The following is a 57,382-nucleotide window of genomic DNA, read 5'->3' on the forward strand; positions in this document are numbered from 1 at the left end:
GCCGACCGAGTAGGTCGCAGAGCGGTTCGGAACGCCCCCGGCGGACTGTCGCCGGGGGCGTTCGCGGTTCATTCGACCGAAAACACTCCGACTCGACCACCCCACACTTTGTGTAACTTCTTGCATACTCCTCGTAGACGGGTGGGGGGTGCGGGTGAAGCGGGGCGGGCAGCTGGCCGAGGGCGCGCGCGGGTGGGGCCGACGCGACCTGCTGCGCCGTGGCCTGCTGGTGGTGGGCGGTGTGGCCATCGGCGCGGGGACGTCCGAGGCGTGGTGGATCACCCATCGCCGGATGCCGATCGCCGGCGGCCCCGCCAGCGCCACCCTCGGCAACGGCCAACAGGATGTCGGCTCCGGCGCGGTGGACGTCGTCTGGTCCGGGCGGACCAACCAGCGCCTGGTGGCCCTCACCTTCGACGACGGGCCGGCACCACAGTGGACTCCCATGGTGCTCGACACACTGGCCCAGCACCGGGTGCCGGCCACCTTCTTCATGGTCGGGGCGCAGGTCCGTCGACACGCCGACGTCGTCCGCGACCGGCTCGCCGGGCACGAGGTGGGCAACCACAGCTGGGAACACCGGGACCTGGCCGAACTGGACGCCGCCGAGGCGTACGACGACCTGCGCCGCAGCCACGACGCGATCGCCGACCTGACCGGGGTGCCGCCGGCGCTCCTCCGCCCGCCGTACGGCCACCTGGGCGGGGCGGTGCTGCACGCGGCGGCCCGGCTGGACTATCGGCTGGTGCTCTGGTCGTTGCAGATGGTGGAGCGCCAGTTCCCCGACGATCCGGCCGGTCACGCCCAACGGATCGTGGCCGAGGTTCGACCGGGAACGATCGTGCTCGGCCACGATGTGGGGGCGCACCGGCGGCTGGTCGCACTGCGGGGTCTGACCGACATGATCAACGGGCTACGGTCGCGTGGTTACACCTTCGTCACGGTTTCGGCGCTGCTGGGAGCGGGTGTGGGTATGACACCGACCAGGTAGGGTCGCGCTCCGTGGCGTCCACCCTCTCGGTTCTGACCGGCAATCGGAGCTTCCGCAACCTCTTCCTCGCCGAGCTTGTGGTCTTCGGCGCCGACTGGTTCGTCATGGTGCCGCTGCTGGTGCTGCTGCCGCACCTGACCGGCAGCGGCGTCTGGGGCGCGCTGGTGTTGGCCGTGGACACCGGCATCGTGGCGTTGCTGCTGCCGTACACCGGCACCATCGCCGACCGCTTCGACCGCCGAAAGATCATGATCGCGGCGAACGTGGCCGCGCTGGCGGGCGTGTTGCTGCTGCTCGGCGTGCGGAACGCCGGAACCGCGTGGCTGGCGCTGGTCGCCATCGGAGTGGTGGCGGTCGCCAAGGCGTTCTACTCGCCGGCCGCCCAGGCCGCGCTGCCCAACGTGCTGGAGCCCCACGAACTCGCCGCTGGCAACGCCGTCGCCGGCTCGGCCTGGGGCACCATGACCGTGGTCGGTGCGTCGCTCGGTGGCGTGCTCAGCACCGCTGCCGGCCCGTACGTCTGCTTCTGGGTTGCGGCGGTGGGCCTGGCGGCGGCCGCGGCCCTCGCCACCCGGATCCGTCGGCCGTTGCAGGCGCCCCGGGACGCCGACCAACCGGCCCAGCGAACCTGGTCGGCGGTCCGCGAGGCGCTCGGCTACATCGGTCACCGCCCCCGGGTGCTCGCGCTGGTCACCGTCAAGTCCGCGGTGGGCCTGGGCAACGGCGTGCTGACAGTGTTTCCGCTGCTGGCCGGCGTGTACGGTGTCGGCCCGCTCGGCGCCGGCCTGCTCTTCGCCGTACGTGGCGCGGGAGCGTTGGTGGGGCCGATCCTGATGCGCCGGGTGTTGACCAACCGGGCCTGGCTGCTGCCCGGGCTCGCGCTGTCCATGTCGCTCTACGGCCTGTCCTACCTGGGCACCTCGGTGGTGCGATGGTTTCCGCTGGTGCTGCTGCTGGTCTTCGTGGCGCACTTCGCGGGTGGCAGCAACTGGGTGATGTCGAACTTCGCCCTTCAGGGTGAAGTCCCGGACCGGTTGCGGGGCCGCGTCTTCGCCACCGACATGATGCTGGCGACGCTGGCGATCTCGGTGAGTCAACTGGCGGTGGCCCTGGTGGTGGACTCGGTCGACGAACGGGTGGTGCTCGCTGGCTGCGGTCTGATCACCCTCGTGTACGCGGTCGGCTGGCGGATCGCCACCCGCCGGCTGTCGCTCACCGATCCGGCCGTCGAGCCGGTCCCGGACCCGGCCGGCTGAACTCGACGGTCCCAGGCAGCGGGTGCGGGACCGGTTCGTCGGTCCCGAGCCCTAGCATGGGCGCGTGCCGACGAACTTCACCGCCGAGCCGGTCCGGGTCCGCGTCCCGGCGACCAGCGCCAACCTGGGCCCGGGCTTCGACGCGCTGGGTCTCGCCCTCGGGCTCTACGACGACGTGGCCGCCGAGGTCGCCTCGGGCGGTGTCCGGGTGACAGTGAGCGGGCAGGGCGCCGGTGAGCTACCCGACGACGACCGGCACCTGGTGGTGCGGGCCATGCGCGCCGCGTTCGACGTGCTCGGGGCCCACCCCGCGGGGCTCAGCGTGGAGTGCGTCAACCGGATCCCGCAGGCACGTGGGCTGGGCTCCTCGTCCGCCGCGATCGTCGCCGGGGTGTTGCTGGCCCGTGCCCTGGTCGTCGATGGGGAGCAGCGCCTCGACGACGCCGGCGCGCTGCGACTGGCAGCCGAGATCGAGGGCCACCCCGACAATGTGGCACCGTGCCTGCTCGGCGGTTTCACTGTGGCCTGGTCCGAGCCGAGCGGCGCACGGGCGGTTTCGCTGCCGGTCGCCGCAGCGGTGCGGCCCACTGTTTTCGTTCCGACGGAACGCGGTTTGACCGCGACCGCGCGGGCGGCCCTGCCGGCAACCGTGCCGCACGGTGACGCCGCGTTGACCGCCGGGCGGGCAGCGCTGCTGGTGCACGCGCTCACCACGGACCCGACCCTGCTGCTGCCGGCGACCGTCGACCGACTCCATCAGGATTACCGCGCAGCCGGGATGCCAGACACGTCTGCCCTGGTCAGCGCGTTGCGTGCGGCCGATGTGGCAGCTGTGGTCAGTGGGGCGGGGCCGACTGTGCTGGCGCTCAGTCAGCCTCCGGCGGGCTTCCCAGTGGGAACAGACTGGGAGATCTGGCAGTTACCGATAGACGTCAGCGGCGCGCGGGTCGCACGGGGTAGACTTGGACACGCCGAGCGGGACCCTGTTGCCGCAGGTCGGAAGAGTTGATTACGCTCTAGACCTAGCACAGCCGCGAAGCACGCGATCTCCTGCGGGGCGGCGCACCCCCGAAGCTCTCGGCGGTCAGCCCGTCTACCCCTGCCAAAGGCCCACGCCGCACCGCAGTTTCCACAGGTCGCCGCAGACGGCGAGACCTGCTCACCGACGTTGGTGAGTCGGGATACCGACCGGCTGCTGTGTCACAGACTCCCGCGACGCGTCCTTGCGAGGCGGGTGCACCGAGGCCGCCCGGCCACCTGAGCTCCGACTCCGGGCAGTCCCGGCCTATCGAGGGAAGGAATCCATTGAGCGACACCACCGACGTGACGTCGGATGTTTCCAACGTCGCTGGCGATGCCACCGCAGCCGCTCCCGCCCGTCGTCGGCGTAGCGGCACCGGTCTGTCGGCGATGCTGCTGCCAGAGCTGCAGAGCCTGGCTGCGTCGCTCGGCATCTCCGGCACGGCTCGCATGCGCAAGGGCGAGCTGATCGCCGCGATTTCCGAGCGGCAGGGCGGCAACGCCGCCGGGACCCCTCGACCACGGGCCGAGGTCGCGGCCGCGGCCGCCCCGACCCGTGAGGGAGTGCGCGCCGAGGTGCGGGAGACCGCCGACCGGCCGGCAGCCGAAGGACGCGGTGCCGAGCAGGCGCCGGCCGAGCCGGCCGCCGAGACCGAGGGCCGTAGCCGCACCCGGCGGAGCCGGACCGCAACGGCGGAGGCCCGTACCACCGAGGCTCGCCCCGCTGAGGCGCGGACGACCGAGGCGCGGGCGACCGAGGCACGGACGACCGAGCCGCGTAGCGACGAGGCGGAAGCCGGCGAGCGGGCCGAGCGTGGCGAGAACCGCCGCGACCGGGCCGAGCGTCCGGAGCGCGCCGAGCGTGCCGACCGGGGCGAGCGGACCGAGCGGGCCGAGCGGACCGAGCGTGCCGACCGGGGTGAGCGTGCCGACCGGGGTGAGCGTGCCGACCGGGGTGAGCGTGCCGAGCGTGGCGAGCGCAACGACCGGGGCGACCGTGCCGATCGGGGCGACCGTGGCGAGCGCAACGACCGGGGCGAGCGCAACGACCGGGGCGAGCGTTCCGACCGGGGCGAGCGGGCCGAGCGTAACGACCGACCCGACCGCGGTGACCGCAACGACCGCAACGACCGTGGTCAGCGTGCCGAGCGGGACAGCGACGACGACGACGAGGGTGGCGGCCGGCGCGGCCGGCGCAGCCGTTTCCGGGACCGTCGCCGTGGGCGCGGCGAGCGTACCGAGACCGGTACCGACACCGGCGGGCGTGAGCCGCAGGTCAACGAGGATGACGTACTCGTCCCGGTGGCCGGCATCATCGACGTGCTCGACAACTACGCCTTCGTGCGGACGACCGGTTACCTGGCCGGCCCGAACGACGTGTACGTCTCGATGTCCCAGATCAAGAAGTACGGCCTGCGCCGCGGTGACGCGATCACCGGTGCGGTGCGGGCGGCCCGAGAGGGCGGCAACAGCGGCGACCAGCGGCGCGACAAGTACAACCCGCTGATGCGGCTGGACACGATCAACGGGATGGAGCCCGAGGAGGCCCGGCGTCGTCCGGAGTTCTACAAGCTCACCCCGCTCTACCCGCAGGAGCGCCTGCGGCTGGAGACCGAGCCGCACATCCTCACCACCCGGGTCATCGACCTGGTCATGCCGATCGGCAAGGGCCAGCGGGCACTCATCCAGTCTCCGCCCAAGGCGGGTAAGACGATGGTGCTGCAGGCGATCGCGAACGCGATCACCCGCAACAACCCGGAGTGCCACCTGATGGTGGTGCTGGTGGACGAGCGGCCCGAAGAGGTCACCGACATGCAGCGGTCGATCAAGGGCGAGGTCATCGCGGCCACGTTCGACCGTCCGCCGCAGGACCACACCACAGTGGCGGAGCTGGCCATCGAGCGGGCCAAGCGCCTCGTCGAGCTTGGGCACGACGTCGTCGTGCTGCTCGACTCGGTGACCCGGCTCGGTCGGTCGTACAACCTGGCGGCGCCGGCCAGCGGCCGGATCATGTCGGGTGGTATCGACTCCACGGCGCTGTACCCGCCGAAGCGCTTCCTCGGCGCGGCCCGCAACATCGAGAACGGCGGGTCGCTGACCATCATCGCCACGGCGCTGGTGGAGACCGGGTCCATGGCGGACACGGTCATCTTCGAGGAGTTCAAGGGCACCGGCAACGCCGAGTTGAAGCTGGACCGGAAGATCGCCGACAAGCGGACCTTCCCGGCCATCGACATCAACCCGTCCGGTACGCGTAAGGAAGAGGTCCTGCTCGCACCGGAAGAGCTGGCCATCATCCACAAGCTCCGGAAGGTGCTGCACTCGCTGGACTCGCAGGCCGCGATGGATCTCCTGCTGGACCGGCTCAAGCAGTCCCGCACGAACATCGAGTTCCTGATGCAGATCGCGAAGTCGACGCCGGGGGAGTAACCGTCCCCGGGTGACGACGAAGGGGCACGGCCATCGCGGCCGTGCCCCTTCGTCATGTTCCCGGGCCCGACATCCGCAGCCGGCGGGAGATGACGCCCGCGCCGTCAGGTGATGGAATTTTCCTTCGGTTCAGTCGACAGGTATTGAAACTTCTATTCATTGCCGGGTTGACTGTCGTCCATGCGTACCCGCAGACGATCCGCCCGCCGCACCGGCGTCCTGCTGCTGACGCCGCTGCTCGCCCTGGCCCTGTCGCCGCCGGCCACCGCCGCGCCCACCATCGACCCGCCCACACCGGCTTCACCGTCCGTGGCATCACCCACCATCGCCGAGGACGCGCCGCCCGCGTCCTCCCGCCCGGCCGGCTCGGTCAGCCTGTCCGCCGCGCCGACGGTCGCGACCGCCCCGACCACCGACGCTGGTGGTCTGGAGCCGGCCGGCGGGCTGGAGACCACGAAGGCCACCCGGCCGGTCGCGCCGGGCGTGCAACTGACGTCCTTCGACCGGTACGACGCCGAGGGCTGGCTGCGCGCCGACGCGCTCACCACCGACCTGGCCGGCGGCTCCACGGTCGACTACGTCAACTCCGGTGCGGTCAGCCGGGCCGAGCCGCTGCGAAAGGCGGTGGACCAGTCGCGCGCTGTCGCCGCGGTCAACGGCGACTTCTTCGACATCAACAACTCCGGTGCCGCCCAGGGCGTCGGCGTCCGTGACGGCGAGCTGATCCAGTCGGGGGTCAGCGGTCATCGCAACGCGGTGGCGGTCACCACCAACGGGGTCGGGCGGGTGATCGAGGTGAACTTCGACGGCAGCGCCGCCCTGCCCACCGGGCCCGTCCCGCTGACCCAGTTCAACAACATGGTGCAGGCCGACGGCATCGGCGCCTTCACCGAGCTGTGGGGGACGTACTCCCGGCAGCGTGCCGTGGAGGGCGCGGCCCGGGTGGTCGAGGTCACCGTCACCGGCGGTCGGGTGGCCGCGGTGGAAAGCGTGGCCGGTAGCGGCCCGATCGTCGCGGGCAGCACCGTGCTGCTCGGCCGCGACCTCGGCGCGGACGCGCTTGCCGGTCTGCGCCCCGGTGACCCGGTGGCGGTCGCCTGGCGGCCGAAGCCGTCCGACGGCAGCACCCTGCACGCGGCGGTCGGGGGCGGCAACGTCCTCGTTCGCGACGGCGTCGTGCAGGCCATCGCCGACCCGACCCTCGCACCCCGCACCGCCGTCGGGTTCAGCGCCGACGGTCGAAAAATGATCATGCTGACGGTGGACGGCCGTCAGGTCGACAGCCGAGGCGTGACGCAGACCGAGATGGGCCGGATGATGGCCGAGTTGGGCGCCCACCACGCGCTCAACCTGGACGGTGGCGGATCGTCCACGCTGCTGGCCCGGGAGCCGGGCGCGCCCGCCGTGCAGCTGGAGAACGGCCCCTCCGACGGCAGCGAGCGGGCCGTGCCCAACGGCCTGGCCATCTACGCGCCGAAGGGCAGCGGGCGACTCACCGGCTACTGGGTCGAGACGGCCAGCGACCCCACCGCCGCCCCGGGCGTCTCACCGGTGCGAGGTGGACGGCCCGACCGGGTCTTCCCGGGGCTGACCCGCACTCTCACGGCATCCGGCTACGACGAGACGTACGGCCCGGCGTCCGGCGCCCCCACCTGGCGGGCGACCCCGGCGGTACGCGGCCGGGTCGACAGTGACGGCGTGTTCCACGCCGCCGCGCCGGGGGCCAGCACGGTCACCGCCGGACGGGGGCGGGTCACCGGCTCGCTGAACCTCACGGTGCTCGGCCCGCTGGCCCGGATCGGCACCACCGCGCCGCGGGTCGGGCTGACCGGCCGGGACGGTGACGCCCTGGTCGGCGTCGTCGGGTACGACGCCGAAGGCAACACCGCGCCGATCGAGCCAGACGACCTCACCCTCGACTACGACCGGGACCTGCTGCGGATCACCCCCACCGGGGACGGCAACCTGTCCATCGCCGCGTTACGGGACGCCGGCTCCGGCCTGGTGACCGTTCACGTCGGACGCACGAGCGCTGTCCTGCCGGTCACCGTCGGGCTGACCGACGTGCCGGTCGCCGGTTTCGACGACGCCGCGTCCTGGCGGTTCAGTCAGGCCCGTGCCAGCGGTTCGGTGGCGCCGGCGCCCGGGCACACCGGCACCGGCCTGCGAATGTCGTACGACTTCAGCCAGTCCACCGGCACGCGGGCCGCGTACGCCGACCCGCCCGCCTGGATCGAGGTGCCCGGTCAACCGCAGGCCTTCGGGATGTGGATCCACGGCAACGGCACCGGGGAATGGCCCAGCCTGCACCTGCACGACGCCCAGGACACGCAACACGTGCTGCGTGGCCCACTGATCACCTGGACCGGTTGGCGGTACGTGGAGTTCGCGGTGCCGGCCGGGGTGCAGTACCCGGTGCGGGTACGCCGCTTCTACGTGGCCGAGACGAACGCCGCGGCGCAGTACAGCAGCGAGGTGATCATCGACGACCTGGTGGCGAAGGTGCCACCGACTGTCGACGTGCCGGAGGTGGCCCCGCGTACCGATCGGGTGGTGGTCCGCGACGGCACTGTCGACGGCGCGTCGTGGCGGTTCGCTGTGCTCTCCGACGCCCAGTTCGTCGCCGCCGACCCGGACAGCGACCTGGTCGCCCAGGCCCGGCGGACGCTGCGCGAGGTGCTGGCGGCCCGGCCGGACTTCCTCCTGATCAACGGCGACTTCGTGGACACCGCCTACCCGGCCGACTTCGCGCTGGCCCGGCGGATCCTCGACGAGGAGTTGGGCGACGCGCTGCCCTGGTACTACGTGCCCGGCAACCACGAGATCATGGGCGCTCCGATCAGCAACTTCGCGGCCGCGTTCGGTGCCACCTCCCGGGTGTTCGACCACAACGGCACCCGGTTCGTCACGCTGAACTCGTCCACCGGGACGCTGCGCGGCGGAGGCTTCGACCAGGTACGGATGCTCCGCGAGACGCTGGACGCCGCGGCCACCGACCGGCGCGTGGGTTCGGTCGTCGTCCTGCACCACCACCCGACGCGTGACCCCAGCCCGGCGCAGGCCAGCCAGCTCGGCGACCGCAAGGAGGCGGCGCTGCTGGAACAGTGGCTGGCCGACTTCCAGCACCGCACCGGCAAGGGCGCGCTGTTCGTGGGCGGGCACGTCGGCACCTTCCACGCCGACCGGGTGGACGGGGTGCCGTACGTGATCAACGGCAACGCCGGCAAGACGCCGTCCACCCCTGCCGACCAGGGCGGCTTCACCGGTTGGACGGAGTTCGGCGTGGACCCGGTGACCCCGGCCGAGGCTGACCGGGCCCGTCGTGACCCCCTCGCCGAGGGCCCGCGTTGGGTGGACGCGGAGTTCCACGCGCACGCCGACCGCCTAACCGTGGCCGCCCCGGCCAGCGTCGCGGTCGGCACCCCCGTGGCGGTCACCGCCACGCTGACCCAGCCCGGCGGGCGTACGGTCCCGGTGGCCGCACCGGTCAGCGCCGACTGGTCGGCGTCGCCGGGAGTGCACGTCGGCTCGGCGGCCGGGGTGCGCCCCTGGCACATCGCCCGATTCGACCCGGCCACCGGCACCCTGACGGCACTGCGGCCCAGCGCGCCGATACGCCTGACGGTCGAGGTGAACGGCGCGCGTGCCGAGGCCACCGTCACCGTCACCGGGTGAACCGTCCGGACGGGCCCCACGCGCGGGGCCCGTCCGGACACCTCAGAAGTCGCCGTCGGCCACCTGGAAGACGGTGAGGCCCAGGGACCGCCACATCTGGACCACCTGGACGCGGTCGTCGAAGACGCCGGCCACCCGGTAGCGGTCCCGGATCTCCCGGTCGTAGATCTCCCGCTTGACGATCGAGTCCTTCCGGGCGTCGCCGACGGCGCGCAGGTGCAGGCCCAGGTACGGCACTCGTACGTGCCGGGCCAGCCACGCCTCGGTGGCCGCGCGGGCGGAGGCGTCCCGCCCGGAGCAGAAGACCACCCCGTACCCGGCGGCGTGCATCGCCCGGACCGCCGCGATCACCGCCGCGTTCGGCTGGTCCTCGCCCACCCGGGTCATGTCGTACGGGCTGCGGGAGACGGCCAGCGCGACTGTGCCGTCGATGTCCACCAGGACGATCTCCGGTGGCTCGGTCGACGGCGGGTGCACCACGGCGGGTCGTCCGGTGCGAGCCTGCGGCACCGGCAACGGCAACTCCCGCCCCTGAAGGTAGCGCTCGTGCAGCCGGCGGATCGCGTCCGCGCCGACCTGGTCGGTGGCCGGGCGGGCGGCGTCGCGGCGCAGGCACTCGTCCAGCGGCACGTCGGTGAAGTCGTGCACCTCGAAGTCCGCACCGTGGCGGGCGGCCAGCTCGGCCCAGCCGCGCAGGGTCGGCGCGCGCAGGTTGGTGTCGTCCACGCAGACGTCCGCTCGGGCCCGCAGCAGCGCCTCGACCTGAGCCTGCTGTACGGCCGTCACCTGCGCCTCGGCCCACTGGGTGAACAGCCGTTCGCCGTGCAGCATCCGACGCAGATCGTCCCGGTTCACCCGCGACACGGACGGCTGGAGCGTGCGGGCGAACGTCGTCTTGCCTGAGGCGGGCAGTCCCCGGGTGGCGATCAGACGGGTCATCGGCCCACCTCCGGCTCGACGGGCGTACCCCGGCCGGGGTACCTGGCGGCGGTCCGCCGGGTGCGCGAATGCCCCGCCGGGCGGCGGGAATGCGGACGGGTAGGCACGTGTTGACGATGCCGGACGAGGTGTGCGGCCCGATTACCGGGTCGGCTCAGGCCCATGGCACACTGGTCAATCGGCCACCGGTTCCGGTTCACGCCCGAGCCCGTCGCGTACGGCGCGACGAGCGATGACGGCGACCCGGCGACCACCAACGAGAGGACCGAGGCGAGATGAAGGCAAACATCCACCCGGAGTACGTGACCACCGAGGTCAGCTGCTCCTGTGGCAACACGTTCACGACCCGCAGCACCGCCAAGGGCGGCACGATCCACGCCGAGACCTGCAGCGCCTGCCACCCGTTCTACACCGGTAAGCAGCGCGTTCTCGACACCGCCGGCCGGGTCGCGAAGTTCCAGCAGAAGTACGCCAAGGTTCAGGCCAAGAAGGCCAAGTAACTCCCCGTTCGGCGCCCGCGTCCGGTTTTTCACCGGACGCGGGCGCCGTCCGCGTTTTCCTCCACTTCCGCCCGGCCGCTGGCCTCCCGGCCCCGGCCCGGTCGTCGCGCACCGTCGAAGGAGCATCCGCAGCATGAGCAGCGAGCGTCTGGCCGGCCTTCTCGACGAGTACGCGGAGCTGGAGAAGCGGTTGGCCGATCCGGCCATCCACGCCGACCAGGCCACCGCGCGCAGGGTCGGCCGCCGGTACGCCGAGCTGGTGCCGCTGCACAAGGCCGCCGACGAGTTGGAGCAGGCCCGCGCCGATCTGGCCGCGGCTCGCGAGCTGGCCGCCGAGGACCCGTCCTTCGCGGCTGAGGCGGACGCCATCGCCGGGTCCCTGCCGGTGTTGGAGGAACGGCTCGCCGAGCTGCTCATTCCGCGCGACCCGCACGACGCCAAGGACGTGATCGTCGAGATCAAGGCCGGTGAGGGTGGCGAGGAGTCAGCGCTGTTCGCCGGTGACCTGCTGCGGATGTACACCCGGTACGCCGAGCGGCACGGCTGGGTCACCGAGGTGATCGACGCACAGGATTCCGACCTCGGCGGGGTCAAGGACGTCTCCCTGGCGATCAAGACCAAGGGTGTGCCGGACGGTGGCAACGGCGTCTGGTCGCGGCTCAAGTGGGAGGGCGGGGTGCACCGGGTGCAGCGTGTCCCGGTGACGGAGTCGCAGGGCCGGATCCACACCAGCGCCGCCGGGGTGCTGGTGCTTCCGGAGGCCGAGGACGTCGACGTCACGATCGACCAGAACGAGTTGCGCATCGACGTGTTCCGCTCGTCCGGCCCGGGTGGCCAGTCGGTGAACACCACCGACTCGGCGGTGCGGATCACCCACCTGCCGACCGGCATCGTCGTCTCCTGCCAGAACGAGAAGTCCCAGTTGCAGAACCGGGAGCAGGCGATGCGGATCCTGCGGGCCCGGCTGCTCGCCGCCGCCCAGGAGCAGGCCGACGCCGCCGCCTCGGACGCGCGCAAGGCCCAGGTGCGCACCGTGGACCGCTCGGAGCGGATCCGCACCTACAACTTCCCGCAGAACCGGATCACCGATCACCGGATCGGCTACACCGCGTACAACCTGGATCTGGCGCTCGGCGGCGAGTTGGACGGGGTGCTGGACGCTCTCACCGAGGCCGACCGGGCCGCCCGGCTGGCCGGCGACACCGAGCTGACCCGCCGCTGACCCCGGCCCGCCCGGGTCGATCATGGACTTGTGGTGGGTTGATTGTGGCGTCGCGGGCCTTTTGTGGGGCACCACAACTCCATGATCGACCCCGCGAGGGGTGATCAGCTTGCGCGCGGGCGGGTCTTGGCGCGGAGCATCTCGCGGTCGGCCTGCTCGAACGCGACGCTGAGCGCGTCGCGCAGCCCGCTGCCACCGGAGACCTCGGCGAAGCCGATGCTGACCCCGACCGGGGTGCCCGGGACCAACGACTCCCAGTCCTCCAGGCGGACCGCCGCCTCGATCCGGCGGGCCACCTCGGCGGCCTCGATCATGCCGGTGTCCGGCAGCACCACCACGAATTCGTCACCGCCGTAGCGGGCCACGAAGTCGCCCCGGCGCATCACCCGGTTGATCACGCCGGCGATGCGTTGCAGCACCAGGTCGCCCGAGTGGTGCCCGTGCCGGGTGTTGACCGCCTTGAAACCGTCCAGGTCGCAGACGCCGATCACCACTCGATCGCCGCGGGTGACCACGGCCGTGATGTAGCGCTCCAACCGGCGGCGGTTGGGCAGCCCGGTGAGCGGGTCGGTCAACGCCTCGCCCTCGAAGCGTGCCGCCTCACGGCGCATCTCCTCGTGGTCGATGCGGGCGGCGATGCCGTCGATGTAGACGTCACGCAGCCGGTCGTTGCGCTGCGCGGCGAGCCGGAACGCCAGCCGGTCGGCCCGGTGCGCCGCCAGGTGGTCCCCGGCACGGGTCAACGCGATGCTGCGCAGCCGGGCCGGCTCGGCCGCCCCGAGCGTCTCGTTGGAGACCTGGACGGTGTCCAGTCGGGCGACCGCCTCGATCGGCCGACCGTCGGCGACGGCGAGGCACACCTGCCCGAGCTGACGCAGGTCGCGGGCGCGGGCGCTGTCCCCGCCGTGGGTCATCAACCGGGCCGGCTCGGGGCCTTCGGTCGCCACCTGATCGCCGAGCGCGGCCTGTCGAGCCGCCGCATAGCCGTACGCGGCGAGGCTGCTCGGGCGTAGCTGGGCCGCCCGCCCGGCGCGGACGAAGCGGGTCAGGTCGGCGGCCACGTCCCGGAGCACCCGCAGGCAACCGTCGCTGTCGCCGTTGTGGTCGAGGGCCACCGCGTTGCGCAGCCGGATGCCCGGCGCGGCGAACGTCTCCTCCGGGATCCCGGCGGTCAGCCCGAGCTGCCGGGCCCGCTCGATGGCCCCCAGGGCGTACCCGTGGAAGCTGAGGTAGCTGTAGGCCATGGCCAGGTCGTGCCAGCCCCAGGCGGTGTCCCGGTCCGGGTCGGCGACGGCGCCCAGCGCCCGGGCCGCCCGGACGAGGTGCATGACGCAGCGGTCCAGTGCGCCCTGGTGGTGCGCGGCGAGCGCGGCAAGGGCGTTGAGGTGACCGTGCAGATAGGGCTCGGCGAGGTCGCGGACCGCCGCCGACGCCTCTTCGATGGCCCGGGTGAACTCCGCCGTCCGACCGAGATTGATCAGCGCGGAGAGGCGCTGCACCATGGCGTCCGCTCGCGCCGCCGGGTCGTCGGTGGTGCGGATCACACGCTCCAGCAGGACGTACGCCTCCGCGGAGCGGCTGGCCTCCTGCAACGCCCGGGCGTGCGTCAGGGCGTCAACCTGGTCATCGACCCGGTCGAGCCAGCCCACCCGTCAACCTCCTGTCGTGCGCGCTGGGCGCACCTGTTCGTCACGTCGCCCGCGACGCTTCATGATTATGTCGTGAGTACTTTGCCGCAACACCCCCCCGAAGGGACAGGCCCCATCCGGCCGTCCGCCGCGGTGGCCCGAGCGACCCGCGCCCTCGCCGCCGCCGGGGTCGGCTCCGCCCGGGTGGAGGCCGAGTTGCTGGCGGCGTACGTGCTCGGGGTTTCCCGGGGTCGGTTGGCCATCGCCGACGACCTGAGCGACGACCAGGTGGTGCGGCTCGACGAGTTGACGCGCCGCCGCGCCGCGCGTGAGCCGTTGCAGCACCTGACCGGGCGGGCCGGGTTCCGGCACCTGGAGCTGTCGGTCGGCCCGGGTGTCTTCGTGCCCCGCCCGGAGACCGAGCTGTTGGCCGGCTGGGGCGTCGAGCAGGCCCAGGGGCGGCCCGACCCGGTGGTGGTGGACCTGTGCAGCGGCTCGGGCGCGATCGCCCTCGCGGTGGCTCAGGAGCTGCCGGGAGCGCGGGTGATCGCTGTGGAGCGGTCTGCGGGGGCGCTGGTGTGGCTACGGCGCAACGCGGCGGAGCGCGCCGCGGCGGGGGACCGGCCGATCGAGGTGGTCGAGGCCGATGTGACAGCGCCGGACCTGCTGGCCGAACTGGTGGGCCGGGTGGACGTCCTGCTCTGCAACCCGCCGTACGTGCCGGACGACGTGGTGGTCCCGCCGGAGGTGGCCGGGCACGACCCCGCGGAGGCGGTCTTCGGCGGCGCGGACGGCCTGGTGGTGATCCGGCCGGTCGTCGCCAGGGCGGCGGTGCTGTTGCGCCCGGGGGGTGTGTTCGGCGTCGAGCACGACGACACCCACGGCGCGGCGGTGCCCGAGCTGCTCGCCCAGGACGGCGGCTTCACCGCTGTCGCGGAGCATCTGGACCTCACCGGGCGTCCCCGCTACGCGACCGCGTCCCGACGGGCGGACGGCCAGCACGCCCCGATCGGGGCGGCGTGGCAGACTGACTCCTCGTGATGCTCTACGACTGCCGATCGCCCGCCGATCGGGACCGCGGCATCGCCGCGGCGATCGAGGCGGTCAAGAACGGCGAGCTGGTCGTTCTCCCGACGGACACCGTGTACGGGATCGGCGCGGACGCGTTCACCCCGTACGCGGTGAAGGCGCTGCTCGATGCCAAGGGCCGGGGTCGGCAGATGCCGCCGCCGGTGCTGATCGGCTCGCGGCACACCCTGGACGGGTTGGTCTTCTCGCTGCCCACGGCCGCCCGGGACCTCGTGGAGGCGTTCTGGCCGGGTGCCCTGACGATCGTGGTCGAGCACTCGCCGAGCCTGCAGTGGGACCTGGGCGACAAGACCGGCACGGTGGCGGTGCGGATGCCGCTGCACCCGGTGGCGTTGGAGGTGCTGCGCGAGACCGGCCCGATGGCGGTCTCGTCGGCCAACAAGACCGGCCAGCCGGCCGCGGTCACCGCTGACGAGGCACGTGACCAGCTCAGCTACTCGGTGCGGGCCTACCTGGAGGCCGGCCCCTGCCCGGATCCGGTGCCCAGCACGATCGTCGATCTGACCGGTGAGGTGCCGCAGCTGTTGCGGGCCGGGGCGATCCCGTTGGAGAAGCTGCGCGACGTGGTTCCGGATCTCGTCGACGGTCGGGCGGTCTGAGTGCCACCGTTCACTGTTCTGCACGTCTGCATGGGCAACATCTGCCGCTCGCCGATGGCGGAGCGGCTGCTGGCCCTGGCGGTGCGGGAGCGGCTGACCCGCCGTTCGCAGGACCCGGCCCAGGCCGAGGAGCTGGTGCACAGCCACAGCGCCGGCACGGGTGGCTGGCACGCGGGCGAGGAGATGAACCCGCCGGCGGCACGGCAGGTCACCGGCCGTGGTGGGGACGTGGCGGGGTTCGCCGCGCGCAAGCTGCGCTCGGACCACATCGACGCCGCCGACCTGGTCCTGACCGCCACCGCCGACCAGCAGGAGTACGTGGTGGCGCTTCGTCCGGACGCGGCGGCCCGCACGTTCGTGCTGGGCGAGTTCGGCCGGCTGCTGGCCGCCGTGGACACCGCCGCGCTGCCGCCTGGTGACGCCACCCCGGAGGCCGTGTACGCCCGGGGGATGGCCCTGGTGGCGGCAGCGCACGACGCGCGGCTCGGCGCCTCGGCGCTGACCACCGATGATCTGGATGACCCGTGGGGTCGTGGCGACCAGTGCTTCAGCCGGGTCGCCGACGAGATCGAGGAGACGGTCCACCCGCTGGCCGGCGCGCTGCTGCCCTGAGCGTGGTGCGAGTTTCCTCCGGGTTTGGGGAAAACCCAGGGCCAAAGGGGCGTTCCGGGTCATTCTGAACGGGTCCTAGCGTGACCGGCTCCTGCGGGGAGAGCTGATGATCCGGGCCCAACTCGACAAACTGCTGACCGTGGTGATCGCCGGAGTGCTGGCCGGGTTGGTGCTGGCCGCCGCCGCACTGCCCGCGGCCCTGGTCTTCGGGATCGGCTTCAGCGCCCTGTCGACGCCGTACTCGGAGCTGCCGAACACACTCCGGACGCCGCCCACCGCGCAGCGCTCCAACCTGTACGCCAACGACGGCACCACCCTGATCACCTCCTTCTACCAGGAGGACCGGGTGGACGTGCCGCTGCACGAGGTGGCTCCGGTCATGCGCCGGGCGATCGTGGCCGCCGAGGACGTCCGGTTCTACCAGCACAGCGGGGTCGACCTGCGGGGCGTCGTGCGCGCGTTCACAGTCAACAAGCGCGACGGCCAGACCCGGCAGGGCGCCTCCACGCTGACCATGCAGTACGTCCGCAACGTGCTCAGCAACGACCCTCGGCTGACCGAGGCGCAACGGGACGCCGCCACCGAACTCACCACCGTCCGCAAGCTCCAGGAGATGCGGTACGCGCTCGCGTTGGAGCGGGAACTCGACAAGGACGAGATCCTGACCCGTTACCTCAACATCGCCTACTTCGGTGCCGGGGCGTACGGCATCGCGGCGGCCAGCAAGCGGTACTTCTCCCGCTCCCCGGCCGAGCTGACCCTGGCCCAGGCGGCACTGCTCGCCGGTCTGGTGCGCTCGCCGGACAGCGACGACCCGATCAACGGCGACGCCGACAGCGCGGTGGCCCGACGGTCGTACGTGTTGGAGCGGCTGGTGGAGACGGGGCAGGTGCCGGCGGACGCCGCAGCGGCGGCCCGCGCCGAACCGCTGCAACTGCGGCCCAGCGAGACCCCGAACGACTGCACGGGTGTGCCCGACGCGCACCGCGACTGGGGCTTCTTCTGCGACTGGTTCACCCGCTGGTGGAGCAGCCAGTCCGCGTTCGGGGCGACCGCCGACGAACGGCAACGCACGCTGCGCCGGGGCGGTTTCTCGATCGTGTCGTCGCTGGACCCGGGGGTGCAGCGGGCCACCACCGAGCAGGTGCTGAAGATCTACGCGCCGACCAGGGCCGAGGCGGTGCCCACCGCGGTGGTGCAACCGGGCACCGGGCGGGTGCTGGCCATGTCGGTGAACCGCGCCTACAGCGTGGCGGACAACCCGGTCGGGCAGAAGAACCGACCGAACACCGTCAACCAGTTGGTCGCCGGCGGCGGCGCGATCGAGGGGTACCAGGGCGGGTCGACGTTCAAGCTCTTCACCCTGCTCGCCGCGCTGGAGTCCGGCCTGCCGCTGTCGACCGACTTCGTGGCGCCGACCCAGCTGCTCACCCGCTTCCCGGTGACCGGGGCAGCGAGCTGCGACGGACGCTGGTGCCCGGCGAACGCCAGCCCGTCGTCGATGGACGGCCCCCGCACCATGTGGAGCGCGTTCGGCCGCTCAGTGAACACGTACTTCGCCTGGCTCACCGAGAAGGTCGGCGCCGACCGGGTGGTGGAGATGGCCGAGCGGCTCGGCATCGTGCTGCGGGCCGAGTCCGACGCCAAGCTGGCCCGCTACGGCGCGAAGGACTGGGGTCCGTTCACCCTGGGCGTGGCCGCGACCACCCCGTTGGACCTGGCCAGCGCGTACGCCACAGTGGCAGCCGAGGGGACCTGGTGCGCGCCGCTGCCGGTGGTCTCGATCACCGACTCGGGCGGCCGACCGGTCGACGCCGCCAAGCCGGACTGCCGACAGGTGCTCGACCCCGACGTGGCACGGGCGGCCACCGACGCGGCCCGCTGCCCGGTCGGCGACCAGTCGATGTACGGGCGCTGCGACGGCGCCACCGCACCCGGGCTGCGGGCGAAGCTCGGCCGCCCGGTGGCGGGCAAGACCGGCAGTTCCGAGCGGTACGAGACGGAGACGGTGGTGGCGTTCACGCCGCAACTCGCGGTCGCCTCGATGGCCGCGAACCCGGACGATCCCCGGGACGCGGTCGGTCAGGCGGTGCAGGCCCAGATGGTGAACGCGGTCGGCGAGGTGCTCGCCTTCGCCCTGCGCGACCAACCGGTCCGCGATTTCGTCCCGCCGAGCGAACGCACCGCCTTCCAAACCCAACCCCAAGCCGGCAACTAACCCCACCCCACCCCGAGCCCCATCCCGCCCCGCACCGGGCCCCACCCCGCCCTGCCCCGGACCGCGCCCTGCCCCGGGCCCCGCCCTGCCCCGCGCCCGCCTCACTCCCGCGATCTTGCAGTTTCTGTCGCGACAAAGGGTGCCCAAGCTCTCAAATCGACAACACAAAGTGCAAGATCGCGGAGTGGGGCGGGCGGGAGTGCGGCGGCGTTGCGGGAGGCAGGGGAGGCGCGGGGTGGTTAGCGGGGCTGTTCGGCGTTGCGGGCTATGTTGCGGGCCATTCCGCCGAAGACCACCGCGTGGAACGGGGCCACCGACTTCCAGTAGGCGTGCCCCGGCAGGCCGCGCGGCAGGAAGACGGCGCGTTGCTGGTAGCGGCTGCGGCCGTCGTCGGCCGGCAGGACCCGCATCTCCAGCCAGGCCCGACCGGGTAGGCGCATTTCGGCGCGTAGTCGCAGCAGCTCACCCGGGATGATCTCCTCGACCCGCCAGAAGTCCAGCGCCTCGCCGACCTGGAGGCGGTGCGGGTCGCGTCGACCTCGCCGCAGCCCGACCCCGCCGACCAGCCGGTCCAGCCAGCCGCGGATCGACCAGGCGAGGGGGAACGAGTACCAGCCGTGTTCGCCACCGACGCCCTCGACGACCCGCCAGAGTGCGGTGGGTGGTGCGTCGACCGTCCGCTCCCGGACGTCGGTGTAGGCGGTGCCACCGGACCACACCGGGTCGGTGGGCAGTGGCTCGGCGGGCGCGTCCGGGCCGCTCGCTGTGGACCAGCGGGTCTCCACCTGGGCGTCGCGCACCTTGGCGAGCGCCAGCGCCACCGCCTCGTCGAAGCCGGTCAGCCCGCCGGGTGGGTCCGGGATGTAGCGGGCGATGTCGTGTTCGTGGGCGACCGCCTCGTGGATCAGGCTCTCCACCAGGGGGCGGGCGATCTTGTTCGGCACCGGGGTGATCAGCCCGACCCAGTGCGAGGAGAGGGACGGGGTGAGCGGGCGGACCGGCACGATGATCCGCCGGCGCAGCCCGGCCACCCGGGCGTAACGCTGCATCATCTCGCGGAAGGTCAGCACGTCCGGACCGCCGACGTCGAAGCCCCGGTTGACCTCGGCCGGCAGGTCGGCGCAGCCGGCCAGGTAGTGCAGCACGTCGCGGACCGCTATCGGTTGGATCCGGTTGCGGACCCAACGTGGGGTGATCATGGCGGGCAGCCGCTCGGTCAGGTAACGCAGCATCTCGAACGACGCCGAGCCGGACCCGATGATCACCGCGGCGCGGAGCACCGCAGTGGGCACCCCGCTGCCCAGCAGGATCCGGCCGACCTCGGCGCGGGACCGCAGGTGCGGGGAGGGCACCTCCGCGTCGGACGCCGGCTCGGGGCCGCCCAGGTAGATGATCCGCCGTACGCCGGCCGCGTGCGCGGCGGCCGCGAAGTTGGTCGCCGCCGCCCGGTCGGCTGCCTCGAAGTCGGACCGGCCCAGCGAGTGCACCAGGAAGTACGCGACGTCCACGTCGGCGAACGCGGCGGGCAGTGTCTCCGGCCGACTCAGGTCTCCTTCGACGATTTCGGCCGACGAGGCCCAGGGCACGTCGCGCAGCCGTACCGCCTTGCGGGCGAGGCAGCGCACTGTGTGCCCGTCGGCGAGCAGCAGCGGCGTCAGCCGCCCGCCGATGTAGCCGGTAGCGCCGGTGACGAGGCATCTCACGGGTTCCAGTGTGCGGCCCCCTAGACTCGTTCGCTGTGGAGACCGAGACGAGCACCTTCTGGGGGCCGGATTTCGCGCAGCTCAGGGCCACCGACCCGGAGATCGCCGGGGTGGTCCTCGGCGAGTTGGACCGGTTGCGCGGGGGCCTGCAGCTCATCGCCAGCGAGAACCTGACCTCGCCGGCGGTGCTGGCCGCGCTCGGTTCGACGCTGACGAACAAGTACGCCGAGGGTTATCCGGGCCGGCGCTACTACGGCGGTTGTGCCGAGGTGGACCGGGCCGAGGAGATCGGCATCGCCCGGGCCAAGGAACTCTTCGGGGCCGAGCACGCGAACCTCCAGCCGCACTCCGGGGCGAGCGCCAACCTGGCCGCGTACGCCGCGTTGGTGCAGCCGGGGGACACGGTGCTGGCGATGGACCTGCCGCACGGCGGGCACCTCACCCACGGCAGCCGCGTGAACTTCTCCGGCAAGTGGTTCCACCCGGTCGGCTACCCGGTCCGGCCGGACACCGAGCAGATCGACTACGACGAGGTACGGGACCTGGCGCGGGCGCACCGACCCAAGCTGATCATCTGTGGGGCCACCGCGTACCCGCGCCTGATCGACTTCGCGCGGTTCCGGGAGATCGCCGACGAGGTCGGCGCGTACCTGATGGTGGACGCTGCGCACTTCATCGGCCTGGTCGCCGGTCGGGCGATCCCGTCGCCGGTGCCGTACGCCGATGTCGTCTGCGCCACCACCCACAAGGTGCTGCGCGGGCCGCGCGGCGGCATGATCCTGTGCCGCGAGTCGCTGGCCCAGCGGATCGACAAGGCGGTCTTCCCGTTCACCCAGGGCGGCCCGCTGATGCACGCGGTCGCGGCCAAGGCGGTCGCGCTGCGCGAGGCCGCCCAGCCGGAGTTCCAGACGTACGCCCGGCAGGTGGTCAGCAACGCCCAGGCGCTCGCCGCCGGGCTGGCCGACGAGGGGATGCGCCCGGTGTCCGGTGGCACCGACACCCACCTCGCCCTGATCGACCTGCGGGAGCTGGGGGTGACCGGCACCGAGGCCGAGCGCCGCTGCGACGCCGCGTCGATCACCCTGAACAAGAACGCCATCCCGTACGACCCGCAGCCGCCGATGGTGGCCTCCGGCATCCGGGTGGGCACACCGAGCGTCACCACCCAGGGGATGCGCGAGGGGGAGTTGCGTCAGGTGGCGACCCTGATCGCCCGTGCGGTGCGCACCGATCCCGGTGCTGCGGGCGGGGTCGACGAGTTGACCCGGCTCGGTGCCGAGGTGGCCGAGCTGGTCGCGGCGTTCCCGGCGTACCCCCGTGGCTGAGCCCGGGGTGGTCGAGCCGGGCACCGACCGGCGGTGGCGGCTGCGGCACCTGCCGGTGTTGCTGGCCGCGTCGGCGGCGCTCGGCGTGGTCGCCGCTGTGGTGGGCGGGGTGACCGGCGGTGTGACGGCCGCGGTCGGCGCGGCGGCCGGCGTGGGCGTCACGGTGCTCAGCTACACCCTCACCACGGTGGTGCTGGCGCGGGCCGACCAGGTCAACCCGCAGTTGCTTCTGCCGCTCGGGGTGGGCCTGTACGTGCTGAAGTTCAGCCTGTTGGGTGCGGTGCTGGTGGCGGTGGCGTCGACTGGTTGGCCCGGTTTGATCCCTCTTTGCCTTGGCATCGTCGCCGGGGTGGCAGTGTGGACAGCGGTGCACCTCTGGTGGCTGACCACGGTGCACGCTCGCCGGCCGCACGGCTGACCCGGCGGTCGTCCCAACCAGCGGACGCGCCGCAATGTGTCGGCCTCCGGTCATTTTCCGACGGGCGGAAGGGGAGTAGCGTGCCCACAGACGACGGCGCCCACGAGAAGCCCACACAACGACGGTTGTGCGGGGGGTGAGGCACAGCCTCGTCTTCCCGGCTGATATCGTTCGCCCCGTCATGGCTGGTGACCAAACCCCCCGTCCCGCCGGTGATTCGGACGATTATCCGTCCGGCGCCGGTCAGGGTTGGACCGCGCTCAGCTACCTCATCGGAGGAATGCTCGTGTGGGGTTTCATCGGCTGGCTGGTCGACCAGTGGCTCGATACAGGTGGCGTCGCCACCGGGATCGGCGTCGTGCTCGGCGTGACCGGGGGGATCATCCTCGTCGTCCGTCGGCTCGGCACGCCTACTTAGGAAGGGACACGGTGTTCGGACAGGCGAACGTTCTGGCAGCGGGCCAGGCGGCATTCCCACCCAGTGTGGACGACTTCTACCTGCCCGCGATCGTGCCCTGGGGCGCGGAGAACGCCCCGTGGTTCACCAAGTTCACGCTGATGATCTGGATCGCGGTCGGCGTTCTGATCATCTTCTTCCTGGCGACCTATCGGAACCCGCAGTTGGTGCCGACCAAGAAGCAGTGGTTCGCCGAGTCGATCTACGGCTTCGTGCGCAACAACATCTCGGTCGACATGATCGGTCACCAGGGCGTGCGGTTCGCTCCGTACTTCACGACGCTGTTCTGCTTCGTGCTGTTGACGAACTCGTTCGCGATCATTCCGTTCTTCCAGATCTCGCCGAACTCGCACATCGCCTTCCCGGCGATCCTCGCGGTGATCAGCTACGTGCTGTTCAACTACATCGGCATCCGGCACCACGGCTTCGGCAAATACTTCAAGCACGCCCTGATCCCGCCGGCACCGTGGTACATCCTGCCGCTGCTGATCCCGATCGAGGCGTTCTCGACCTTCATCATCCGGCCGTTCTCGCTGGCCGTCCGTCTCTTCGCGAACATGTTCGCCGGCCACATGCTCCTGCTGGTCTTCACGCTCGGCGGCTTCGCGATGCTCAACGCCAACGCCTGGCTGGCGCCGATCTCGGTGGTCTCCTGGGTGATGACAGTGGCGCTGACCCTCCTCGAGGCGCTGGTCATCGTCCTGCAGGCATACGTCTTCACCGTGCTGAGCGCCAGCTACATCCAGGGCGCGCTCGCCGAAGAGCACTGATCCACGCACCAACCGTTGTCGTCCCGCGTGAGAGTCACGCGTGATAACCAGGAGGAACCACTAATGGATTACGTCGCCGCGGTAGAGGGCAGCACCGCCGCCATCGGCTACGGCCTCGCGGCCATCGGCCCGGGCATCGGCGTTGGCCTGGTCTTCGCCGCCTACATCCAGTCGACCGCCCGGCAGCCCGAGTCGTCGCGCATGACCCTGCCGTACGTCTGGATCGGCTTCGCCGTCATCGAGGCGCTCGCGCTGTTCGGCATCGCCTTCGGCTTCATCTGGGCCGGCTGATTCCGCCCCTTCCGACCGGGAGGTCACCCATGTTGTTCCTCCTCGCCGCCGAGGGTGGTGAGTCAGAGCACAACCCGATCATTCCGATCTGGCAGGAGATCGTGGTCGGCACGGTCGCCTTCGCCGTGCTCTGCTTCGTGTTGATGAAGTTCGTCTTCCCGCGCATGGAGCAGACGTTCCAGGCTCGGGTCGACGCGATCGAGGGCGGCATCAAGCGCGCCGAGGCCGCCCAGGCCGAGGCGAACCAGCTGCTCGAGCAGTACCGTGCCCAGCTCGCTGAGGCTCGGACCGACGCCGCCAAGATCCGTGACGACGCGCGGGCCGACGCCGAGGGCATCCGCCAGGACATCCTCGCCAAGGCGCGGGAAGAGTCCGACCGGGTCATCCAGGCGGGCAAGGACGCGCTCGCCGGCGAGCGGGCCACCATCGTGCGCGAGCTGCGCGCGGAGGTCGGCACCATCGCGGTGGACCTGGCCAGCAAGATCGTTGGCGAGTCGCTGGCCGACGAGGCGCGGCGTAAGGGCACCGTCGACCGGTTCCTGAGCGGTCTCGAGAGCACGGGGGCCCGCTGATGCAGGCCGCCAGCCGGGAGTCGTACAAGGTCGCGGCCGAGCGCCTCGACGCGTACGTCCGCGGCGCGGAGCCGTCGGCGGTGGCCTCCACCGCCGACGCCATCCTCTCCGTGGCGACCCTGCTGCGGCGTGAGCCGCGGCTGCGCCGGGCGCTCTCCGAGCCGGCCCGCTCCGGCGAGGATCGCGGAGCGCTGCTCGGCGACATGCTGGGCGGGCGGATCGGCGCGGACGCGCTCGACCTGCTCGTGTCGCTGGTCGCCGGCCGGTGGTCGGCACCGTCGGAGCTGCTCGACGGCACCGAGCGGCTGGGCGTGGAGGCGCTGCTGGCCAGCGCCGACAAGGCCGGCGAGTTGGGCGAGGTCGAGGACGAGCTGTTCCGCTTCGGCCAGGTCGTCTCCGGGCAGCCGGCGCTGAACAATGCGCTCGCCGACCCGGTCGCCCCGGTCGAGCAGCGGGCCACCCTGGCCCGCGAGCTGCTCGCCGACAAGGCCCGCCCGGTCACCGTCCGCCTCGTCGAGGCGGCGCTCGGCGGGTTCGGGGGACGCTCCTTCAGCGGGGCGCTCACCCGGCTGGTCGAGCTGGCCGCCGGCCGGCGTGACCGGCAGGTGGCGTACGTGACGGTCGCGGCCCCGTTGAGTGACGAGGACGAGCGTCGGCTGGGTGCGAGCCTCACCGCGATATACGGTCGAGAGGTCTCCGTCAAGCAGACGGTCGACCCCGCCGTTCTCGGTGGCGTGAGCGTCCGGGTCGGTTCCGACCTGTACGACGGCACCATCCTGCGCCGCCTCAACGAGACCCGCAACGCGCTCGCGAAGCGCTGAACGGCTTCGCCGCCCAGCGGCTGAGCGGCTCCGCCGCTTGGCGTGAGGGCGGTTCAGCCGCCCAGCGCCCGGATTGACAGACGCCATTCGGACCGGTTGGTACTAGGTATCCCGGGCCCCTGAATTTTAAGGAAGCAGAGGATGGCCGAGCTGACCATCTCGACGGAGGAGATCCGCGGCGCCCTGGAGCGCTACGTCTCCTCCTACTCGTCCGACGTCTCCCGCGAGGAGGTCGGCACCGTCGCCGACACCGGCGACGGCATCGCCCACGTCGAGGGCCTGCCCTCGACCAAGACCAACGAGCTCCTGGAGTTCGAGGACGGCACGCTCGGCGTGGCGTTGAACCTCGACGTGCGGGAGATCGGCGTCGTCGTCCTCGGTGACTCCGCCAAGCTCGAGGAGGGCCAGCGGGTCAAGCGCACCGACCGGGTCCTCTCGGTCCCGGTCGGCGACGCCTTCCTCGGCCGCGTGGTCAACGCCCTCGGCCAGCCGATCGACGGCCTCGGCGACATCGCCGAGGAGGGCTACCGCGAGCTGGAGCTGCAGGCTCCGAACGTGATGGCCCGGCAGTCGGTGTTCGAGCCGCTGCAGACCGGCATCAAGGCCATCGACGCGATGACGCCGATCGGCCGGGGCCAGCGGCAGCTGATCATCGGTGACCGGAAGACCGGCAAGACCACCGTCGCGCTGGACGCCATCCTCAACCAGCGGGACAACTGGCGCACCGGCGACCCGAAGAAGCAGGTCCGCTGCATCTACGTCGCCATCGGCCAGAAGGCCTCCACCATCGCCTCGATCAAGGGGCAGCTGGAGGAGGCGGGCGCGCTGGAATACACCACGATCGTCGCCTCGCCGGCCTCCGACCCGGCCGGCTTCAAGTACCTCGCCCCGTACACCGGCTCGTCCATCGGGCAGCACTGGATGTACGGCGGCAAGCACGTTCTGATCGTCTTCGACGACCTGAGCAAGCAGGCCGAGGCGTACCGGGCCGTGTCGCTGCTGCTGCGTCGCCCGCCGGGCCGTGAGGCGTACCCGGGTGACGTCTTCTACCTGCACTCCCGCCTGCTGGAGCGCTGCGCGAAGCTCTCCGACGAGCTGGGTGGCGGCTCGATGACTGGTCTGCCGATCATCGAGACGAAGGCCAACGACATCTCGGCCTTCATCCCGACCAACGTCATCTCGATCACCGACGGCCAGATCTTCCTGGAGACCGACCTGTTCAACCAGGGCGTTCGTCCGGCGATCAACGTCGGCACCTCGGTCTCCCGGGTCGGTGGCGCCGCGCAGGTGAAGCCGATGAAGAAGGTCTCTGGTTCGCTGCGGCTCAACCTGGCCCAGTACCGCGAGCTGGAGGCGTTCGCCGCCTTCGCCTCGGACCTGGACCGCGCCTCGCAGAACCAGCTGAACCGTGGTTCGCGTCTGGTGGAGCTGCTCAAGCAGTCGAACTACTCGCCGTTCCCGGTGCAGGAAGAGGTCGTCTCGGTCTGGTCCGGCGTCGAGGGCAAGCTCGACGACATCCCGGTCGGCGAGGTGCGGCGCTTCGAGTCGGAGTTCCTCCAGTACCTGCGGCACAAGCACGAGGGTGTCCTCGCGTCGATCGCCGACAACCAGTGGAACGACGACATCACCGGCTCCCTGGACACCGCGATCGCGGAGTTCAAGCAGGTCTTCCTCAACAAGGAGGACGAGCGCAAGGTCAACGACGCGCCGGCCACCCCGCTTGAGGGCGACGAGAACCGCGAGACGGTGACCCGCTTCCGCGACAGCGCGACCGACCGCCCGGCCGAGAGCTGATCCCATGGCGGCCCAGGTTCGCGTTCTTCGTCAACGGATCCGCTCGGCGAAGTCGATGAAGAAGATCACCAAGGCGATGGAGCTCGTGGCGACGAGCCGGATCGCCAAGGCCCAGGCCCGGGTGCAGGCGTCCCTGCCGTACGCCCAGGCCATCACCGGTGTGCTCACGGCGCTGGCGTCCAACGCGCGGATCGACCACCCGCTGCTCACCCCGCGCGAGCGGGTGCGGCGGGCGGGCGTCCTGTTGGTCACCAGCGACCGTGGCCTGGCCGGCGGTTACAGCTCCAACGCGATCAGGATGGCCGAGTCGCTGATCGCGCGGCTCAAGGCGGACGGCAAGGAGCCGGTGCTCTACGTCATCGGGCGTAAGGGCGTCGGGTTCTACCGGTTCCGCGACCGGCCGATCGAGGCGAACTGGACCGGGTTCAGCGAGCAGCCGTCGTTCGAGGACGCCCGTACCGTGGGTGAGACGCTGATCAAGGCGTTCACCGCTGGTGCGGACGACGTCGACGGTGGCGCTGGCGCGGACGGGGTGCTCGGCGTCGACGAGTTGCACATCGTCTACACCGAGTTCCACTCGCTGATGACGCAGAACCCGGTCACGAAGATCATCGGCCCGATGCAGGTCGAGGACCGGCCGCGTTCCGAAGGACTGCTGCCGGCGTACGAGTTCGAGCCCGAGGCGGAGGCGCTGCTCGACGCGCTCCTGCCGAGGTACATCAACACGCGGATCTACGCGGCGTTGCTCGAGTCGGCGGCGAGTGAGTCGGCGGCACGGCGGCGGGCGATGAAGAGCGCCACCGACAACGCCGAAGAGATGATCGAGAAGTACACGCGTGAGATGAACTCGGCCCGTCAGGCCGGGATCACCCAGGAGATCAGCGAGATCGTCGGCGGCGCCAACGCGCTTGCCGCGTCGGGAAGTGAAGTGTGATGACTGCACCAGTAGAGACCAAGACGGCCACGGGTCGCGTGGTCCGGGTCATCGGCCCGGTCGTCGACGCCGAGTTCCCGCGCGACGGCATGCCGGCCCTGTTCAACGCCCTGAACGTCACCGTGAGCCTGTCCGGCGGTGAGAAGACGCTGACCCTGGAGGTCGCCCAGCACCTGGGTGACAACCTGGTCCGCGCCATCTCGATGCAGCCGACCGACGGTCTGGTTCGCGGCGCGGAGGTGCGTGACCTCGGCGAGCCGATCAGTGTGCCGGTGGGCGACGCGGTCAAGGGCCACGTGTTCAACGCGATCGGCGAGGTGCTCAACCTCAAAGAGGGCGAGACGTTCGAGGCCGACGACCGGTGGGGTATCCACCGCAAGGCCCCGGCCTTCGCGGACCTGGAGCCGAAGACCGAGATGCTGGAGACCGGCATCAAGGTGATCGACCTGCTCGCCCCGTACGTCAAGGGCGGCAAGATCGGTCTGTTCGGCGGCGCGGGCGTGGGCAAGACGGTGCTCATCCAGGAGATGATCACCCGTGTTGCCCGTAACTTCGGTGGTACCTCGGTCTTCGCCGGCGTGGGTGAGCGCACCCGTGAGGGCAACGACCTCATCGCCGAGATGACCGAGTCCGGCGTCATCGACAAGACCGCGCTGGTCTACGGCCAGATGGACGAGCCGCCGGGCACCCGGCTGCGGGTGGCGCTCTCCGCGCTGACCATGGCGGAGTACTTCCGCGACGTGAAGAAGCAGGAGGTGCTGCTCTTCATCGACAACATCTTCCGCTTCACCCAGGCCGGCTCCGAGGTCTCCACCCTGCTCGGGCGTATGCCGAGCGCCGTGGGTTACCAGCCGACCCTGGCGGACGAGATGGGCGAGCTCCAGGAGCGGATCACCTCCGTCCGGGGCCAGGCCATCACCTCCATGCAGGCGATCTACGTGCCGGCGGACGACTACACCGACCCCGCTCCGGCCACCACGTTCGCCCACCTGGACGCGACCACCAACCTGGAGCGGTCGATCTCCGACAAGGGCATCTACCCGGCCGTGGACCCGCTGGCGTCCTCGTCCCGGATCCTCGCCCCGGAGTTCGTCGGCCCCGAGCACTTCCAGGTCGCCACCGAGGTGAAGCGGATCCTGCAGCGCTACAAGGACCTGCAGGACATCATCGCCATCCTCGGCATCGAGGAGCTCTCCGAGGAAGACAAGATCACCGTGGCCCGGGCCCGGCGGATCGAGCGCTTCCTGTCGCAGAACACCTACGCGGCGGAGCAGTTCACCGGCGTGCCGGGCTCGACGGTCCCGATCAAGGAGACCATCGAGGCGTTCCGCAAGATCAGCGAGGGTGAGTACGATCACTTCCCCGAGCAGGCGTTCTTCATGTGCGGCGGCCTCGAGGACCTGGAGCGCAAGGCTGAGGAGCTGATGAAGGCCTGACCAGCCCTCGTCGATACCCGTAGCAAAAAGACTGCCCCGGCAATGCCGGGGCAGTCTTTTGTTCATCTTCGCGCCTTAGCATCGTCGCGGTCCGTTACTCGTGGTCGTCACTTCCGCGGCTCCCGAGCTACGGTTCGTTCCGCGCTCACCTGAACGAGCGTTGATCTTTGCAACCTTTCGACGACGTGCGCCCGTCTTCCTCGTCGTGGGCGTAACGAACGGAGCTGCTCGTGGGTAAGGCCGGCAAGAGTGGCCGCAAGGCGTCCCTCTGGCGAGGTGTGCCGCGGTGGGCCAGGCTCTGCACGGTGTTCGGCACCGTGCTGACCGTGCTCAGCGGCGCCGTGCTGGTCGGCACCGAGGTGCTGATGGCCCGCTACGAGGGGTCCGTCGGCAAGGCTGACCTCTTCGGCGACCAGGCGGCGGGCGCCCAGGCGAAGAAGAGTGACATCAAGGGGCCGCTCAACATCCTGCTCGTCGGCATCGACCCGCGTACGCCGACGGCCGCGCCGCTGGCCGACTCGATCATGGTGCTGCACGTGCCGGCCTCGATGGACCGGGCCTACCTGTTCTCGCTGCCTCGTGACCTCTACGTGCGGATCCCGGCGTTCAAGAAGGCCGAGTTCCCGGGCGAGACCACGAAGATCAACGCGGCGATGTCGTTCGGCAGCAGGGTGCCGGGGGCCAACCCTGACGCGGCACGGGGCTTCGAGTTGCTGGCCACCACCGTGCAGAACATCACCGGCATCAAGCGCTTCGACGCCGGCGCGATCATCAACTTCACCGGTTTCCAGAAGATCGTCGACGCCATGGGCGGTGTCGACATGTACATCGAGCGCGACGTGAAGTCCGAGCACAAGCAGCCGGACGGCAAGCCGCGGCCGGGCAACACCCGTGGTGAGGGCTACGTCGGCCCGCAGGCGATCTACAAGAAGGGCAACCGGCACCTGAGTGGGTGGCAGGCGCTGGACTACGTCCGGCAGCGCTACCCGAAGAACGGCGTTCCGGATTCCGACTACGGTCGCCAGCGCCACCAGCAGCAGTTCGTCAAGGCCATGGTCGGCCAGGCGTTCAGCGCCGACGTGGTGTCCAACCCGATCAAGCTGGACAAGGTGCTCCGCGCCGCCGGCCAGTCGTTGATCTTCAACGGTCGAGGCAACAGCGTCGTCGACTTCGGGCTCGCACTGAAGGACATCCGCCCGAACACCATCGAGATGATCAAGCTGCCCGGTGGTGGAGTCTTCGAGGGGCAGAAGTACCTGGGCGAGCAGTTCCAGGAAGGTGTGCCGGACTTCTTCACCGCCCTGCACAACGAGCAACTCGACCCGTTCCTGCTGGAGCACCCGGAATTCGTGAACAAGGCCAAGTAGTCAGGTCGGCGTTGTCCCCACCCGCGTTGGGCGCGCCGCATCGTCAGGCTAGACTTTCGGCAATCCGTAGCCGCAGCAAGGAGACAGCGTGGCACAGCAGCTTCACGTCGAGCTCGTCGCCGTCGAGGAGAAGGTCTGGTCCGGTGACGCCGAGATGGTCGTCGCCCGGACGACCGAAGGCGAGCTCGGTGTCCTGCCGGGGCACGCGCCGCTGCTCGGCCAACTCGCCGAGCCCGGTCAGGTGCGCATCAAGCTCGCCGGCGGCGAGCAGGTCGCCTACGAGGTGGCCGGCGGCTTCCTCTCGGTGAGCGCCGAAGGTGTCACAGTGCTGGCCGAGAGCGCAACCCCGGTCTCCGCGCAGAGCCGCTGAGCCACACCGGGGATGGAGATCGTCGAAGGATTCGGAATCGGCGTTGTCGTCATCCTCGGCGCGCTTCTGACCCTCTTCGTCCGGCGAGCTCTGGTCACCCGCAGCGGCGGCATCATCCGGCTCAGCGTCCGGGTCTCCACCATGCTCGACGGCCGCGGCTGGTCGCCCGGCTTCGGCCGGTTCGCCGGTGACGAGCTGCGCTGGTACAGGATGTTCAGCTTCGCGATCCGGCCCAAGCGGGTCCTCTCCCGCAAGGGACTGGCCGTGGAGCGCCGACGGTTGCCCGAAGGTCAGGAACGGTTCTCCATGCCGGCCGACTGGGTGATCCTGCGCTGTACCAGTCACCACGCACCGGTGGAGATCGCCATGGCGCGATCGACAGTGACCGGTTTTCTTTCCTGGCTCGAGGCCGCCCCTCCGGGGGCGGTCTCGCCGCGTATGGCCTCCCAGGACTGGCCGGCTGCCTGATCGGCCCTGTGTTGCTCTTTCGGGTTTCCGGGGGAGCCCGCCCGGCTCCGGGCGGTCAGGCTTGATCCCTGCGCCGGGCAGGCTCCCCCCGGAAACCCCTTCGTGGGCACGGCCCGCCGACTCGGGTTTCCTGAAACCGTGGTGTCCCCGTGGCGAGGATGGCCCGACGTCATGGAACCCGAGTCGATCTAGACGCTGACTCGCCCTGGCCCTGGCGGGGGTCGCCGGAGGACGAGTCGGCCTTGGCTACGCGTGGTGGCGGTCAGAGTGGGAACTCAGACCTCGACGTGGTGCGGAGCGCCCGACGTTCAGCGCTTGCCGCCCGGCACCCATAGCACGTCTCCTGCCGGATTTGCCGTTCTTGACAGGATAAAGAGCAGATCGGAGAGCCGGTTGAGATACTTTGCCGGGAGCGTGCTGGTTCGTTCCGGATCGTGGCTGACCAGCGCCCACGCTGCCCGTTCGGCACGCCGGGCGACGGTCCGCGCCACGTGCAGCAGCGCCGCACCTGCGGTGCCGCCGGGGAGGATGAAGGAGTCGAGCTTGCTCAGGCGTGCGTTGTACTCGTCGCACCAGCCCTCCAGGCGCTCGACGTACTCCTCGGTGACCCGCAGCGGCGGGTACTTCGGCTCCGGCTCGACCGGGGTGGACAGGTCGGCGCCGACGTCGAACAGGTCGTTCTGCACCGACCCCAGCACGCCGCGAAGCTCCTCGTCGAGGTTTCCCAGCGCGAGCGCGACGCCGATCGCCGCGTTGCACTCGTCGACATCCGCGTACGCGGCGATCCGTGGATCGGTCTTCGGCACCTGCTCGTTGTTGCTCAGCCTGGTCATGCCGGCGTCGCCGGCCTTGGTGTAGATGCGCGTGAGGTGGACGGCCATGACGCACAGCCTACGGATTCCCGACCTGACGATCCCGGCGCGGCCGGACAGCACCGCCGGCTGGCCGGTGGTGGTGGGCCCCGGCGACGCCGGCGATTCGGCGGTCAACGATGTCGACGTCATCCGGGTACGCGGTGACGCCCGACTGTCCGGCACCGTGCACGTGGTCGGTGCCAAGAACTCGGCGTTGAAGCTGATGGCCGCCGCGCTGCTCGCGCCGGGCCGCAGTGTGATCACCAACGTCCCCCGGATCACCGACATCGCGATCATGGGGGAGGTGCTACGTCGGCTGGGCTGCGACGTCCAGTTCGACGTGGACGACCCGGTCGACCCGATGGTCGCCCGGGGCGGGGTGGCCCGGTCCCGGTCGGTGACGATCGACGTACCCGAGCAGCCGGGCGCGGAGGCCGACTACGACCTGGTCCGACGGTTGCGCGCGTCGATCTGCGTGCTCGGCCCGTTGCTGGCCCGCCGGGGGTACGTGCGGGTGGCCCATCCCGGCGGTGACGCGATCGGGTCGCGGGGGTTGGACATGCACATCTCCGGGCTGACCCGGATGGGCGCGGAGATCTCCGGTGAGCACGGGTTCGTCATCGCATCCGCCCCGCACGGGCTGCGCGGCGCGGACATCGTGCTGGATTTTCCCAGCGTCGGCGCGACCGAGAACCTGGTGATGGCAGCGGTGCTGGCCCAGGGCACCACGATGATCGACAACGCGGCCCGGGAGCCGGAGATCGTCGACATCTGCACGATGCTCAACCAGATGGGCGCGCGCATCGTCGGCGCGGGCACGTCGACGTTGCGCATCACCGGTGTGCCCGGTCTGCGTCCGGTGCGCCACGCCACGGTGGGGGACCGGATCGTCGCCGGCACCTGGGCGTTCGGCGCGGCGATGACCCGCGGCGACGTGACGGTGACCGGGCTCGACCCGGCCTTCCTGGAGGTCGCCCTGGACAAGGTGGTGGCGGCCGGCGCGCTGGTGGAGACCCGGGGGGACGGCTTCCGCGTACGGATGGACGAGCGGCCCCGGGCGGTGGACGTGGTGACGCTGCCGTACCCCGGTTTCGCCACCGACCTGCTGCCGATGGCGATTGGGCTGGCGGCCGTCAGCGACGGTGCCTCCCTGATCACCGAGAACATCTTCGACGGCCGGTTCATGTTCGCCAACGAGATGATGCGGCTCGGCGCGGACATCAAGACCGATGGGCACCACGCGGTGGTCCGTGGACGGGGCCGGCTCTCCGGCGCACCGGTGCAGGCGACCGACATCCGCGCCGGCGCCGGGCTGATCATCGCCGGGCTGTGCGCGCAGGGGGTCACCGAGGTGTCCCACGTGCACCACGTGGACCGGGGTTACCCGGACTTCGTGGCCGACCTGCGTGCGCTCGGGGTGGCGGTCGAGCGGGGCACCACCCCGGAGGAACCGTCACTGGAGATCTGAGGCCCCCACGACCCGGCCCGACCACCACTTAGCCATCGTTCAGGCTCGCCGACTAGGGTGCAGGCAGGCACTCAATCGCAGCGAGGGAGAAGCAGATGGCGGGTCGACTCGCGGTCGTCGGGGCCGGGTTGATGGGTTCCGGCATCGCCCAGGTGGCGGCGCAGGCGGGCTGGCAGGTGACGCTGCGCGACCTGGACGAGGCGGCCACCACCCGGGGTCTGGGCGGTATTCGGAAGTCTCTGGAGAAGTTCGCCGAGAAGGGCAAGATCGAGGCCTCCGAGGTCGAGGCGACGCTGGCTCGGATCACGCCGACCACCGACCTGGAGGCGGCGGCGGACGCGGACATCGTGGTCGAGGCGGTCTTCGAGCGGTTGGAGATCAAGCACGAGGTGTTCCGCGCTCTGGACAAGATCTGCAAGTCGGACGCGGTGCTCGCCACCAACACCTCGGCGATCCCGGTCAGCCAGATCGCCGCGGTGACCGAGCGGCCCGAGGCGGTGGTCGGCACGCACTTCTTCTCCCCGGTGCCGATGATGCAGCTCTGCGAGCTGGTACGCGGTTACAAGACCAGCGACGCCACGCTGGACACCGCGCGGGTCTTCGCCGAGGAGATCGGCAAGACGGTTGTGGTGGTGAACCGGGACATCGCCGGCTTCGTCACCACCCGGCTGATCTCCGCCCTGGTGATGGAGGCGGTCAAGCTGGTCGAGTCCGGCGTGGTGTCAGCGGAGGACCTGGACACCGCCTGCCGGCTGGGCTTCGGGCACGCGATGGGCCCGTTGGCCACCACCGACCTGACCGGGGTGGACGTGCTGCTGCACGCCTCGAAGAACATCTACACCGACACCGCCGACGAGAAGTTCTTCCCGCCGGAGCTGCTCCAGCGGATGGTCACCGCTGGTGACCTGGGCCGCAAGACCGGCAAGGGCTTCTACACGTACTGAGTGGTGGCGGCCGGGGCGGGCACCCGCCCCGGCCGCTCAGCCGTCGCGCTTGGTGGTCCAGCGGAAGGTGGTCAGGCAGACCACCGCACCGATCACGCACCAGAGAGCCAGCACCACCGCCACCCGGCCCAGCTCGAACGAGCCGCCCGGTTCCTGGGCGCCGAAGCTCTCCGGCAGGAAGACCGACCGGAGCCCCTGGCACATCCACTTGAGCGGGAACAGCGCCGCCACCTGCTGCATCCAGGTGGGCAGGTCGGTGAAGACGAAGAACACCCCGGAGATGAACTGAAGGATCAGGGACACCGGGGTGACCACCGCCGAGCCGCTGCGGGCGGTGCTGGCCACCGACGAGATGGCGATGCCGCACAGGGTGCACGCGATCACCCCGAGCACGGCGACCCAGCCGAAGGTGAGCCACTTCCCGGCGGTGCCCGGCAGGTCGAGGTCGAACAGCGCCACCGCGAAGGCCAGCAGCAGCGCCGTCTCGGCGATGCCGATCACCACCACCATGATCACCTTGCCGGCGAACCAGACCCACTTCGGCATCGGCGTGCCCCGGTAGCGCTTGAGCACGCCCCGGTCCCGCTCGACCGGGATCCAGATGCCGAGGTTCTGAAAGCTCACAGTCATCAGGCCGGTCGCGATCATGCCGGTGATGAAGTACTGCGTGAACTTCACCCCACCGCCGATCGTCCCATGGAAGATCGACGCGAAGATCAGGATCATGATGATCGGGAAGCCCATGGTGAAGACCACCGACTCCCGGCTGCGCAGGAACTGGGTGATCTCCAGCCGGCCCTGGCGCAGGGCGAGCGCGCCGGCACCCGGCCGCCGGCCGCGGGTCGCGGTGACCGGCGTCGCCGGCTTCGTCGTGGTCGTCATCGCGAGTGTCCGATCATGGTGAGGTAGACGTCCTCCAGGGTCGGCCGGGTCACCGTCAGCCCGGGGACCTCACCGCCGTGACGCGCGGCGAGGTCGGCCACGAGGGCCGTCGGCGTCGCGCTCTGCGCGCTTTCCAGCGTCCCGGCCGGGGTACGCCAGGAGACCGTGGCGAGGGCCTCCTGCCGATTGCCCAGGCGGTTGGGCGCGGCGACCTCGACAAGTCGGCCACCGGCGATCACCCCGACCCGGTCGGCGAGCGCTTCCGCCTCGTCCAGGTAGTGGGTGGTGAGCACGATTGTGGTGCCGGCGGCGGCCAGGTCGCGGATCAGCTCCCAGAACTCGCGACGCGCCTCCGGGTCGAAGCCGGTGGTCGGCTCGTCGAGGAAGAGCAGCTCCGGCCGGCCGACGATGCCGAGGGCCACGTCCAGGCGGCGCTTCTGGCCGCCGGAGAGGGTGTGTGTGCGGGCCTTCGCCTTGCCGGCCAGCCCGACCCGCTCGATCACCTTCGCCGGGTCGTCGGCGTCGAGGTAGAAGCCAGAGAAGTGCCGAATCACCTCGGCCACCGTCAGCTCGTCGAACTCGCCGGTGCCCTGGAGCACGATGCCGACCCGGGAACGCCAGTCGGCGTCGGGGTTGGCCGGGTCCACGCCGAGCACGGAGACCTCGCCGGCATCCCGGTGTCGGTAACCCTCAAGGATCTCCACGGTGGTGGTCTTGCCGGCGCCGTTCGGGCCGAGCAACGCGAACACCTCGCCACGGCGCACGTCGAGATCCACGCCCGCCACCGCTACGTTGTCGCCGTACGCCTTGCGCAGCCCTCGGACGGAGATGGCCAGCTCGTCATCCATGCCGTCCAGTGTGCGTCCTGACCCGCCCTGCGTGGTGCCCGGGGTGTGGCGTTCCGCGCCACTGCGGGAACTTGACACCTGGACGTCCCCGACATGGACCTGTGTGGTTTTCCACAGCTCCTTTTACTGAACGGTAACTTAGACTCCGGCCATGGATGAGACGCCATTCCCGGGGCGACTGCCCGAGCGGGACCGCCCGTGGGTGATGCGCACCTACGCCGGCCACTCGTCGGCCGCGGCGACGAACGCGCTCTTCCGCCGCAACCTGGCGAAGGGGCAGACCGGCCTGTCGGTCGCCTTCGACCTGCCCACCCAGACCGGGTACGACCCGGACCACGAACTCGCCGCCGGCGAGGTCGGACGGGTCGGCGTGCCGGTGGCTCACCTCGGCGACATGCGGGCGCTCTTCGACGGTCTCCCGCTCGCCGAGACGAACACCTCGATGACCATCAACGCCCCGGCGATGTGGCTGCTCGCCCTGTACAGCACCGTCGGGCTGGAGCAGGGCGCCGACCTGGCCCGCTGCGCCGGCACCACCCAGAACGACATCATCAAGGAGTACCTGTCCCGGGGCACCTACATCTTCCCGCCGGCGGCGTCGCTGCGGCTCACCGCCGACGTGGTGGCGTACACGCTGCGCGAGATGCCCCGGTGGAACCCGGTGAACATCTGCTCGTACCACCTCCAGGAGGCCGGTGCCACGCCCGTGCAGGAGGTCGGCTTCGCGCTGGCCACCGCCGTCGCCGTGCTCGACGCGGTCCGCGACTCCGGTCAGGTGCCCGCCGAACGGATGGGCGACGTGGTCCAGCGGATCTCGTTCTTCGTCAACGCCGGGGTGCGCTTCGTCGAGGAGATCGCCAAGATGCGCGCGTTCGGCGTGCTCTGGGACGAGATCACCCGGGACCGGTACGGGGTCACCGACGCCAGACAACGGCGGTTCCGCTACGGCGTGCAGGTCAACTCGCTCGGCCTGACCGAGGCGCAGCCGGAGAACAACATCCAGCGCATCGTGCTGGAGATGCTCGGCGTGACGATGTCCCGCGACGCCCGGGCCCGCGCCGTCCAACTGCCCGCCTGGAACGAGGCGCTCGGCCTGCCCCGCCCCTGGGACCAGCAGTGGTCGCTGCGGATGCAGCAGGTCCTGGCGTACGAGTCGGACCTGCTCGAATATCCCGACCTCTTCGCCGGCTCGCACGTGATGACCGCACTCGTCGACGAGATCGTCACCGGGGCGCGGGCCGAGTTGGGCGCGGTGCTCAAGCTGGGCGGCGTCGTCGCCGCAGTGGAGACCGGCTACCTCAAGAGCGCGCTGGTCGCGTCACTCGCCGAGCGGCGTCGGCGGATGGAGTCCGGTGCCGACGTGGTGGTCGGGGTCAACCGGTACACCGAGACCGAACCCTCCCCGCTGACCGCTGCCGGCGCGGGCTCCGTCGAGCAGGTCGACCCCGCGGTCGAGGCGGCCGCCGTGGACGGCGTACGCCGGTGGCGGTCCGACCGGGACGCGGCCGTCGTCGACGCGGCGCTGGCCCGGCTGCGCGCGGACGCCGCGACCACCGCCAACCTGATGCCGGCCACCCTGGAGTGCGTGCGGGCCGGGGTGACCACCGGCGAGTGGGCCGGCGCGCTGCGCCAGGTCTTCGGCGAGTACCGGGCGCCGACCGGGCTGGCCGGCGCTACGGGCGGCGGCGGGGAGCCGGGCCTCGCGGCGGTCCGCGAGCGGGTCGCCGCGACGGCGCGGGAGCTGGGCAGTGGCCGGCTGCGGCTGCTGGTCGGCAAACCCGGCCTGGACGGGCACTCCAACGGCGCGGAGCAGATCGCGGTACGTGCCCGTGACGCCGGCTTCGAGGTCGTCTACCAGGGCATTCGGTTGACCGCGGGGCAGATCGTCGCCGCCGCTGTCGAGGAGGACGTCGACCTGGTCGGGCTCTCCGTGCTCTCCGGGTCGCACCTGGCCGCCGTGCCGGCGGTGCTCGACGGGCTTCGCGCCGCAGGCCGGGCCGACCTGCCGGTGGTGGTGGGCGGCATCATCCCGGCCGGTGACGCGGACACCCTCCGCGCGGCCGGGGTCGCCCGGGTCTTCACCCCGAAGGACTTCGCCCTCACCGGCATCATCGACGACCTGGTGACCGTCATCCGTCGCGCCAACGACCTGCCCTGACCGAAGGGCCGTCTCGGGCAGGTCGTCGGCCCGGCGTGGGTCAGCGGCTGGTGTAGGTCATGCAGTCGGCCATGTCGTTGTCCGGGCCGACCCTGATCGACGACGCGTGGCACTCCAACTGCTCGTTGTGCCGGCAGTCGGCGCGCTGGCACGCCCCCACCTGCGCGATCAGGCTCTCCACGCCACCCCGGACGGGCGACTCGACGAAGGTGTGGCAGTGGGCGTGATCCATGCTGCCGATGGTGATCGCGAAGGCGTGGCAGTCACCCGACTGGTTGTACGCGCATGCGGCGACCACGCATTCCTGGACTCGGGGCATCTCCAACGCTGCGGTCATGCCGACCTCCTCTAGGCTCCTGCCCCGATACTAGGCTTTTGTCGCCCCGTGCAGCCCCGGTATCGCGGGCCGCCGATCACGCGTCAGACGCGGAAGCCGGCGGCGCGGGCGGCCTCCCGTTCGCGGCGTCGATCGGATCGACGACGGAAGAACCAGAAGGCGAAGAACGCCAGGCCGACGAGGGCGACGAGCACCAGCACCGGCAGGATGATCGCCACCAGGGAGACCACCACGCTGGTGGCGTCCTCGGCGGTGCTGGCGACCGGGGCGCCGATTCCGGCGGTGGTCGCGTTGATCACCGGCCGGGCTGCGGACTTGAGCAGATGCACGCCCAACGCCAGCAGCACGCCGGTGACGACCGGCACCCACTGGTGCGACGAGAAGAAGCTCCCCGGATCGCTGACCGTCACCGTCTCCGACGAGGAGCCGGCACCGAAGGCCAGGCCACCGGCGGTGGGTCGGACCACGGTCTGCACCACGTCGTTGATGTGGTCGACCACTGGCACCTTGTCCGCCACCATCTCCACGGCGAGCAGCACGGCCATGATCGCGATGACCCAGCCGTTGCCGAGCCAGGTCCAGCCGCTGGGCAGGTCGATCAGGTCGGTGTAACGGCCGAGTAGGCCGAGGATGAGCAGGGGTATGTAGGCGTTGAGCCCCGCCGATGCGGCGAGACCGGTGCCGGTGAGGACTTCGAACACGGTCTCAGCATCGCATCGACGCGCCAGTGCCGCTCGCTGGCGACCGGCGGGTGCTCGGCTACCCTCGTCGGGTGCGGTTGGTCATTGCGAAGTGCTCGGTGGATTACGTCGGACGGCTCTCGGCTCACCTGCCGCTGGCCACCCGGTTGCTGATGGTGAAGGCGGACGGGTCGGTGTCCATTCATGCCGACGACCGGGCGTACAAGCCGTTGAACTGGATGAGCCCGCCGTGTCGGTTGGAGGAGGCCCCCGGTGTGTGGCGGGTCGTCAACAAGGCTGGCGAGGAGCTGCGGATCACCCTGGAGGAGATCTTCCAGGACACCTCGTACGAGTTGGGTGTGGATCCGGGCCTGCGCAAGGACGGGGTGGAGGCGCACCTGCAGGAGTTGCTGGCCGCCAACCCGGGTGCCCTGGGTGAGGGGTTCACACTGGTCCGCCGCGAGTACATGACGGCCATCGGCCCGGTCGACCTGCTGTGCCGGGATGCCAACTCGGGCTCGGTGGCCGTCGAGGTCAAGCGGCGTGGCGACATTGACGGCGTGGAGCAGCTGACCCGCTATCTCGAGCTGATGAACCGTGACCCGCTGCTCAGCCCGGTCGTCGGGGTCTTCGCCGCCCAGGAGATCAAGCCGCAGGCCCGGGTGCTCGCCACCGACCGGGGCATCAGGTGTGTGGTCGTGGACTACGACAAGCTGCGCGGCATCGTGAAGGACGAGCTGACCCTCTTCTGACCGGCGTACTACCCGGTGCGCACCGCGATCAGCGACTTCGGCAGACCGAACACCCGCTCCACCAGCATTGTCGAGTCGGGGAAGTAGTGACGCATCTGCGAGCGGTCCAACAGCTCGGTCCAGAGCACCTGGTGGATGGCGGCGTCGTGGCTGCGGGTCGGCTTGTGCCCCAACGGCCAGCGCCGGGCGAACGCGGTGCGCAGTCGTACCGGCAGGAACTGCATGCCGGGCGCGATCCAGTGTGGCTCGATGGGGAAGTAGCGGTAGGGCGTCTGCACCCAGTGCCGGTCGGCCAGTGAGCGGACGGCGGCGGCGAAGCGGATCCGGCGTTCGTGCCCGCCCACATGCTCCAGCACCGAGTTCGAGAAGACCAGGTCGTAGCCGCCCTTGGTGAGGTGCGAGGGCAGGTCGCAGGCATCGGCCTGCTCGACGTGGGCCCAATCCGGGACGACAGCGGGCGGCTGCTCCAGGTTGACGACTGTCACCCGGGCCGGTCGGACGGTGGCGCGGTGCCAGGTGCCGAGCCGACCACCGAGGTCGACCACGTGCATGTCGCCGATCTCGGGAAAGGTGCGTGCCAGCCAGTCCGAGCGGTGCCGACGCCGTCGGGCGCTCCACGACTGGTCACTGTCGACAAGGCGGTAGCGCAATCGATTGGGGCCCATTTAACGCAATGTACCGCCGTGGACACGGTGACCAAACATGTGGATGCACCGATCCTTGTTGATGATCGGTTATCCGACACTCACCTGCCGTACATGACCTTGATGGCCTTGACGAGTCGGGCCACGTCGGCCGGGGTGCGCTCGAAGGTCATCGACGGCAGCAGCGACCGGGCCCGACGCCTGGTGATCGCCTTGGCCCGACCGAACTCACGCAGGCCGTCCTCCCCGTGGATCCGCCCGAAGCCGGAGTCGCCGACACCACCGAACGGCAGGGTGGACATGCCGGCGAAGGTCAGCGTGGAGTTGATCGACGCCATCCCGGAGCGCAGTCGCCGGGCGATGGCCACCGCGCGCCGCCGGCCGAAGACCGAACCCCCGAGGCCGTACGACAGGGCGTTGGCGCGGGTGAGGGCCTCGTCGGCGTCGCGGACCCGGCTGATGGTCAGCGTGGGACCGAAGGTCTCCTCGCGGACGGCGGCCGACTCCTCCGGAACGTCCACCAGCACGGTGGGGTGGACGTACGGCGGCTGTACCGCGCTCGGGCCGCCGAGCACGGCGCGTCCGCCGGACGTGATGGCGGCGTCGATGTGCCGACGGATCACGTCGATCTGCTTGGGCATGGTGATCGGGCCGATGTCGGTGCCCTCCGGCCCGACCGTCAGCCGACCGGCGCGGCTCACCACCTTGTCGACGAAGGCGTCGAAGACGGCGTCGACCGCGTACACCCGCTCGATGCCGATGCAGGTCTGGCCGGCGTTGGTCATGCCGCCCCAGACGCACGCCTCGGCGGCCGCGTCGAGGTCGGCGTCGCTGTCCACGATCATGGCGTCCTTGCCGCCGCCCTCGATGAGCACCGGGGTCAGCGTCTCGGCGCAGGCGGCCATCACCTTGCGGGCGGTGGCGGTGGAGCCGGTGAAGGCCAGCTTGTTGACGCCGGAGCGGCACAGCGCCGCGCCCACGTCGCCCAGCCCGTGCACGGCGGTGAAGACCGGCTGCTCGGGCACCACCTCGGCGAAGCTGTCCACCAGCCACTGGCCGACGGCGGGGGTGTACTCGCTCGGCTTGAGCACGACGGCGTTGCCGGCGGCGAGGGCGTACGCGGCGGAGCCGATCGGCGTGAAGACCGGATAGTTCCACGGCCCGATCACGCCGACCACGCCGTAGGGCTGATATTCGAGATGCCCGGAGAACTCGGCCAGGATGAGCCGGGACCGCACCCGGCGTGGACCGAGCACGCTGCCGGCGTTGCGGGCGGCCCAGTCGATGTGCTCGATCGCGGTGACGATCTCGACGATGGCGTCGGCGATCGGCTTTCCGCCCTCGACGTGCACCAACTCGGCCAGCTGCTCGATGCGCTTGGCGAGCAGGGCACGCCAGCGCAGCATCCGCTGGCGGCGGCCGGTGAAGCCGAGGCTCGCCCACCATTCGCCCGCGGCGCGGGCGCGGTCGACGGCCTGCCGCACGTCGGCGTCGGTGGCGACCGGGAGGCGACCGGCCTCAGCGCCGGTCGCCGGGCTGGTGGAGACCAACTGACCCGCGTCGATGACCGGAACGCCCGGGATATGCACTGCCGTCATGGCGGAAGTGTAGACCTGAGGATTACTCACCGGTAGGGTCCCCGATTCGGGGCCAGGGGGGCGGCGTCGGACCAACCCGACCGATCGTTGATCAGTGCAGGTCAGGGCGTTGGTATCGGAAATGTCCCGCCCGAATCGTCGAACGGCAGGTGGCCGGGAGGTGACGAGAGGCTGACCGGCCGGTCGGTATTGACGACTACCGTCTGATGGCAAGCTGACGCGCGGAGTGACGGTGTGGGGTGGAGGGCTGACTGTCCATGGAGGAACATCCGGAACTGATGCCGCTGTTGACGGTCGCGGGTGGACCGATGCGCGGCGCGAGCTTTCGCATGCGAGCCGAGATACAGGTGATCGGCCGAGCGCCGACCGGTCAGGTTGTCATCAACGACCCACACCTGAGCCGTCGCCACGCCGAGGTGTGGCTGGCACCGGAGGGCCCGTCCCTGCGGGACCTGGGCTCCACCAACGGCACCTGGCTCAACGACCGGCGGATCACCGAGGTGGAACGACTCTCCGACGGCGACGTGATCCGGCTGGGCCGTACCGAGCTGCGCCTGTTCGACCCCGGGGTGGCGCTCACCGACCCGGTGGGGCTCAGCTTCGGCCCGTCCCGGCGCGACGTCCGACCGACCCTGCCGCTGCCGCTGGCCGCGCCGCCGGGCTCGCGTCGCTGATCGCCTGGCGGCCTGCCACACCGGGTAGGCCCGTTGGGTGGCGGTCCGACACCTGGACCGGCGGGGACACCCGTGGCACCATGCCGCGGATGGAGACCGAGCAGCGGACCGTGACGGCGAACGGCATCACTCAGGCGGTACGGGTGGCCGGCCCGCCGGACGGCACGCCGGTGCTGCTCATCCACGGCAACTGCTCGTCCGCGCTGTTCTGGGAGCCGCTGGTCCGCCGTCTGCCGCCGACGCTGCGGGTGGTCGCCCCCGACCTGCGGGGGTACGGCGACACCGCGACCGCCCCGGTGGACGCCACCCGGGGCCTGCGGGACTTCGCCGACGACGTGGCCGCACTGCTGGACGACCCGACGCTCTTCGACGCCGACGCCGACGCGCGACCGGTGGTGGTCGGGCACTCCCTCGGCGGCGGGGTGGCGATGCGCCTGCTGGTCGACCACCCGCACCGGGTGGGGGCGTTGCTGCTCGCCGCACCGGTCTCCCCGTACGGCTTCGGCGGCACCCGCGACCTGACCGGCACGCCGACCACCCCCGACTTCGCCGGCACCGGCGCCGGCACGGCGAACCGGGACTTCGTCGCCCGCCTGGCGGCCGGCGACCGGAGCACGGACGCGCCGGCCAGCCCGCGCGCCGTGCTGCGAGCCACCTACGTGGCCGATCCCGCCTCGCTGGGCACCGATGAGGAACTGCTGCTGGACACCGTGCTCTCCACCGCCACCGGCGACGACAACTACCCGGGCACGGCGGTGCCGTCGGAGAACTGGCCGGGCACCGCGCCGGGGGAGCGCGGGGTGCTCAACGCGCTGGCGCCGACCTGGTTCCGGCTCGCCGACGAGCTGGTGGCCGTCGCCGAGAAACCGCCGGTCACCTGGGTACGCGGAGACGTCGACGTCATCGTCTCGGACACCTCGCTCTTCGACCTGGCGTACCTGGGTTCGCTGGATCTCGTGCCCGGCTGGCCCGGCGCGGACGCCTGCCCACCGCAGCCGATGGTCGGCCAGACCCGGGCGGTGCTCGACCGGTACGCGGCGGCCGGCGGCGCGTACCACGAGGTGGTGCTGCCCGGCTGCGGGCACAGCCCGCACCTGGAGCGCCCCGCGGAGTTCGTCGCGGAGTTGTTGGCACTGACCAGCGTGGCGGCCGGGTAGCGGCACGGCTGGGTCGTGGGTGACATAGGCCACGGCGTCTCGACAACTCACCGTCACGTGGCAGACTCGCGCGCATAACCTTAGCGGCCGTTCAGTGGCCGTGCGGAGTCCTGGGGAGGCCGGTCGTGGCGCGCGAGTTCAGCACCGTTGGTGTGGTGGGGCTGGGCACCATGGGTGCCGGCATCGTCGAGGTCTTCGCCCGCAACGGCATCGACGTGGTGGCGGTGGAAATCTCGGCACCGGCGCTGGAGCGCGGCCGGGCCACCCTGAAGGGCTCCACCGACCGGGCGGTCGCCAAGGGCAAGCTCGCCGAGGCGGACCGCGACGCCCTGAACGAGCGTGTGCACTTCGCTGTCGGGCTGGACGCGCTGCACTCCGTCGACCTGGTCATCGAAGCGGTGCCCGAGCACCTCGACCTCAAGCAACGGATCTTCGCGGAGCTGGACCGGGTCTGCCGACCGGAGACGATCCTCGCCACCAACACCTCGTCGTTGAGCGTCACCGAGATCTCGGTCGCCACCAGCCGACCCAACCAGGTGATCGGCATCCACTTCTTCAACCCGGCCCCGGTGATGAAGCTGGTCGAGGTGGTCCGCACCGTCGTCACCGCACCCGAGGTGGTCGCCGACGTCGAGGCGCTCTGCGCCCGGCTCGGCAAGGTCGACGTCACCATCAACGACCGGGCCGGCTTCATCGCCAACGCGCTGCTCTTCGGCTATCTCAACCACGCGGTCGGCATGTTCGAGTCGCACTACGCGACCCGGGAGGACATCGACGCCGCCATGAAGCTCGGCTGCGGCCTGCCGATGGGCCCGCTGGCGTTGATGGACCTGATCGGCCTGGACACCGCGTACGAGATCCTGGACACCATGTACCGGCGCGGCGGGCGGGACCGCCGCCACGCCCCGGTGCCGCTGCTCAAGCAGATGGTGACGGCGGGGCTGCTCGGCCGGAAGTCCGGCCGGGGCTTCTACACCTACGAGCGGCCCGGCTCCCCGGTGGTCGTACCGGATGGGGCGACGCCGCCGGCCACCGACGCCGCGCTCGCCGACGGCGCGCGCGCCATCGCGAAGGTCGGCGTGGTCGGCTCCGGAACGATGGCCACCGGGATCATCGAGGTCTTCGCGAAGGCCGGCTACGAGGTCGTCTCGGTCACCCGCGGCATGGAGAAGTCCGCGAAGGTCTGCGAGGCGGTGAAGACCTCGCTCAACAAGGGCGTGGTGCGCGGCAAGCTCACCGAGGCCGACCGGGACGCCGCACTCGGCCGGATCAGCTGGTCCGCCACGCTCGACCACCTCGCCGACGTCGACCTGGTGGTCGAGGCGGTCGTCGAGGAGTTGAGCGTCAAGAAGGCCCTCTTCGCCAGCCTCGACGAGATCTGCAAGCCGGGTGTGGTGCTGGCCACCACCACCTCGTCCCTGCCGGTGATCGACGTGGCGATGGCCACCCAGCGTCCGGCCGACGTGGTGGGGCTGCACTTCTTCAACCCGGCCCCGGTCATGCCGTTGGTCGAGGTCGTCCGCACCATCCGCACCTCCCCGGAGGCCACCGCCACCGCCCGCGCCGTCTGCGCCGCGCTCGGCAAGACCGGCGTTGTCTGCGGCGACCGGTCCGGCTTCATCGTCAACGCGCTGCTCTTCCCGTACCTGAACGACGCGGTGAAGATGCTGGAGGCCAGCTACTCGACGGCCGACGACATCGACCACGCCATGAAGTTGGGCTGCGGCTACCCGATGGGCCCGTTCGAACTGCTCGACGTGGTCGGCCTGGACGTCTCCCTGGCCATCCAGCGCGAGCTGTACCTGGAACTGCGCGAGCCGGGTTTCGCGCCCGCGCCGCTGCTGGAACACCTGGTCACCGCCGGCTACCTGGGCCGCAAGACCCGCCGCGGCTTCCGCGACCACTCGCACCGCTGAGCGGTGTCAACAGTGCGCGCCGGTGACGGCGTCTGAGTGGTGTGACCTTCGAGGAATACGTCAGCAGTCGCGGGCCGGCGCTCGTCCGGCTGGCCCGACTGCTGACCGGTGACGAACACCGGGCCGAGGACCTCACCCAGGACGTGTTGGCACGCGCGTACGTGCACTGGCGCAAGATCGCACGTGCCGACCATCCGGACGTCTACGTGCGCCGGATGCTGGTCAACGCCAACACCTCCTGGTGGCGCCGCCGATCCAGCAGGGAGTTGGCCACGGCCGAGTTCGCCGACCGGCCTGGGCGCGGGGACCTGGGTGGCGATGCGGCCGACCGGGACGAGATGTGGCGGCTGATCCTCGGCCTGCCCGACCGGCAGCGCGCGGTGCTCGTGCTGCGCTACTACGAGGACCTTGACGACTTGAGCATCGCCCAGATTCTCGGTTGTTCCCCGGTCACCGTCCGCACCCACGCGATGCGGGCGCTCAGCCAGCTGCGGGAGCGCCACGGCGTTCCCACGACGAACGGGAGCCGGCCGTGACCAACCTTGACGAGCGGATCGCGCGGGCACTCCGGGAGAAGGCCGACGGGCCCGTGGACACCGACAGCCTGCTGACGGCGGCGGTGAACGGGGGACGGGCCCGGCGACGGCGACGGCGTGCCGTCATCGGGGCAGCGCTCGGCGTCGCGGTGCTGCTCGGGGCCGGCGTGGCGGTGCGTACGCCGTCGGCTGCGCCTCCCCAGCCGGCCGTCACGCCCAGCCCGGTCGTGGTCACGCCGCCCCGGGCACCGGGGGTGCCGGGGGCCGCGGAGCGCCCCGCCCTGATCGGCACGGACCCACAGGTGCTGCACTTCGGGGTCGATCCGACAGCGGCGGAGCCGGTCGCCTGGCGCTCCGCGGGCCAGGTCGAGAGCATGCGACTGGACCTGGGTGGCGGCGTGCAGGCGATGGTGATCGTCGCCGCTGACCCACTGACGGCCGAGACCGGTGACCCGAGTCAGTTTCGGGACATCGGCCCCGACAAGGCCACCGTCACCAGCGACAGGGATCTCGCCCCGCCCCGCCAGGACGTCGACGCCGCATCAAGGTACAACGGGGTGATACGTCAGCTCGACAGGGTCACGAAGGGTTGGGTGCTGCGCTGGCAGCCCGTTCCGGGCCTGTACGTCCGGGTCGCGGCTCTCGGGGAGACCAGCGCCGAGGTCCGCCGGGCGGCGGCGGCGCTGCGGTTTGACGAAGCCCGTCGTTGCGTCGCGCCGGTTCGATTGACCGCCTTGCCCCCGGGTGCACGAATCAGCGCGTGCGAGGTGGCGGTGCGGCAACTGGTCTGGCCCCGCATCGTGAACGTGGCGGGAACCACGATGCCGACGCAGATGCCAGTCGCGGCCTCGGACCACACCGAAGCGGTGCTGACAGTCGCTCTCAGGGGCGCGGCCACCTTGCCGGTGCGGCTCGACTACTCACCCCGTCCATCCTCGCCCGACCGGGCCAAGGCCAATCGCGAGATCGCCGGCAGGCCGGTGTTCGACATGGGCGACTTCTGGCACGTGCTCGGAATTCCGAACACCCTGCTGTCCATGGGGTACGAGAACCGCTGGGAGCGGTCGCCCACGGACGCAGAGGTCAGCACGGTTATCGGCGGGCTCCGGGTCGCCGACGACCTTGGCGAGCCGGCCAGCTGGGAGTGACCGTAACCTTGGTGACTGTGAGCCCCCGTCGCAATCGCCCTCGCCGGGACGACAACGCCAACCTGGACGCCGACCGCGTCCGGCAGGGCGTCGCCTCGGTCCAGCAGTGGACCGACGGTGCCTGGCAGGTACGCGGCATCGGCGCCGGGGCGTCGGTCAAGACGTACCGCTGCCCCGGTTGCAACCAGGAGATCCGACCGGGGGTGGCGCACCTGGTCGCCTGGCCGGCGGACGGCCTGGGTGACCTGACCGACCGGCGGCACTGGCACAGCGGTTGCTGGCGGGCCCGGGAGCGGCGCGGCCCGGCGGTGCAGCGGGGCCGGAGCTCCCCGCGCTACTGAACGACCGGGCCCGGGGCGCTGCCGCTGGACTGAGCCGATTGCCCCGGGCGTTGCGGTGCCCGGGGTGAGCCGACCGCCCGGGTAAGGGCTCGGGGACCTGCCCGATAGCGACCTGGGTCACCCTGTTCGTGCCTGGGCGGGCGGCGGCGGCGACTTCGCGACAGACTTGGACGGTGAGCACAGCGATCCGCGCGTCGTCGATCCTGCCCGGCCGCCGGGAGGACATCGAGCTGCACACCGCCGACGGTCTGCGACTGGTCGGTGAGCTGGCCCTGCCGGCCGACCGGCCGCCGGTGGCCACCCTGGTCTGCCTGCACCCGCTACCGACCCACGGCGGAATGATGGACAGCCACGTGTTCCGCAAGGCGGCCTGGCGCCTGCCCGCGCTGGCCGACCTGGCGGTGCTGCGGTTCAACACCCGGGGCACCAGCAGCGTGCGCGGCACCAGCGAGGGAGCCTTCGACGGCGCGGTGGGCGAGCGGTACGACGTGGCCGCCGCCATCGAGTACGCGGAGTTCGCCGAGCTGCCCAACATCTGGCTCGTCGGCTGGTCGTTCGGCACCGACCTGGCGCTGAAGTACGGCTGCGATCCGGCGATCGCCGGGGCGATCCTGCTCTCCCCGCCGCTGCGCTTCTCCGCCCCCGAGGACCTGGCCACCTGGGCCAACTCGGGTCGGCCGCTGGTGGCGCTGGTGCCGGAGTTCGACGACTACCTGCGCCCCACCGAGGCGCGGGAGCGGTTCTCCGCCGTGCCACAGGCCGAGGTGGTCGGGGTGCCGGGTGCCAAGCACCTCTGGGTGGGCGACGCGGAGACGGTGCTCGACGAGATCGTCCGGCGGGTCAACCCGGCTGTTGAGGTGCCGCTTCCGACAACCTGGGACGGCCCGATGGAGTCCGGCGACGTCAGCGCGTACGCCGACCGGACGGTGGCTGCCTTCGCCGACACCCCCGTCCCCGGCCCGGCCGCGACCAAGGCGGACTGACCCGAGCGCCCGCAGCCCGGCCGCCGCTCAGGGGCTGATGCTCAGCGGCGCTCCTGGCGGGGCAGCACCACCTCGCGCAGGATCAGTTGCAGCGCGGCCACCGTGGGGATGGCGATCAGCGCGCCCACCACACCCAGCAGCGCCACTCCGAGCAGCGCGGCGAGCAGGGCCGCCACCTCGTTGACCTCGACCGAGCGCCGCATCACCTTCGGGTAGATCAGGTAGTTCTCCACCTGCTGGTAGATGAGGAAGAACACCGCGCAGGCGATGCCGGTGGGCAGGTCGGCGGCGAAGCCGACCAGGCTCACGATCACCGCGCCCAGGGTTGCGCCGATCTGCGGGATCAGGTCGGTCACCGCGACCACCACTGCCAGCGCGAACGGGTACGGCAGGTCGACGATCAGCGCGAAGACGAACGTGGTCGCGCCGGCCAGCACCGCGATGCTCAGCGCGCCGACCATGTAGGCGCCGACCTTGGCCAATATTTCGTCACCGATCAGCTGCACCCGCTCCCGCCGGGAGCGGGGCACCAACGAGTAGCCCAGCGAGCGCAGCTTGTCGAAGTACGCCAGGAAGTAGATGGTCAACACCAGCACGGTCAGCGTCCGGAACACCGTGCCGAAGATCAGTTGGGCCCCGCCCAGCACCCCGCCCAGCGCTCGGCCGACAGTCTGCGCGTTGGCTGCGCCCTGCACCCGCTCCACCACGTCGTACCGCTCCACCAGGTCATTGACCGTCGGGTTGCGGCGCAACTCGTCGAGCAGGCTTGGGATCTGGTCGATGAACTGCCCCGACTGGGTGACGATCGGCGGGACCAGCGCCACGATGCCGCCGCAGAGCAGCAACACCACAGTGAGGGCGACCCCCGCCACCGCCAGGCCGTGCGGCACACCCCAACGGCGCAGTCGGACCACCGCCGGGTTGAGGCCGACCGCGAGGAAGAGCGCGATCACCACCAGCACCAGGATGCCGCCGGCATTCCGAATCCCCAGATAGAGGGTGTACGCCAGCAGCACGCCCAACGCACCGGTGAAGCCGAGCAGGAAGCTGCTGCGGCGCAGTGGCCGCCCCGGTGTGCCGAATTTTCCGGACGGGACCGCCGGCGGCTCGTCCGGGTCGACCCCCGGGACGGGAACCGGCACCGGCGGCGGAGTCTCGATCGGCGGTGGCGTCTCGGTCGACGGTGGTGTCTCGGCCGACGGTGGCGCTGTCGGCGGCCGGGGATTGGCGGGCACGTCTGGGTCGTCGCCGGACGGGTCGTGCTGTGGCACCAGGAACCTCCCGGCTCAGGCCGTCGGACGACGGGCGACGGCCACGAACGCCCGCCACGCGGCCGGCGCGAACACCAACAGCGGGCCGGACGGATCCTCACTGTCCCGCACTCCCACCATCCCGGGCAGGTTGTCCGCCACCTCGACGCACGCACTGTTGCCGCTGCGAGTGGAGGTGCGCCAAACTGCGCCGGTCAGGTCCATGAGGTCACAACTTTCTTCATCAGTTCGATCGACTGCGGCGAGACAACGCAGCGTTTCTGATCATCTCCCAACGCGCCAGCAGCGTAGCCACCTCATGGTCGCCATCAACCACGAGACCGTCAATCTGATGCTCCATGTGCCCCACCCAACCACCGTCGGTGCCTCGGGCCAGATTGAACGGTCCGGAAGGGCCGACGTGCAGCCCGGTGTCGGCCGGAACGATGTGCGGGCTGACGTGTGGTCGCTCCAGACTGGCGGCGAGGTGGGTGATCTGCTCGACCACCAACCCGCGAACCTCCTCGCCGGCACGCCGCAGCACCAACTCCGACGGGCTCCAGTTCAGGCGGGAGGGCACGTACCCCGATGTCGGGGGTGCCGCAGCCGGGGCTCGGTCCGTACCCCGTGTTTTCCCGACCCCGCCGCGCGCGGACGCCGCGGGACGTCGCCTCGACCCCGCCGACCCGCGGATCTTGGACACTTTCCGTCACGCCATGACGGGAACTGTCCAAGATCTGGTGGTGGGGCGGCGCTGAGGTGCGAAAGCTGTTCGGATGCTGCCCGCCGATGACGCCGACGCACTCGACTGGCTCGCCTTCGAGCAGGCGGGCGTGCTGACGACCGCGCAGGTCGCCGGGTTGCTCAGCGAAGCGCGGGTGCGGGGCCGGATCCGCTCCGGTCGGTGGCGGTCGATCTGCCGAGGGATCCTGCTGGCCGGTAACGGTCGACTCACCCGCGACCAGCAACTGTGGGTGGCGGTGCTGGCGGCCGGGCCGGGGGCGGTGCTGGCCGGGGTGTCCGCCGCCGCCGAAGCCGGGGTACGGGGACTGCGACGCGAACCGCTGCACGTGCTGGTGCCGGCAGCCCGCCGTGCCGCGCGGACCACCCTGCGTCGACTTCCGATCGACATGCCTGCGGTGCTGGTGCATCGCACGTCGGTGTTGCCGGAATCGCACCGCCAACTCGCCCGTCCGCCGCGCACCACGCTGGCCAGGGCGCTGGTCGACGCGGCGGGGTGGGCGGTCAGCGTGGACGAGGCGCAGTCGGTGCTGGCCGCCGGCTGCCAGCAACGCCGGGTGCTGCCCGAGGAGTTGCGGGCGGTGCTCGACGTCCTCCCTCGGGCCCCCCGTCGGCGGCTGATCGGGCAGACCATCAGTGACATCGCGGGCGGCGCCCAGGCGCTCTCGGAGATCGACTTCCTGCGGCTGTGCCGCAGACATCGGCTGCCCGCCCCGGGCCTGCAGGAACACCGGGTCGACGCGGCCGGCAGGAACCGCTGGTTGGACGCGTACTGGCGGGAGTGGCGGGTGCAGGTGGAGATCGACGGCGCGCACCACATGGATGCCAGGCAGTGGGCTGCCGACATGCGTCGGCAGAACGACGTCTGGACCAGCGGCGACCGGATTCTGCGCTTCCCGGCCTGGCTGGTCCGCGCTCGCCCGGACGAGGTGGCCGACACCGTCCGCCGCGCCCTCGTCGCAGCCGGCTGGACCCCCACCGTGCCCCTACGTCACCCGGCGCAGAAGTGAATCTTGGACAGTTTCCGTCAACGCGGCGGGCTCAAGCGGTGGTTGACGGAAACTGTCCAAGATTTGGAAGCTTCGACGGGTGGGTGCCCGTCACTCCTTCTCGATGGTGACCTTGCTGGGCTTGGCGCTGCGTTCGTCGGTGGTCGGCTTGGTGGGTCGCTTGCCGTTCTCACCGGTGCTAGTGATCTTGGTGGGTTTGGCGCCCCGGCCACCCTCGCCCGGAACGGCGGCCACTGTCGGCTCCCCGTCCACCCCGGCGCTCGCCGTGCCACCATCCACAGTGGTCACCGGCTCGGCCACTGGCCGCGTCGTGGACTGCCCGGACTCGTCCGCGGCGGCGTTCACCGGCTGCCTGGTGTCGGCGGGCTCCGTCTTCAGCCCGGCGCCCGCGTCCGACCCGGAGGCCGCACCCGACCCGGAGGCCGCACCCGACCCGGAGGCCGCGCCCGACCCGGCGCCCGCGCCGGCGGTAACGCTCGCGCCGTCGTCCCCACCACCGGGTACGCCTTCGCTCGCGCTGGCGTCTCCGGCCGGCGCGGTCGGGCCGTCGATCGGACCGGCGACACTCTGCAACCGCAGCTCGGACATCTGACGCTGGAGCTCGTCGGACTCCTGCCGGGCCTTCCACGTCTCCTGCCGCAGATCCGCCAACTGCTGCTGGGCCTGGGCGATTTCCAACATCACCTGGGCCAACTGCTGACGACCCGCCGCAGACTCCTGCTGGGTCGCCGCCAGGTGCTGCTGGGTGGTGGCCAGGTGCTGCTGCGTGGTGGCCGCGTACTCCTCGAACTGCCGCCGGGACGCCGCGACATGCTCGTCGGCCTTGCGGCGCTTGTCGCTGGCCTCGGCCTCGGCCCGGCTCAGCAGCTCGGCGGCCTCCGCCTCGGAGCGCTGGCGCAGCCCCGCCGCGTCCTGCTCGGCCGCCTGACGGATGCCGGCCGCGCCCTGCTCGATCTCGTTCTTGCGAGCCGTGTACTCGCTTTCCAGCTCGTTCTTCCGGGTGGAGTATTCGGTTTCCAGCTCGTCCCGACGGGTGGTGAACCCGGTCTCCAACTCCTGCTGACGGCTGGCGAGCCCGGCCTCCAGCTCCTGCTGGCGCGACGCGTGGTGCTTGTCCAACTCGTCGCGGCGCTTGGCGAACTCCTGCTCGGCCGCGGACCGTCGCTGCGCCAACTCCCGATCGGCCGCCTCCCGACGGGAGTTGACCTCCTGCTCCACCCCGGCCCGCCACGCGCCCAGCTCCTGCTGGGTCTGCGCCCGGGTGTGCTGCACGTACGCCTCGGTCTCGGTGCGCATTCGCTGTACGTACGCCTCGGTCTCGGCGCGGCTGCGCTTCGCCGATTCGGTGGCCTGCGTCGTCAGCCGCTCGGCCTCCTGCTGCGCCTTGGCGCGGGTCGCCCGACCGGCCATCGACGCGTCGTCGATGATCTGCTTGGCCTCCTGCTGCGCCTTGGCGTGGGTGGCTCGCCCCGCTTCGGTCGCGGTGTCGGTGAGCCGCTTGGCCTCCTGGAGCGCCTTGGCGTGCACCTCCTTGGCCGCGTCGCGCAGATCGCTGGCCTCCTGCCGGGCGTTGGCCAGCGTCTCGCGGGCCGTCTCGCGCAGCTTGGTGGCCTCCTGCTGGGCCCGAGTGTGGATCTCCTTGGCGGAGTCCCGCAGTTGGGTGGCCTCCTGCTGGGCCTTCGCCAGAGCGTCCTGCGCGGCCTTGCGCAACTGCGCCGACTCGTCCTTCGCCGACCGCAGGGCGGCGTCCGCCTCGGCCCGCTGCGCGGCGCTGTGCCGCTCCTCCTCCGCCCGTCGGGCGGCGAGGGCGAGTTCGAAGTCCTTCAGTGCCCGGTCGGCCTGCTCGCGGGCCTCCTCGATGATGTGCTCGGCAGCGGCCCGCCGGGCCTCGATCTCGCCGTTCGCGTCGCCGAGGATCTCCTCCGCCTGTTCCTCGGCGAGAGCGAGGATCGACTCGACCCGTGGACCGAGGTGCCGGAACGACGCCCGGTCGACCACGTTCATCTGCTTGCGCACCTGGGTCAGGTCGCGCTGGAGAACCTCGACCTGGCCGGCGAGCTTGTGGATCTGTGTGTACGCCTGTTCCCGTTCGGAGGCGAGGGTCGCGATCTCGTGCTCAGCACGTGCGACATAACGGTCGACCTGTTTCTTCTCGTACCCCCGCAGAGCGGACTCGAAGCTGGGCTCCGTCGTCACGTCCCCGCCGAGAGCGAACAGTTCCTCGCCGTGCGACATGCCCCCATCCTCACACGCAACGGGCCCTGCTGGGGCGATACGGACGGGCCATGTGGGAGCTACTTCACTCCGTTGCGGCCAGCGCACACCACGGGTGAGGAAACGCATACGGCGCGAGGTGGCACCGGTTACCCGGTGTCACCTCGCGCCGTCGATGCCCCTACCTGACGCCTCGCGTCAGCCGGCGGTCTCCGCGGGCACCCGCTCCTGACCACCATCGGTCTTCTTTGCTGCTTCCGGCTTGGCAGCCGGAGCGGCCTGCGCCGGCATTCCCGGAACGATGCCGGCGAGACCGGAGAGCATCTGACCCAGCTGCGACGTGACAGCGTCCTTCTGCCGGGTGAGGTCCTCGACCTCGCGGCGGGCGGCCTGCGTGGTCAGCTCCGCCTCGGTGCGGGCCTCGGTGAGCAGGCGCTGCGACTCGGCCTTCGCCTCGTTGAGGGTCTTCTCCGAGTGGGCCTTGGCCTTGTCGACGGTCTCGGCCGCGTTGCGCTCCGACTCGACCCGCCGCGCCTCGGCGCGCTGCTCGATCTCCTTGGCCCGCTCCTGCGCGGCGCGGGCACGCTGCTCGGCCTCGCTGACCATCTTCTGGGTCTGCGCGACCTGGGCGGCGTGCCGCTCGGACTCCTCGCGCTCGGCCTTCTCCCGACGCTCGGCCAACTGGAGCTCCAGGGCCTGCAGGTCCTTGTCGCGCTTGTCCCGCGCGTCGGTGAGCAGCTTGGTCGCCTCGGCGCGCTTCTCCTCAGCCTCGCGGGCGGCCTTCGCCCGCTGCTGGGTGATCTCCCGCTCGGCGGTGGCACGCAGGGTGGCGACCTCCCGCTCGACTGTCGACTTCAGCTCGGCCACCTCGTGCGCGGTGACCGTACGCAGCTGCTTGGTCTCCCGGTCGGCGTCGGCGCGCAGCGTGTCGGCCTCGCGGCGAGCCTGCACCCGGACCTCGGCGGCCTCGCGCTCGGCGGCCGTGCGCAGGTTGCCCGCCTCGCGCTCGGCGCTCGCCTTCATGGCGGCGGCCTCGGCGCGGGCCTTGTCGGTGATCTCGCGGGCCTCGAGGCGGGCGGCGGAGAGGATGCCCTCCGACTCGCGCTTGGCCTCGTTGCGGTGGTCGTTCGCCTGCTCCTCGGCGAGCCGCAGGATCTGCTCGACGCGCGTGCCGAGCCCGGAGAGGGTGGGTCGGCTGTTCTCTTCGAGCTGCTTGTTCGTGTCGGTGAGCTTCTGCTCCAGCGCACTCATGCGCTGCTCGGCCTGGCGGAGCCGACGCTGGGCGTCGTTCATCCGCTGCTCGGCCTCGGCACGGGCCTGCTCGGACTGGGTCAGCGCGGCGGTCATCCGGCCGAGGAAGTCGTCGACCTGATGGGTGTTGTATCCGCGCAGGCCAACGGTGAAATCTGGCTGCGAGTTCGCGTTATCGAAGAACGCGAGAGGGGAGGACTGCTGCTGGGGCATTGGGACATACTGGCAGACGCCCCAGGGTGCTTCGCAAGAGCGGTGCGAAGCTTTCGTGCCCTCTTTACATGGTCAACACTCGCGATCGGCGAGGTTGGACCAATCGGCGATCTTGGCAGGTCCCGGCCTGTCGGACGCCACGCAGCGTGACGCGGAAAAGGGCCCCGGGGTTACCCCGAGGCCCTTTGTTCGATCCGGGTGACTTATCCGCTAATGAGGGCGGAAGAACAATGAGCGATCAGCGCAATGGTCATCCGGCGTTCCACCGTCCGGCCGGGACCGCCCCGGCGCTCCGGATGCCGGGAGGTCAGTGACCCCGGAACCGGTTGATCGCGTCCTCGTGCCGGGCCCGCAACTCTCCGTCACGAACGCCCAGCCCGTCAGTGGGTGCGAGGCAGCGCACGCCCACCTTGCCCTGGTGGGCGTTGCGGTGCACCTCGTACGCGGCCTGGCCGGTCTGCTCCAGCGGATAGGTGCGGGACACCGTCGGGTGCACCTTGCCGAGCGCGACCAGGCGGTTGGCCTGCCACGCCTCGTGGTAGTTGGCGAAGTGGCTGCCCACGATCCGCTTGAGGTGCATCCACAGGTAGCGGTTGTCGTACTGGTGCAGGAAGCCGCTCGTGGAGGCGCAGGTGACGATGGTTCCACCGCGTCGGGCCACGTAGACGCTGGCGCCGAACGTCTCCCGGCCCGGGTGCTCGAACACGATGTCCGGGTCCTCGCCGCCGGTCAGCTCGCGAATCCGTTCGCCGAAGCGCCGCCACTCGTCCGGGTCCTGGGTCTCCTCGTCCTTCCAGAAGCGGAAGCCCTCCGCGGCCCGGTCGATGACCAGCTCCGCGCCCATCCGGCGGCACAGCTCGGCCTTCTCCGGCGAGGACACCACGCAGACCGGAATCGCGCCGCCGTTGAGCGCCATCTGGGTGGCGTACCCACCGAGGCCGCCGGAGGCGCCCCAGATCAGCACCACGTCACCCTGCTTCATGTTGGCGCCGTGGTGCGAGACGAGCTGCCGGTACGCGGTGGAGTTGACCAGCCCGGGACTGGCCGCCTCCTCCCAGCTCAGGTGCCGCGGCTTGGGCATCAGCTGGTTGGCCTTGACCACCGCCAGCTCGGCCAGCCCGCCGAAGTTGGTCTCGAAGCCCCAGATCCGCTGTTGCGGGTCGAGCATCGTGTCGTCGTGCCCGGCCGCGTCCTCCAACTCGACGGAGAGGCAGTGCGCGACCACCTCGTCACCGGGGGCCCAGCGGGTCACCCCGGGGCCGGTGCGCAGCACCACGCCCGCCGCGTCCGAGCCGACCACGTGGTACGGCAGGTCGTGCCGGCGGGTCAGCTCGGAGACCCGGCCGTAGCGCTCCAGGAACTTGAAGGTGCTCACCGGCTCGAAGATGCTGGTCCACACCGTGTTGTAGTTGATCGCGCTGGCCATCACCGCTATCAGCGCCTCGCCCGGGGCCAGCTCCGGCGTCGGCACCTCCTGCACGTGCAGCGCCTTGCGCGGGTCCTTGTCCCGGGTGGCCATGCCGTCGAACATCCGGGACTCCTCGGCGCGGACCACCACGCCCCGGTAGCTCTCCGGTACGGGCAGCCCGGCGACGCCGGCGAGTTCGCGGTCCGGATCGTTCGATTCCTCCGCCGCCATGATCGCTTCGAGGATGTCCTGCACGGTGACCTCCGGTTCTTCCGCACCCGCACGGGCCCGGGTGCTGCCATCGTCGGCGCCGGTGGGCACGACCGCCATGTCGGCATTCGACACATCCGGCACCGGTCGCGCTCCTGTGGGGCCGGACGTTACTGAACGGTAGCTAGGCCGGGAAGTCCTCTGTGAAAAACTGCATCCGCCGATGCGTGAAGGTGTCCAGCCACCCCGCCAACCGCGCA

53 protein-coding genes (1 of these 53 cut by a window edge) are annotated in these 57,382 nt (G+C 71.0%); 37 read left to right on the top strand and 16 right to left on the bottom strand.

The window, feature by feature from the left end; all coding sequences use genetic code 11:
* From ACGF3C_RS09765 to ACGF3C_RS09790, 6 genes are all read left to right on the top strand, one after another.
* Positions 1 to 13: the final stretch of an efflux RND transporter permease subunit gene (locus tag ACGF3C_RS09765; protein ID WP_393220420.1), read on the top strand. The gene continues 3,269 nt to the left of window position 1, outside the view; the window shows 13 of its 3,282 coding nt (coding positions 3,270–3,282); the start codon falls outside the window, past its left edge; the stop codon is at positions 11 to 13.
* Between the two features lie 135 nt (positions 14 to 148).
* Positions 149 to 991 (top strand): polysaccharide deacetylase family protein, encoded by an 843-nt coding sequence (locus ACGF3C_RS09770; RefSeq protein WP_393220423.1) that lies wholly within the window; start codon positions 149 to 151, stop codon positions 989 to 991.
* Positions 992 to 1,002: 11 nt separating this feature from the next.
* Positions 1,003 to 2,247 carry an MFS transporter gene (locus tag ACGF3C_RS09775; protein ID WP_355008078.1) on the top strand — a complete coding sequence of 415 codons (1,245 nt, stop codon included), beginning with the start codon at positions 1,003 to 1,005 and terminating at the stop codon, positions 2,245 to 2,247.
* A gap of 64 nt (positions 2,248 to 2,311) precedes the next feature.
* Positions 2,312 to 3,256 (top strand): homoserine kinase, encoded by a 945-nt coding sequence (thrB, locus tag ACGF3C_RS09780; protein ID WP_393220427.1) that lies wholly within the window; start codon positions 2,312 to 2,314, stop codon positions 3,254 to 3,256.
* 296 nt (positions 3,257 to 3,552) lie between these two features.
* Entirely contained in the window at positions 3,553 to 5,697 is a 2,145-nt protein-coding gene (gene rho, locus ACGF3C_RS09785; RefSeq protein WP_393220430.1) for a transcription termination factor Rho, read from the top strand.
* 180 nt (positions 5,698 to 5,877) lie between these two features.
* Positions 5,878 to 9,372: a phosphodiester glycosidase family protein gene (locus ACGF3C_RS09790; protein ID WP_393220433.1), complete on the top strand. Its 3,495-nt coding sequence runs from the start codon at positions 5,878 to 5,880 to the stop codon at positions 9,370 to 9,372.
* A gap of 42 nt (positions 9,373 to 9,414) precedes the next feature.
* Here ACGF3C_RS09790 and ACGF3C_RS09795 read toward each other — a convergent pair whose 3' ends face one another.
* Positions 9,415 to 10,311 carry an AAA family ATPase gene (locus tag ACGF3C_RS09795; protein ID WP_393220436.1) on the bottom strand — a complete coding sequence of 299 codons (897 nt, stop codon included), beginning with the start codon at positions 10,309 to 10,311 and terminating at the stop codon, positions 9,415 to 9,417.
* Between the two features lie 275 nt (positions 10,312 to 10,586).
* Here ACGF3C_RS09795 and rpmE point away from each other — a divergent pair, with 275 nt between their 5' ends.
* Together rpmE and prfA are read left to right on the top strand one after the other, a co-directional pair.
* Entirely contained in the window at positions 10,587 to 10,811 is a 225-nt protein-coding gene (gene rpmE / locus ACGF3C_RS09800) for a 50S ribosomal protein L31 (protein ID WP_355008073.1), read from the top strand.
* A gap of 133 nt (positions 10,812 to 10,944) precedes the next feature.
* A complete protein-coding gene (prfA, locus tag ACGF3C_RS09805; protein WP_091405908.1) occupies positions 10,945 to 12,033 on the top strand; it encodes a peptide chain release factor 1 in 1,089 nt (362 codons plus the stop codon).
* Positions 12,034 to 12,137: 104 nt separating this feature from the next.
* Here prfA and ACGF3C_RS09810 read toward each other — a convergent pair whose 3' ends face one another.
* Positions 12,138 to 13,682, bottom strand: coding sequence for a GGDEF domain-containing protein (locus tag ACGF3C_RS09810; protein WP_357222265.1), 1,545 nt, complete (start codon positions 13,680 to 13,682; stop codon positions 12,138 to 12,140).
* 72 nt (positions 13,683 to 13,754) lie between these two features.
* Between ACGF3C_RS09810 and prmC the strand changes: the two genes are divergently transcribed.
* The 4 genes from prmC to ACGF3C_RS09830 all read left to right on the top strand — a co-directional run bounded on the left by prmC (position 13,755) and on the right by ACGF3C_RS09830 (position 18,179).
* Positions 13,755 to 14,702, top strand: a complete 948-nt coding sequence (gene prmC / locus ACGF3C_RS09815) for a peptide chain release factor N(5)-glutamine methyltransferase (RefSeq protein ID WP_393220441.1) — start codon at positions 13,755 to 13,757, stop codon at positions 14,700 to 14,702.
* Positions 14,702 to 15,349, top strand: coding sequence for an L-threonylcarbamoyladenylate synthase (locus ACGF3C_RS09820; protein ID WP_091406475.1), 648 nt, complete (start codon positions 14,702 to 14,704; stop codon positions 15,347 to 15,349). Before prmC ends, ACGF3C_RS09820 begins: the two co-directional genes overlap by 1 nt.
* Positions 15,350 to 15,961, top strand: a complete 612-nt coding sequence (locus ACGF3C_RS09825) for a phosphotyrosine protein phosphatase (RefSeq protein ID WP_355008069.1) — start codon at positions 15,350 to 15,352, stop codon at positions 15,959 to 15,961.
* A gap of 106 nt (positions 15,962 to 16,067) precedes the next feature.
* Positions 16,068 to 18,179, top strand: a complete 2,112-nt coding sequence (locus ACGF3C_RS09830; RefSeq protein ID WP_393220445.1) for a transglycosylase domain-containing protein — start codon at positions 16,068 to 16,070, stop codon at positions 18,177 to 18,179.
* A gap of 239 nt (positions 18,180 to 18,418) precedes the next feature.
* Here ACGF3C_RS09830 and ACGF3C_RS09835 read toward each other — a convergent pair whose 3' ends face one another.
* Complete coding sequence (locus tag ACGF3C_RS09835; RefSeq protein WP_393220448.1) at positions 18,419 to 19,882, bottom strand: SDR family oxidoreductase; 1,464 nt, start codon at positions 19,880 to 19,882, stop codon at positions 18,419 to 18,421.
* Positions 19,883 to 19,917: 35 nt separating this feature from the next.
* Between ACGF3C_RS09835 and glyA the strand changes: the two genes are divergently transcribed.
* The 13 genes from glyA to ACGF3C_RS09900 all read left to right on the top strand — a co-directional run bounded on the left by glyA (position 19,918) and on the right by ACGF3C_RS09900 (position 30,905).
* Positions 19,918 to 21,207 (top strand): serine hydroxymethyltransferase, encoded by a 1,290-nt coding sequence (gene glyA, locus ACGF3C_RS09840; protein WP_355008066.1) that lies wholly within the window; start codon positions 19,918 to 19,920, stop codon positions 21,205 to 21,207.
* The gene (locus ACGF3C_RS09845; protein ID WP_357222273.1) at positions 21,200 to 21,625 is read left to right on the top strand and encodes a hypothetical protein; all 426 of its coding nucleotides are present in this window, start codon (positions 21,200 to 21,202) and stop codon (positions 21,623 to 21,625) included. Before glyA ends, ACGF3C_RS09845 begins: the two co-directional genes overlap by 8 nt.
* A 181-nt stretch (positions 21,626 to 21,806) precedes the next feature.
* Complete coding sequence (locus ACGF3C_RS09850; RefSeq protein WP_355008064.1) at positions 21,807 to 22,043, top strand: hypothetical protein; 237 nt, start codon at positions 21,807 to 21,809, stop codon at positions 22,041 to 22,043.
* An 11-nt stretch (positions 22,044 to 22,054) separates the two neighbouring features.
* Positions 22,055 to 22,852: a F0F1 ATP synthase subunit A gene (gene atpB / locus ACGF3C_RS09855; protein ID WP_124857598.1), complete on the top strand. Its 798-nt coding sequence runs from the start codon at positions 22,055 to 22,057 to the stop codon at positions 22,850 to 22,852.
* A gap of 63 nt (positions 22,853 to 22,915) precedes the next feature.
* Entirely contained in the window at positions 22,916 to 23,143 is a 228-nt protein-coding gene (locus ACGF3C_RS09860; protein WP_074314047.1) for an ATP synthase F0 subunit C, read from the top strand.
* Positions 23,144 to 23,175: 32 nt separating this feature from the next.
* Positions 23,176 to 23,715 carry a F0F1 ATP synthase subunit B gene (locus ACGF3C_RS09865; protein WP_393220791.1) on the top strand — a complete coding sequence of 180 codons (540 nt, stop codon included), beginning with the start codon at positions 23,176 to 23,178 and terminating at the stop codon, positions 23,713 to 23,715.
* On the top strand, positions 23,715 to 24,536 hold the full coding sequence (locus ACGF3C_RS09870; protein ID WP_357222275.1) for a F0F1 ATP synthase subunit delta: 822 nt from the start codon (positions 23,715 to 23,717) through the stop codon (positions 24,534 to 24,536). The genes ACGF3C_RS09865 and ACGF3C_RS09870 overlap by 1 nt, the downstream gene beginning before the upstream one ends.
* 141 nt (positions 24,537 to 24,677) lie before the next feature.
* Positions 24,678 to 26,330 (top strand): F0F1 ATP synthase subunit alpha, encoded by a 1,653-nt coding sequence (gene atpA / locus ACGF3C_RS09875; protein ID WP_393220455.1) that lies wholly within the window; start codon positions 24,678 to 24,680, stop codon positions 26,328 to 26,330.
* A gap of 4 nt (positions 26,331 to 26,334) precedes the next feature.
* Entirely contained in the window at positions 26,335 to 27,264 is a 930-nt protein-coding gene (locus ACGF3C_RS09880; RefSeq protein ID WP_334501836.1) for a F0F1 ATP synthase subunit gamma, read from the top strand.
* Positions 27,264 to 28,700 carry a F0F1 ATP synthase subunit beta gene (gene atpD, locus ACGF3C_RS09885; RefSeq protein WP_357222280.1) on the top strand — a complete coding sequence of 479 codons (1,437 nt, stop codon included), beginning with the start codon at positions 27,264 to 27,266 and terminating at the stop codon, positions 28,698 to 28,700. The genes ACGF3C_RS09880 and atpD overlap by 1 nt, the downstream gene beginning before the upstream one ends.
* Before the next feature lie 224 nt (positions 28,701 to 28,924).
* Complete coding sequence (locus ACGF3C_RS09890) at positions 28,925 to 30,067, top strand: LCP family protein (protein WP_393220794.1); 1,143 nt, start codon at positions 28,925 to 28,927, stop codon at positions 30,065 to 30,067.
* A gap of 88 nt (positions 30,068 to 30,155) precedes the next feature.
* Positions 30,156 to 30,437 (top strand): F0F1 ATP synthase subunit epsilon, encoded by a 282-nt coding sequence (locus tag ACGF3C_RS09895; protein ID WP_355008058.1) that lies wholly within the window; start codon positions 30,156 to 30,158, stop codon positions 30,435 to 30,437.
* 12 nt (positions 30,438 to 30,449) lie between these two features.
* A complete protein-coding gene (locus ACGF3C_RS09900; protein WP_355008057.1) occupies positions 30,450 to 30,905 on the top strand; it encodes a DUF2550 domain-containing protein in 456 nt (151 codons plus the stop codon).
* Positions 30,906 to 31,213: 308 nt separating this feature from the next.
* Here the strand turns inward: ACGF3C_RS09900 and ACGF3C_RS09905 are convergent, their stop codons facing one another.
* Positions 31,214 to 31,786: a cob(I)yrinic acid a,c-diamide adenosyltransferase gene (locus ACGF3C_RS09905; protein ID WP_091405871.1), complete on the bottom strand. Its 573-nt coding sequence runs from the start codon at positions 31,784 to 31,786 to the stop codon at positions 31,214 to 31,216.
* On the opposite strand from ACGF3C_RS09905, the gene murA reads away from it, so the two are divergent.
* Together murA and ACGF3C_RS09915 are read left to right on the top strand one after the other, a co-directional pair.
* Positions 31,785 to 33,227, top strand: coding sequence for a UDP-N-acetylglucosamine 1-carboxyvinyltransferase (gene murA / locus ACGF3C_RS09910; protein WP_357234071.1), 1,443 nt, complete (start codon positions 31,785 to 31,787; stop codon positions 33,225 to 33,227). The two genes, ACGF3C_RS09905 and murA, sit on opposite strands and share 2 nt — an antisense overlap.
* A gap of 95 nt (positions 33,228 to 33,322) precedes the next feature.
* Positions 33,323 to 34,171: a 3-hydroxyacyl-CoA dehydrogenase family protein gene (locus ACGF3C_RS09915; RefSeq protein ID WP_393220461.1), complete on the top strand. Its 849-nt coding sequence runs from the start codon at positions 33,323 to 33,325 to the stop codon at positions 34,169 to 34,171.
* Positions 34,172 to 34,207: 36 nt separating this feature from the next.
* Here the strand turns inward: ACGF3C_RS09915 and ACGF3C_RS09920 are convergent, their stop codons facing one another.
* Together ACGF3C_RS09920 and ACGF3C_RS09925 are read right to left on the bottom strand one after the other, a co-directional pair.
* The gene (locus ACGF3C_RS09920) at positions 34,208 to 35,053 is read right to left on the bottom strand and encodes an ABC transporter permease (RefSeq protein WP_238670528.1); all 846 of its coding nucleotides are present in this window, start codon (positions 35,051 to 35,053) and stop codon (positions 34,208 to 34,210) included.
* Complete coding sequence (locus ACGF3C_RS09925) at positions 35,050 to 35,901, bottom strand: ABC transporter ATP-binding protein (RefSeq protein WP_393220465.1); 852 nt, start codon at positions 35,899 to 35,901, stop codon at positions 35,050 to 35,052. The genes ACGF3C_RS09920 and ACGF3C_RS09925 overlap by 4 nt, the downstream gene beginning before the upstream one ends.
* 151 nt (positions 35,902 to 36,052) lie before the next feature.
* Between ACGF3C_RS09925 and ACGF3C_RS09930 the strand changes: the two genes are divergently transcribed.
* Positions 36,053 to 38,059 carry a protein meaA gene (locus ACGF3C_RS09930; RefSeq protein WP_393220468.1) on the top strand — a complete coding sequence of 669 codons (2,007 nt, stop codon included), beginning with the start codon at positions 36,053 to 36,055 and terminating at the stop codon, positions 38,057 to 38,059.
* A gap of 40 nt (positions 38,060 to 38,099) precedes the next feature.
* Here the strand turns inward: ACGF3C_RS09930 and ACGF3C_RS09935 are convergent, their stop codons facing one another.
* Together ACGF3C_RS09935 and ACGF3C_RS09940 are read right to left on the bottom strand one after the other, a co-directional pair.
* Entirely contained in the window at positions 38,100 to 38,396 is a 297-nt protein-coding gene (locus ACGF3C_RS09935; protein ID WP_357234863.1) for a DUF1540 domain-containing protein, read from the bottom strand.
* A gap of 83 nt (positions 38,397 to 38,479) precedes the next feature.
* Entirely contained in the window at positions 38,480 to 39,097 is a 618-nt protein-coding gene (locus ACGF3C_RS09940) for a DUF4126 domain-containing protein (protein WP_355008049.1), read from the bottom strand.
* Positions 39,098 to 39,168: 71 nt separating this feature from the next.
* On the opposite strand from ACGF3C_RS09940, the gene nucS reads away from it, so the two are divergent.
* Complete coding sequence (nucS, locus tag ACGF3C_RS09945) at positions 39,169 to 39,828, top strand: endonuclease NucS (protein WP_112584054.1); 660 nt, start codon at positions 39,169 to 39,171, stop codon at positions 39,826 to 39,828.
* Positions 39,829 to 39,836: 8 nt separating this feature from the next.
* On the opposite strand, the gene ACGF3C_RS09950 is transcribed toward nucS, so the two are convergent.
* The gene (locus ACGF3C_RS09950; RefSeq protein WP_355008048.1) at positions 39,837 to 40,493 is read right to left on the bottom strand and encodes a class I SAM-dependent methyltransferase; all 657 of its coding nucleotides are present in this window, start codon (positions 40,491 to 40,493) and stop codon (positions 39,837 to 39,839) included.
* Between the two features lie 80 nt (positions 40,494 to 40,573).
* Positions 40,574 to 42,070 (bottom strand): aldehyde dehydrogenase family protein, encoded by a 1,497-nt coding sequence (locus ACGF3C_RS09955; protein ID WP_357229876.1) that lies wholly within the window; start codon positions 42,068 to 42,070, stop codon positions 40,574 to 40,576.
* 308 nt (positions 42,071 to 42,378) lie between these two features.
* Between ACGF3C_RS09955 and ACGF3C_RS09960 the strand changes: the two genes are divergently transcribed.
* The 7 genes from ACGF3C_RS09960 (at position 42,379) to ACGF3C_RS09990 (ending at position 48,825) form a co-directional block, all read left to right on the top strand.
* On the top strand, positions 42,379 to 42,744 hold the full coding sequence (locus ACGF3C_RS09960; protein WP_255750185.1) for an FHA domain-containing protein: 366 nt from the start codon (positions 42,379 to 42,381) through the stop codon (positions 42,742 to 42,744).
* Positions 42,745 to 42,824: 80 nt separating this feature from the next.
* On the top strand, positions 42,825 to 43,901 hold the full coding sequence (locus ACGF3C_RS09965; RefSeq protein WP_393220474.1) for an alpha/beta fold hydrolase: 1,077 nt from the start codon (positions 42,825 to 42,827) through the stop codon (positions 43,899 to 43,901).
* A 125-nt stretch (positions 43,902 to 44,026) separates the two neighbouring features.
* Positions 44,027 to 45,817: a 3-hydroxybutyryl-CoA dehydrogenase gene (locus ACGF3C_RS09970; protein WP_357229880.1), complete on the top strand. Its 1,791-nt coding sequence runs from the start codon at positions 44,027 to 44,029 to the stop codon at positions 45,815 to 45,817.
* Positions 45,818 to 45,858: 41 nt separating this feature from the next.
* Positions 45,859 to 46,353, top strand: coding sequence for a SigE family RNA polymerase sigma factor (locus tag ACGF3C_RS09975; protein ID WP_357229882.1), 495 nt, complete (start codon positions 45,859 to 45,861; stop codon positions 46,351 to 46,353).
* Entirely contained in the window at positions 46,350 to 47,501 is a 1,152-nt protein-coding gene (locus ACGF3C_RS09980; protein WP_393220479.1) for a hypothetical protein, read from the top strand. Before ACGF3C_RS09975 ends, ACGF3C_RS09980 begins: the two co-directional genes overlap by 4 nt.
* An 11-nt stretch (positions 47,502 to 47,512) precedes the next feature.
* Complete coding sequence (locus tag ACGF3C_RS09985; protein ID WP_357233123.1) at positions 47,513 to 47,842, top strand: hypothetical protein; 330 nt, start codon at positions 47,513 to 47,515, stop codon at positions 47,840 to 47,842.
* A 173-nt stretch (positions 47,843 to 48,015) separates the two neighbouring features.
* Positions 48,016 to 48,825, top strand: a complete 810-nt coding sequence (locus ACGF3C_RS09990) for an alpha/beta hydrolase (RefSeq protein WP_393220483.1) — start codon at positions 48,016 to 48,018, stop codon at positions 48,823 to 48,825.
* 41 nt (positions 48,826 to 48,866) lie between these two features.
* Here the strand turns inward: ACGF3C_RS09990 and ACGF3C_RS09995 are convergent, their stop codons facing one another.
* The 3 genes from ACGF3C_RS09995 to ACGF3C_RS10005 form a co-directional block, all read right to left on the bottom strand.
* Positions 48,867 to 49,967 (bottom strand): AI-2E family transporter, encoded by a 1,101-nt coding sequence (locus tag ACGF3C_RS09995; RefSeq protein WP_357233125.1) that lies wholly within the window; start codon positions 49,965 to 49,967, stop codon positions 48,867 to 48,869.
* Between the two features lie 144 nt (positions 49,968 to 50,111).
* The gene (locus ACGF3C_RS10000) at positions 50,112 to 50,300 is read right to left on the bottom strand and encodes a DUF397 domain-containing protein (protein WP_393220485.1); all 189 of its coding nucleotides are present in this window, start codon (positions 50,298 to 50,300) and stop codon (positions 50,112 to 50,114) included.
* Between the two features lie 19 nt (positions 50,301 to 50,319).
* Positions 50,320 to 50,583, bottom strand: a complete 264-nt coding sequence (locus ACGF3C_RS10005) for a Scr1 family TA system antitoxin-like transcriptional regulator (protein WP_393220488.1) — start codon at positions 50,581 to 50,583, stop codon at positions 50,320 to 50,322.
* Between the two features lie 268 nt (positions 50,584 to 50,851).
* Here ACGF3C_RS10005 and ACGF3C_RS10010 point away from each other — a divergent pair, with 268 nt between their 5' ends.
* Entirely contained in the window at positions 50,852 to 51,826 is a 975-nt protein-coding gene (locus ACGF3C_RS10010) for a hypothetical protein (protein ID WP_393220491.1), read from the top strand.
* A gap of 90 nt (positions 51,827 to 51,916) precedes the next feature.
* On the opposite strand, the gene ACGF3C_RS10015 is transcribed toward ACGF3C_RS10010, so the two are convergent.
* The 3 genes from ACGF3C_RS10015 to ccrA all read right to left on the bottom strand — a co-directional run bounded on the left by ACGF3C_RS10015 (position 51,917) and on the right by ccrA (position 57,167).
* A complete protein-coding gene (locus tag ACGF3C_RS10015; RefSeq protein WP_393220494.1) occupies positions 51,917 to 54,061 on the bottom strand; it encodes a hypothetical protein in 2,145 nt (714 codons plus the stop codon).
* A gap of 177 nt (positions 54,062 to 54,238) precedes the next feature.
* Complete coding sequence (locus ACGF3C_RS10020; protein ID WP_091405818.1) at positions 54,239 to 55,504, bottom strand: DivIVA domain-containing protein; 1,266 nt, start codon at positions 55,502 to 55,504, stop codon at positions 54,239 to 54,241.
* 307 nt (positions 55,505 to 55,811) lie between these two features.
* Positions 55,812 to 57,167 carry a crotonyl-CoA carboxylase/reductase gene (gene ccrA / locus ACGF3C_RS10025; protein WP_357224167.1) on the bottom strand — a complete coding sequence of 452 codons (1,356 nt, stop codon included), beginning with the start codon at positions 57,165 to 57,167 and terminating at the stop codon, positions 55,812 to 55,814.
* Positions 57,168 to 57,382: the final 215 nt, after the last annotated feature.

The organism is Micromonospora sp. NPDC047762 (assembly GCF_043204655.1).
Classification (GTDB): domain Bacteria; phylum Actinomycetota; class Actinomycetes; order Mycobacteriales; family Micromonosporaceae; genus Micromonospora.

Coding starts and splice junctions, on each gene's coding strand:
- ACGF3C_RS09830 (WP_393220445.1), top strand. CDS start 16,068: ATGATCCGGGCCCAACTCGACAAACTGCTGACCGTGGTGATCGCCGGA.
- atpD (WP_357222280.1), top strand. CDS start 27,264: ATGACTGCACCAGTAGAGACCAAGACGGCCACGGGTCGCGTGGTCCGG.
- ACGF3C_RS09960 (WP_255750185.1), top strand. CDS start 42,379: ATGCGCGGCGCGAGCTTTCGCATGCGAGCCGAGATACAGGTGATCGGC.
- prfA (WP_091405908.1), top strand. CDS start 10,945: ATGAGCAGCGAGCGTCTGGCCGGCCTTCTCGACGAGTACGCGGAGCTG.
- ACGF3C_RS09925 (WP_393220465.1), bottom strand. CDS start 35,901: ATGGATGACGAGCTGGCCATCTCCGTCCGAGGGCTGCGCAAGGCGTAC.
- ACGF3C_RS09880 (WP_334501836.1), top strand. CDS start 26,335: ATGGCGGCCCAGGTTCGCGTTCTTCGTCAACGGATCCGCTCGGCGAAG.
- ACGF3C_RS09950 (WP_355008048.1), bottom strand. CDS start 40,493: ATGGGCCCCAATCGATTGCGCTACCGCCTTGTCGACAGTGACCAGTCG.
- ACGF3C_RS10000 (WP_393220485.1), bottom strand. CDS start 50,300: ATGGACCTGACCGGCGCAGTTTGGCGCACCTCCACTCGCAGCGGCAAC.
- murA (WP_357234071.1), top strand. CDS start 31,785: ATGACGCACAGCCTACGGATTCCCGACCTGACGATCCCGGCGCGGCCG.
- ACGF3C_RS10020 (WP_091405818.1), bottom strand. CDS start 55,504: ATGCCCCAGCAGCAGTCCTCCCCTCTCGCGTTCTTCGATAACGCGAAC.
- ACGF3C_RS10010 (WP_393220491.1), top strand. CDS start 50,852: ATGCTGCCCGCCGATGACGCCGACGCACTCGACTGGCTCGCCTTCGAG.
- ACGF3C_RS09820 (WP_091406475.1), top strand. CDS start 14,702: ATGCTCTACGACTGCCGATCGCCCGCCGATCGGGACCGCGGCATCGCC.
- ACGF3C_RS09870 (WP_357222275.1), top strand. CDS start 23,715: ATGCAGGCCGCCAGCCGGGAGTCGTACAAGGTCGCGGCCGAGCGCCTC.
- atpA (WP_393220455.1), top strand. CDS start 24,678: ATGGCCGAGCTGACCATCTCGACGGAGGAGATCCGCGGCGCCCTGGAG.
- ACGF3C_RS09965 (WP_393220474.1), top strand. CDS start 42,825: ATGCCGCGGATGGAGACCGAGCAGCGGACCGTGACGGCGAACGGCATC.
- ACGF3C_RS10015 (WP_393220494.1), bottom strand. CDS start 54,061: ATGTCGCACGGCGAGGAACTGTTCGCTCTCGGCGGGGACGTGACGACG.
- ACGF3C_RS09795 (WP_393220436.1), bottom strand. CDS start 10,311: ATGACCCGTCTGATCGCCACCCGGGGACTGCCCGCCTCAGGCAAGACG.
- ACGF3C_RS09930 (WP_393220468.1), top strand. CDS start 36,053: ATGGATGAGACGCCATTCCCGGGGCGACTGCCCGAGCGGGACCGCCCG.
- ACGF3C_RS09915 (WP_393220461.1), top strand. CDS start 33,323: ATGGCGGGTCGACTCGCGGTCGTCGGGGCCGGGTTGATGGGTTCCGGC.
- ACGF3C_RS09905 (WP_091405871.1), bottom strand. CDS start 31,786: ATGGCCGTCCACCTCACGCGCATCTACACCAAGGCCGGCGACGCCGGC.
- ACGF3C_RS09935 (WP_357234863.1), bottom strand. CDS start 38,396: ATGACCGCAGCGTTGGAGATGCCCCGAGTCCAGGAATGCGTGGTCGCC.
- ACGF3C_RS09850 (WP_355008064.1), top strand. CDS start 21,807: ATGGCTGGTGACCAAACCCCCCGTCCCGCCGGTGATTCGGACGATTAT.
- ACGF3C_RS09955 (WP_357229876.1), bottom strand. CDS start 42,070: ATGACGGCAGTGCATATCCCGGGCGTTCCGGTCATCGACGCGGGTCAG.
- ACGF3C_RS09920 (WP_238670528.1), bottom strand. CDS start 35,053: ATGACGACCACGACGAAGCCGGCGACGCCGGTCACCGCGACCCGCGGC.
- ACGF3C_RS09790 (WP_393220433.1), top strand. CDS start 5,878: ATGCGTACCCGCAGACGATCCGCCCGCCGCACCGGCGTCCTGCTGCTG.
- ACGF3C_RS09860 (WP_074314047.1), top strand. CDS start 22,916: ATGGATTACGTCGCCGCGGTAGAGGGCAGCACCGCCGCCATCGGCTAC.
- ACGF3C_RS09900 (WP_355008057.1), top strand. CDS start 30,450: ATGGAGATCGTCGAAGGATTCGGAATCGGCGTTGTCGTCATCCTCGGC.
- rpmE (WP_355008073.1), top strand. CDS start 10,587: ATGAAGGCAAACATCCACCCGGAGTACGTGACCACCGAGGTCAGCTGC.